50 protein-coding genes and 2 pseudogenes (2 of these 52 only partly in view) are annotated in these 57279 nt (G+C 71.3%); 25 read left to right on the plus strand and 27 right to left on the minus strand.

All coding sequences use genetic code 11. The features are described 5' to 3' along the window. Positions 1–1125: the 3' portion of a DEAD/DEAH box helicase gene (locus tag ACWGKT_RS18115; protein ID WP_453274427.1), read on the plus strand. The gene continues 576 nt to the left of window position 1, outside the view; 1125 of the gene's 1701 nt are visible here — the last part of the coding sequence; its start codon lies off the left edge, out of view; its stop codon occupies positions 1123–1125. Between the two features lie 105 nt (positions 1126–1230). Beyond that, a pseudogene (locus ACWGKT_RS18120) lies at positions 1231–1504 on the plus strand (phosphotransferase); the annotation flags it as partial. A 75-nt stretch (positions 1505–1579) separates the two neighbouring features. On the opposite strand, the gene ACWGKT_RS18125 reads toward ACWGKT_RS18120, so the two are convergent. Continuing rightward, the gene (locus ACWGKT_RS18125; RefSeq protein WP_453274428.1) at positions 1580–2317 is read right to left on the minus strand and encodes an SDR family oxidoreductase; all 738 of its coding nucleotides are present in this window, start codon (positions 2315–2317) and stop codon (positions 1580–1582) included. 149 nt (positions 2318–2466) lie between these two features. On the opposite strand from ACWGKT_RS18125, the gene ACWGKT_RS18130 reads away from it, so the two are divergent. Beyond that, positions 2467–3264 (plus strand): helix-turn-helix transcriptional regulator, encoded by a 798-nt coding sequence (locus ACWGKT_RS18130; protein WP_453274429.1) that lies wholly within the window; start codon positions 2467–2469, stop codon positions 3262–3264. Between the two features lie 108 nt (positions 3265–3372). On the opposite strand, the gene ACWGKT_RS18135 is transcribed toward ACWGKT_RS18130, so the two are convergent. From ACWGKT_RS18135 to ACWGKT_RS18175, 9 genes are all read right to left on the minus strand, one after another. Then, positions 3373–6333 carry a condensation domain-containing protein gene (locus ACWGKT_RS18135; protein WP_453274430.1) on the minus strand — a complete coding sequence of 987 codons (2961 nt, stop codon included), beginning with the start codon at positions 6331–6333 and terminating at the stop codon, positions 3373–3375. Continuing rightward, a complete protein-coding gene (locus ACWGKT_RS18140; protein WP_453274431.1) occupies positions 6323–8203 on the minus strand; it encodes an amino acid adenylation domain-containing protein in 1881 nt (626 codons plus the stop codon). The genes ACWGKT_RS18135 and ACWGKT_RS18140 overlap by 11 nt, the downstream gene beginning before the upstream one ends. Next, positions 8204–10180, minus strand: a complete 1977-nt coding sequence (locus tag ACWGKT_RS18145; RefSeq protein ID WP_453274432.1) for a non-ribosomal peptide synthetase — start codon at positions 10178–10180, stop codon at positions 8204–8206. Beyond that, positions 10180–13377 (minus strand): non-ribosomal peptide synthetase, encoded by a 3198-nt coding sequence (locus tag ACWGKT_RS18150; RefSeq protein ID WP_453274433.1) that lies wholly within the window; start codon positions 13375–13377, stop codon positions 10180–10182. The genes ACWGKT_RS18145 and ACWGKT_RS18150 overlap by 1 nt, the downstream gene beginning before the upstream one ends. Before the next feature lie 169 nt (positions 13378–13546). Next, positions 13547–14842 (minus strand): non-ribosomal peptide synthetase, encoded by a 1296-nt coding sequence (locus tag ACWGKT_RS18155; protein WP_453274434.1) that lies wholly within the window; start codon positions 14840–14842, stop codon positions 13547–13549. A gap of 71 nt (positions 14843–14913) precedes the next feature. Next, complete coding sequence (locus ACWGKT_RS18160; protein ID WP_453274435.1) at positions 14914–16251, minus strand: MFS transporter; 1338 nt, start codon at positions 16249–16251, stop codon at positions 14914–14916. Between the two features lie 337 nt (positions 16252–16588). Next, complete coding sequence (locus ACWGKT_RS18165) at positions 16589–16822, minus strand: hypothetical protein (RefSeq protein WP_453274436.1); 234 nt, start codon at positions 16820–16822, stop codon at positions 16589–16591. Positions 16823–17263: 441 nt separating this feature from the next. Next, positions 17264–17752, minus strand: coding sequence for a DUF3515 family protein (locus tag ACWGKT_RS18170; protein ID WP_453274437.1), 489 nt, complete (start codon positions 17750–17752; stop codon positions 17264–17266). A 102-nt stretch (positions 17753–17854) separates the two neighbouring features. Beyond that, positions 17855–18208, minus strand: a complete 354-nt coding sequence (locus ACWGKT_RS18175; protein WP_453274438.1) for a VOC family protein — start codon at positions 18206–18208, stop codon at positions 17855–17857. Positions 18209–18420: 212 nt separating this feature from the next. On the opposite strand from ACWGKT_RS18175, the pseudogene ACWGKT_RS18180 reads away from it, so the two are divergent. The 7 genes and pseudogenes from ACWGKT_RS18180 to ACWGKT_RS18210 form a co-directional block, all read left to right on the plus strand. Continuing rightward, positions 18421–18996 (plus strand): annotated as a pseudogene (locus tag ACWGKT_RS18180) (VOC family protein); the annotation flags it as partial. Between the two features lie 329 nt (positions 18997–19325). Further along, the gene (locus tag ACWGKT_RS18185; RefSeq protein WP_453274439.1) at positions 19326–20093 is read left to right on the plus strand and encodes a GNAT family N-acetyltransferase; all 768 of its coding nucleotides are present in this window, start codon (positions 19326–19328) and stop codon (positions 20091–20093) included. Between the two features lie 99 nt (positions 20094–20192). Beyond that, positions 20193–20657 carry a hypothetical protein gene (locus ACWGKT_RS18190; RefSeq protein ID WP_453274440.1) on the plus strand — a complete coding sequence of 155 codons (465 nt, stop codon included), beginning with the start codon at positions 20193–20195 and terminating at the stop codon, positions 20655–20657. Then, complete coding sequence (locus ACWGKT_RS18195; protein WP_453274441.1) at positions 20654–21265, plus strand: redoxin domain-containing protein; 612 nt, start codon at positions 20654–20656, stop codon at positions 21263–21265. Before ACWGKT_RS18190 ends, ACWGKT_RS18195 begins: the two co-directional genes overlap by 4 nt. 268 nt (positions 21266–21533) lie before the next feature. Then, on the plus strand, positions 21534–23849 hold the full coding sequence (locus ACWGKT_RS18200; protein WP_453274442.1) for an NACHT domain-containing protein: 2316 nt from the start codon (positions 21534–21536) through the stop codon (positions 23847–23849). Between the two features lie 79 nt (positions 23850–23928). Beyond that, positions 23929–24348 carry a MarR family winged helix-turn-helix transcriptional regulator gene (locus ACWGKT_RS18205; protein ID WP_453274443.1) on the plus strand — a complete coding sequence of 140 codons (420 nt, stop codon included), beginning with the start codon at positions 23929–23931 and terminating at the stop codon, positions 24346–24348. Then, positions 24348–24779: a hypothetical protein gene (locus tag ACWGKT_RS18210; RefSeq protein ID WP_453274444.1), complete on the plus strand. Its 432-nt coding sequence runs from the start codon at positions 24348–24350 to the stop codon at positions 24777–24779. The genes ACWGKT_RS18205 and ACWGKT_RS18210 overlap by 1 nt, the downstream gene beginning before the upstream one ends. 20 nt (positions 24780–24799) lie before the next feature. Here ACWGKT_RS18210 and ACWGKT_RS18215 read toward each other — a convergent pair whose 3' ends face one another. After that, positions 24800–25330 (minus strand): IclR family transcriptional regulator, encoded by a 531-nt coding sequence (locus ACWGKT_RS18215; protein WP_453274491.1) that lies wholly within the window; start codon positions 25328–25330, stop codon positions 24800–24802. Between ACWGKT_RS18215 and ACWGKT_RS18220 the strand changes: the two genes are divergently transcribed. Continuing rightward, positions 25289–25438, plus strand: coding sequence for a hypothetical protein (locus ACWGKT_RS18220; RefSeq protein ID WP_453274494.1), 150 nt, complete (start codon positions 25289–25291; stop codon positions 25436–25438). The genes ACWGKT_RS18215 and ACWGKT_RS18220 overlap by 42 nt on opposite strands. A gap of 195 nt (positions 25439–25633) precedes the next feature. Then, positions 25634–27343 (plus strand): GDSL-type esterase/lipase family protein, encoded by a 1710-nt coding sequence (locus ACWGKT_RS18225; RefSeq protein WP_453274445.1) that lies wholly within the window; start codon positions 25634–25636, stop codon positions 27341–27343. A gap of 124 nt (positions 27344–27467) precedes the next feature. Here ACWGKT_RS18225 and ACWGKT_RS18230 read toward each other — a convergent pair whose 3' ends face one another. Together ACWGKT_RS18230 and ACWGKT_RS18235 are read right to left on the minus strand one after the other, a co-directional pair. Then, positions 27468–28475: an alpha/beta fold hydrolase gene (locus tag ACWGKT_RS18230; RefSeq protein ID WP_453274446.1), complete on the minus strand. Its 1008-nt coding sequence runs from the start codon at positions 28473–28475 to the stop codon at positions 27468–27470. A 339-nt stretch (positions 28476–28814) separates the two neighbouring features. Further along, positions 28815–29741, minus strand: a complete 927-nt coding sequence (locus ACWGKT_RS18235) for a hypothetical protein (RefSeq protein WP_453274447.1) — start codon at positions 29739–29741, stop codon at positions 28815–28817. Between the two features lie 119 nt (positions 29742–29860). On the opposite strand from ACWGKT_RS18235, the gene ACWGKT_RS18240 reads away from it, so the two are divergent. After that, on the plus strand, positions 29861–30376 hold the full coding sequence (locus tag ACWGKT_RS18240) for a GNAT family N-acetyltransferase (RefSeq protein ID WP_453274448.1): 516 nt from the start codon (positions 29861–29863) through the stop codon (positions 30374–30376). Between the two features lie 254 nt (positions 30377–30630). Here ACWGKT_RS18240 and ACWGKT_RS18245 read toward each other — a convergent pair whose 3' ends face one another. The 4 genes from ACWGKT_RS18245 to ACWGKT_RS18260 all read right to left on the minus strand — a co-directional run bounded on the left by ACWGKT_RS18245 (position 30631) and on the right by ACWGKT_RS18260 (position 34238). Then, positions 30631–31089, minus strand: a complete 459-nt coding sequence (locus ACWGKT_RS18245) for a DUF2199 domain-containing protein (protein WP_453274492.1) — start codon at positions 31087–31089, stop codon at positions 30631–30633. Between the two features lie 309 nt (positions 31090–31398). Further along, positions 31399–31578, minus strand: coding sequence for a hypothetical protein (locus ACWGKT_RS18250; RefSeq protein WP_453274449.1), 180 nt, complete (start codon positions 31576–31578; stop codon positions 31399–31401). Positions 31579–31697: 119 nt separating this feature from the next. Next, the gene (locus ACWGKT_RS18255; protein WP_453274450.1) at positions 31698–32762 is read right to left on the minus strand and encodes an MBL fold metallo-hydrolase; all 1065 of its coding nucleotides are present in this window, start codon (positions 32760–32762) and stop codon (positions 31698–31700) included. Between the two features lie 264 nt (positions 32763–33026). Next, a complete protein-coding gene (locus tag ACWGKT_RS18260) occupies positions 33027–34238 on the minus strand; it encodes an erythromycin esterase family protein (RefSeq protein ID WP_453274451.1) in 1212 nt (403 codons plus the stop codon). 69 nt (positions 34239–34307) lie between these two features. Between ACWGKT_RS18260 and ACWGKT_RS18265 the strand changes: the two genes are divergently transcribed. Together ACWGKT_RS18265 and ACWGKT_RS18270 are read left to right on the plus strand one after the other, a co-directional pair. Continuing rightward, on the plus strand, positions 34308–35075 hold the full coding sequence (locus tag ACWGKT_RS18265; RefSeq protein WP_453274452.1) for a TioE family transcriptional regulator: 768 nt from the start codon (positions 34308–34310) through the stop codon (positions 35073–35075). A gap of 413 nt (positions 35076–35488) precedes the next feature. Continuing rightward, a complete protein-coding gene (locus tag ACWGKT_RS18270; protein WP_453274453.1) occupies positions 35489–35755 on the plus strand; it encodes a hypothetical protein in 267 nt (88 codons plus the stop codon). A 67-nt stretch (positions 35756–35822) separates the two neighbouring features. Here ACWGKT_RS18270 and ACWGKT_RS18275 read toward each other — a convergent pair whose 3' ends face one another. Then, positions 35823–36263 (minus strand): nuclear transport factor 2 family protein, encoded by a 441-nt coding sequence (locus ACWGKT_RS18275; protein WP_453274454.1) that lies wholly within the window; start codon positions 36261–36263, stop codon positions 35823–35825. 119 nt (positions 36264–36382) lie between these two features. Between ACWGKT_RS18275 and ACWGKT_RS18280 the strand changes: the two genes are divergently transcribed. After that, positions 36383–36955: a TetR/AcrR family transcriptional regulator gene (locus tag ACWGKT_RS18280; RefSeq protein WP_453274455.1), complete on the plus strand. Its 573-nt coding sequence runs from the start codon at positions 36383–36385 to the stop codon at positions 36953–36955. A 57-nt stretch (positions 36956–37012) separates the two neighbouring features. On the opposite strand, the gene ACWGKT_RS18285 is transcribed toward ACWGKT_RS18280, so the two are convergent. The 5 genes from ACWGKT_RS18285 to ACWGKT_RS18305 form a co-directional block, all read right to left on the minus strand. Next, on the minus strand, positions 37013–37681 hold the full coding sequence (locus tag ACWGKT_RS18285; RefSeq protein ID WP_453274456.1) for an adenylate kinase: 669 nt from the start codon (positions 37679–37681) through the stop codon (positions 37013–37015). 199 nt (positions 37682–37880) lie between these two features. Then, the gene (locus ACWGKT_RS18290; RefSeq protein ID WP_453274457.1) at positions 37881–39563 is read right to left on the minus strand and encodes a sodium/solute symporter; all 1683 of its coding nucleotides are present in this window, start codon (positions 39561–39563) and stop codon (positions 37881–37883) included. Next, positions 39560–39907: a hypothetical protein gene (locus ACWGKT_RS18295; RefSeq protein ID WP_453274458.1), complete on the minus strand. Its 348-nt coding sequence runs from the start codon at positions 39905–39907 to the stop codon at positions 39560–39562. Before ACWGKT_RS18295 ends, ACWGKT_RS18290 begins: the two co-directional genes overlap by 4 nt. Continuing rightward, complete coding sequence (locus ACWGKT_RS18300) at positions 39904–40680, minus strand: LytR/AlgR family response regulator transcription factor (protein ID WP_453274459.1); 777 nt, start codon at positions 40678–40680, stop codon at positions 39904–39906. Before ACWGKT_RS18300 ends, ACWGKT_RS18295 begins: the two co-directional genes overlap by 4 nt. 13 nt (positions 40681–40693) lie before the next feature. After that, a complete protein-coding gene (locus tag ACWGKT_RS18305) occupies positions 40694–41767 on the minus strand; it encodes a sensor histidine kinase (RefSeq protein WP_453274460.1) in 1074 nt (357 codons plus the stop codon). A gap of 213 nt (positions 41768–41980) precedes the next feature. Here ACWGKT_RS18305 and acs point away from each other — a divergent pair, with 213 nt between their 5' ends. The 6 genes from acs (at position 41981) to ACWGKT_RS18335 (ending at position 47770) form a co-directional block, all read left to right on the plus strand. Continuing rightward, positions 41981–43942: an acetate--CoA ligase gene (gene acs, locus ACWGKT_RS18310; protein ID WP_453274461.1), complete on the plus strand. Its 1962-nt coding sequence runs from the start codon at positions 41981–41983 to the stop codon at positions 43940–43942. A gap of 27 nt (positions 43943–43969) precedes the next feature. Beyond that, the gene (bktB, locus tag ACWGKT_RS18315) at positions 43970–45172 is read left to right on the plus strand and encodes a beta-ketothiolase BktB (protein WP_453274462.1); all 1203 of its coding nucleotides are present in this window, start codon (positions 43970–43972) and stop codon (positions 45170–45172) included. Beyond that, complete coding sequence (locus ACWGKT_RS18320) at positions 45172–45519, plus strand: hypothetical protein (protein ID WP_453274463.1); 348 nt, start codon at positions 45172–45174, stop codon at positions 45517–45519. Before bktB ends, ACWGKT_RS18320 begins: the two co-directional genes overlap by 1 nt. Continuing rightward, the gene (locus ACWGKT_RS18325; protein WP_453274464.1) at positions 45516–46580 is read left to right on the plus strand and encodes an alpha/beta fold hydrolase; all 1065 of its coding nucleotides are present in this window, start codon (positions 45516–45518) and stop codon (positions 46578–46580) included. The genes ACWGKT_RS18320 and ACWGKT_RS18325 overlap by 4 nt, the downstream gene beginning before the upstream one ends. Then, the gene (gene fabG, locus ACWGKT_RS18330) at positions 46577–47407 is read left to right on the plus strand and encodes a 3-oxoacyl-ACP reductase FabG (protein ID WP_356152376.1); all 831 of its coding nucleotides are present in this window, start codon (positions 46577–46579) and stop codon (positions 47405–47407) included. The genes ACWGKT_RS18325 and fabG overlap by 4 nt, the downstream gene beginning before the upstream one ends. Positions 47408–47503: 96 nt before the next feature. Next, the gene (locus ACWGKT_RS18335) at positions 47504–47770 is read left to right on the plus strand and encodes a hypothetical protein (protein WP_453274465.1); all 267 of its coding nucleotides are present in this window, start codon (positions 47504–47506) and stop codon (positions 47768–47770) included. 136 nt (positions 47771–47906) lie between these two features. On the opposite strand, the gene ACWGKT_RS18340 is transcribed toward ACWGKT_RS18335, so the two are convergent. Both ACWGKT_RS18340 and ACWGKT_RS18345 read right to left on the minus strand, forming a co-directional pair. Further along, a complete protein-coding gene (locus ACWGKT_RS18340; protein WP_453274466.1) occupies positions 47907–48398 on the minus strand; it encodes a hypothetical protein in 492 nt (163 codons plus the stop codon). Further along, positions 48395–49300, minus strand: coding sequence for an aminoglycoside phosphotransferase family protein (locus ACWGKT_RS18345; RefSeq protein ID WP_453274467.1), 906 nt, complete (start codon positions 49298–49300; stop codon positions 48395–48397). Before ACWGKT_RS18345 ends, ACWGKT_RS18340 begins: the two co-directional genes overlap by 4 nt. An 819-nt stretch (positions 49301–50119) precedes the next feature. On the opposite strand from ACWGKT_RS18345, the gene ACWGKT_RS18350 reads away from it, so the two are divergent. From ACWGKT_RS18350 to ACWGKT_RS18360, 3 genes are all read left to right on the plus strand, one after another. Further along, complete coding sequence (locus ACWGKT_RS18350) at positions 50120–50932, plus strand: maleylpyruvate isomerase family mycothiol-dependent enzyme (protein WP_453274468.1); 813 nt, start codon at positions 50120–50122, stop codon at positions 50930–50932. A gap of 254 nt (positions 50933–51186) precedes the next feature. Then, positions 51187–52167 (plus strand): LysR family transcriptional regulator, encoded by a 981-nt coding sequence (locus ACWGKT_RS18355; RefSeq protein ID WP_356152386.1) that lies wholly within the window; start codon positions 51187–51189, stop codon positions 52165–52167. Positions 52168–52343: 176 nt separating this feature from the next. Then, the gene (locus tag ACWGKT_RS18360; RefSeq protein WP_453274469.1) at positions 52344–53912 is read left to right on the plus strand and encodes a M4 family metallopeptidase; all 1569 of its coding nucleotides are present in this window, start codon (positions 52344–52346) and stop codon (positions 53910–53912) included. 97 nt (positions 53913–54009) lie between these two features. On the opposite strand, the gene ACWGKT_RS18365 is transcribed toward ACWGKT_RS18360, so the two are convergent. Further along, positions 54010–54984: an antibiotic biosynthesis monooxygenase gene (locus ACWGKT_RS18365; protein ID WP_453274470.1), complete on the minus strand. Its 975-nt coding sequence runs from the start codon at positions 54982–54984 to the stop codon at positions 54010–54012. A gap of 6 nt (positions 54985–54990) precedes the next feature. Further along, on the minus strand, positions 54991–57279 hold the 3' portion of the coding sequence (locus ACWGKT_RS18370) for a molybdopterin-dependent oxidoreductase (RefSeq protein WP_453274471.1). It continues 429 nt past the right edge of the window; 2289 of the gene's 2718 nt are visible here — the last part of the coding sequence; its start codon lies off the right edge, out of view; the stop codon is at positions 54991–54993.

The raw sequence follows: 57279 nt of genomic DNA on the forward strand, positions 1-57279 counted from the left end.
GCCGACCAGATGACCGACATGGGCTTCCTGCCGCAGATCACCAAGCTGATCCAGCAGGTGCGGCCGGACGGACAGCGCATGCTGTTCTCCGCCACCCTGGACCGCAACATCGACCGCCTGGTGCAGCGGTTCCTGACCGACCCCGTGGTGCACTCCGTGGACCCGTCCGCGGGAGCGGTGACCACCATGGAGCACCACGTGCTCCACGTCCAGGACGAGACCGACAAGAAGGCCGTCACCACGCGTATCGCGGCCCGTGACGGTCGGGTCATCCTCTTCCTCGACACCAAGCGGTCCGCCGACCGGCTCGCCAAGCGACTGCTGGCCGTCGGTGTCCGCGCGGCGGCCCTGCACGGAGGCCGTTCCCAGCCCCAGCGCAACCGCACCCTGGAACAGTTCAAGAACGGCCAGGTCACCGCCCTGGTGGCGACGAACGTCGCGGCCCGGGGCATACACGTCGACGACCTCGACCTCGTCGTGAACGTCGATCCCCCCACCGACCACAAGGACTACCTCCACCGGGGCGGCCGCACGGCCCGGGCCGGCGGTTCCGGAAGCGTGGTCACGCTGGTCCTGCCCGACCAGAAGCGGGACGTCACCCGGCTCATGTCCGACGCGGGCATCCGCCCCCGGACGGCCCGCATCACGTCGAGCGACGCGGAACTGGCCACCATCACCGGCGCCCGCGAGCCGTCCGGCGTGGCCGTCACCATCGAGATCCCCCAGCCGGCGACACCGACGGCGTCCCGCCCGGAGCGCAGGACCGGCACCGAGCCCGGCGGCCGATCCGGCCGCCGCGGCCGAAACGGCGGAGGGGCCAAAACGGCGACGGGTGCTGCCACCGGAACGAGGGACCGGGGGGCGGACCGCCGTGCCGCGGCCGGGACTGCATCCTCCGGCGGGACCTCCGCGGTCCGCGGGGCCGCGGGGGGTGCCGCCGGCACAGGCGGCCGCGGTTCCGACCGCCGGGTCGGGGGCGGCGCGGCGAAGGGCGCTGCCTCAGCCAAGGATCTCCGCGGCTCCGGCCGACGGGCAGCGGCGGGCGGAACGAGCGGTGGCGCCACCGACACCGGCGGCCGCGGCTCCGGCCGCAGAGGGGGCCACCGCAAGTCCGACGCGCGGTGATCATTCCGCTGGAGTAGCTCAACCATCCACGCGCAGGGTCCGGCCGAATCGGCCGGACCCTGTGTCGGCTGTGCTGCCGTTTCGGGAGAACTATCGTGGCTCCGCATGTCCCCCACCGAGACCGAGATCACCGCGGAACTGGTCCGGGATCTGCTGCACGACCAGCACCCCGACCTGGCCGATCGTCCCTTGAGGCTCGGCGCGCGCGGCTGGGACAACCAGCTGTGGCGGCTCGGCGACGATCTCGCCGTCCGGTTGCCCTGGGCGACGCAGTCCGCGGACGCGCTGCTGCGCAAGGAGCACGCTTGGCTTCCCGTCCTCGCTCCGCGTCTTCCCCTGCCGGTCCCCGTCCCGCAGCGCCTCGGCGAGCCCTCCGAACAGCTCGAACTCCCTGCCGATGTCCTGCCGTTGATTCAAGGCCCAGGACCGAATCGCGCCTCGAACCCGGGCGGGGTCAGCTCTGGGCCGTGGGGCGGACCACGAGCTCGTTCACGTCGATGGTCGCAGGCTGTTCGATGGCGAACGCGATGGCCTGGGCGATCGCCTCAGGCGGGATCGCGATCCGGTCCCGCATCTCGGTGATCTGTGCTCGGACCTGCGGATTCGTCGATGCCTCAGCGAAGTCGGTACCTACCACGCCGGGCGAGACAGTGGTCACCCGCAGAGAATCACCGGCCTCCTGACGCAAGCCTTCGCAGATGGCGCGGACCGCGAACTTCGTACCGGCGTAGACCGCCATGGTCGGCACGATGCGAAACGCGGCCGTGGAGGCGACGGTGATGAAGTGGCCCGCGCCCTGGGCCCGGAAGACCGGCAACGCTGCGCCGATTCCGTGCAGCACGCCCTTCACGTTGACGTCGACCATCCGGTCCCACTCGTCGACCCGTAGATCGTCCAGAGGCGAGATCGTGCCGACCCCCGCGTTGCTGACCAGCACGTCGAGCCGGCCGAATCGCTCGCCGGCCAGTGCGACCAGGGCGTGCAGGTCGTCCCTTCGCGTCACGTCCGTGCGGATCTGTACGGCCGTGCCACCCGACTTCTCGATCCGCGCCACCAGTTCCGCGAGCCGCTCGGACCGGCGCGCACCCAGGACGAGCCGCGCGCCTCGCTCGGCGAGCAGCAGCGCGGTCGCCTCGCCGATGCCGCCGCTGGCCCCCGTGATCGCCACGACCTTGCCGTCGATTCCCGACACGTTGTCCGCCTCTTCCTTCTGAAATACCGGTGGCCGGTGACCCAAAGGTCGTCGGTGGGAGCCGTACCTCCCGCTCGGGATCCAGTCTGTAAGGGCTTTAGCCTGGTATCCAGAAGCTGTTTATTCTGGAACCAGGGGTGCCATCCACCATGCCGACGCAGCCGAACCAGCGCCGTGAGCTGGCCGCTTTCCTGCGCAGTCGCAGGGAGCGGATCACCCCGGATCAGGTCGGGCTGCCGCCATCCGGCCGACGGCGGACACCGGGCCTGCGCCGGGAAGAACTCGCGCTGCTCGCCGGCATCAGCGCCACCTGGTACACGTACCTTGAGCAGGGCCGGGACATCCGCGCCTCGGACCAGGTGCTCGGCGCCCTCGCCTCGGCGCTGCGGCTGGACCGACACGAGCGCGGTCATCTCTTCCGGCTCGCCGGTCACGTGCCTGCGGTCGACATCGAAGTACCCGAGTCCCTCGCCGCCGAGGTGGCAGCCGTCCCGCTCCTGCTCCAGCCGCATCCGGCGTACATCATCGGCGGCAACTACGACGTACTCAGCCACAACCAGGCGGCCGTCGACCTGTTCCCGCACCTCACCGCGGCGGACGGGCGGGCGAACTTCGCCCGTTGGACGTTCCTCGAACCCGCCGCCCGGGACGTTCTGGTCGACTGGGAGAGCGAGGCACGCGGACTGCTCGCCCGGCTGAGGACGCTTGCCGGGCGCCACCCGGACGACCCCCGATACACCCGGCTGATCGACGAGTTGAACGCGGGCAGTCCGGAAGTACGGGCCTGGTGGCCGCAGTACGACGTGCAGGGCCGGCACGGCGGACGGAAACGGCTACGGTGCCGGGAGCGCGGGATCGTCGACTTCGACTACACCGCATTTCATCTGGCCGAGCAGCCCGAACAGACACTGGTGATCTACTCCGAGCACCAAGAATCGGCTGAATGACTGCGCGGCGCACAGCGGCCTTCGTGGCCGCCGTCGCGCCGCGCAGCATCGCCCCGGGTCTTCCGTCAGGCGCGCTTCCGTCAGAGCTACTGCGAGGTGGCCCCGACGTCAGGACGCGTCGTCCTCCGTCCCGCCCTTGATCATCGCGGCCAGGACTGATGGGCGGTCCTCGCCCCGCTGCGCGCGCAGCGGGACGGACAGGCGGTGGCTGTCGTAGTGCCAGCGGTGGTCGAGGTCCTGGTGGACCCGGTCGGTCTCCTGGACGGTGCTTGCGCTGCCGAGCAAGGTGGTGAGGTCGGACGCGAGTTCCTGCCAGGACACATGGCCGCTGACGGCATTGGCGACACCGTGAACGGGTGTGTCCAGACAGGACGTCACCGCTCGGGCGAGGGCCGCCGCGTGCACCCAAGCCGCCCCGTACCAGGGGTGTCCAGCCGTTCCCGGTCGCGGCAGTTCGATCGGCCGGCCCTCGTGAGCCGCCTGGTAGAGCAGGCCCGTGGATCCCCAGCGCAGTTGGTCGCGCAGCCGGTCGTGGGCGCCCCACACGATCGGCGACCGCACGGCACTCGCGCCGCCGCGGCCCTCGGTTCCGGCTGCCCGCAGCAGCAGTGCCTCGCAGTCGAGCTTGCCCCGCCCGTAGGCACTGAGCGGTTCCTGCGAGGCCGACGCCTCCGTGACTCGATCGTCGGCCGGGTGCCCGTAGGCGTCGACGCTGCTGACGAAGACGAACGGGCCGCGCCGCCAGCCCTCGGCCATGGCCTCCATCGCCGCCAGGTCCACCTCGGGCCGGGTGAACGTGCACGCCGCATGGATGACGGCGTCCGCGCCGGCGACCGCCTCCCGCAGCGCCGCCGGATCGGCGAGATCGCCCTCGATGACCTCCACGCCGTCCCCGGCGACGAGATGGGCGGACTCGGGACGGGCCAGGGCCCGCACCGGACGCCCCTGAGCGGCCAGTTCACGAAGGACGAACGCCCCGACCCCACCGGTGCCTCCGGTGACGAGGACCGTGCCCGGCCGGGTGGTCCGCCGTGTGCCCGACACCCGGGCCGACTTGGCGGCCTGCTCGTGCGCGCGGGCGTCCAGCAGCGTGGTGAGCGCCCGTGGTGTGCGTGCCTGGAGGACGTCCAGCCCGGTGAGCGGCAGTTTCAGCGCCGATCGCAGCCGTTCGGCGAGTTGGACGGCGACCAGGGAGTGCCCGCCCAGGTCGAAGAAGTCGTCGTCCGGTGCCGGGACGCGCCCCAGCAGCGCGGTGAAGCCCTCGGTGACGGCCTTCGCGCGCGGTCCGTTCGGTGCGGAGGGCGCCGGAAGTCCGGGCAGACGGTCCCTGTCGATCGCACCGTCGGCCCTGCGCGGCATGGTGTCCAGCAGGGTTACGGCCGCGGGTACCGCCCCGGGTGCCAGGACCGTCCGCAGGTGCGCGCGCAGCTCGTACGGCGTCGGGCCCACGCTGTCGCGCAGCACGGCGTACGCGAGCAGGGGACCGCCCGGCGGCTCGGCCACGGTGGCGTCGACGACGCGGGGATGGGCCGACAGCGCGGCCTCAGCGCGCTGTCCGGCGGGGGTGTTGTCGTGGTCCGGGTCTGTGCTCCGGACCTCCCGGCTGTCTTGCCTGTCCTGTCCGTTCCGGACGCTCAAGCCGTCGTTCCCCACGGGTGCGATGCCCGGCAACTGCGAAAGCCTCAGCCCCGGTTCTGCCGCCACGGCCTCAAGCAGGGCCGCGTACCCCGCGCCGAGCACGGCCGCGGTGGCGTCGTCGAGCGCGGTCCTGGCGTACCGCACCACAGCGGCCGGATCCCCCGCGTCGACCAGGCCGAAGGAGAGGTCGAACTTGGCGTCCACGGCGCCCACTTCGACGTACGCACTCACCGTGCCCGGCAGTCGGAGCGTCGCGGGTTCGCCGAGGACGTCGGCGGTCACCCGGACCAGCGCGGTTCCGTCGGTGCCGCGTGCGGCGGCGCCGAGCCGCTCCAGGATCAGGTCGAACGGCACGTGACGGTACCGCTGGGCTTCCAGGAGCGCGTCCCTGACCCGTTCGACGAGCCTGGTGAACGCCGGGTCCCCGGACACATCCACCCGTACCGGCAGGGTGTTGACGCACAGACCGACCAGGTCGCGCATGGCCGCGCCCTGGCGGTGGGTGCTCGCGACCCCGATGACCAGATCCTCGTCCCCGGTGAGGCGGTGCAGCGCGGCGAACGACGCCGCGAGGGCCACCGTGAAGACGGTGGCGCGGTGTTCGCCGCCCAGCGCCCGCAGCGCCTCGGGCACGCGCTCGGTGAGCGCCACGGTGCGGGTGCCGGCGGGCTTGGAGCCCGTGACGGCCCTGGTCCCCTCGGGGCGCGGAAGGCGCGGGGCCGTGGCTCCCGCGAGGCGTCCGGCCCAGTGGCGCAGCCCCTCTTCGGTACGGCCGGCACCCTCGTGCTCGCGCCGCGCGAAGTCGGCGTACTGCGGTGGCGTGGCCGGCACTGCCGGTTCGGTGCCCTGGACGGCGGCGGTGTAGAGCGCCGTCAGTTCCCGGGTGACGGTGTCCAGTGATCCGCCGTCGATGGCGATGTGATGGAACGTCAGCAGAACGGTGTGGTCCTGCTCGCCGTGGCGCAGGACCAGGGCGCGCAGCGCCTCGCCGGAGGAGAGGTCGAACGCGCGGCGCGCCTCGTCGGTGAGCAGGGCGGCGGCGCTCGGCTCGTCGGCCTCCACGACGGGCACGGTGACCGTCGCGGGCGCGTCCATCGTCTCCTGGTAGGGCTCGTCGTCCCGCTGTCCGTAGCGCGTGCGCAGGATCTCGTGCCGGCCGACGAGCCTGGTCAGCGCGGTGGTGAGCGCGGTCAGGTCGAGGGGGCCGCGCAGCCGGGTGGCGAAGGGCACGCTGTAGGAGGCTCCGGCGTGGCCGAGCCGGTCCATGAGCCACATACGGCGCTGCGCGTGGGAGAGCGGTGCCGGACCGCTCCCGGGTGCCGTGGTACTGGCCGGCGCGGGGGCCGGCTTGGTGCGTGCGGAGACGCGGGCGCGTGCCCGGCGCAGCAGTTCTTCCTGGCGGGCGCGGTCCGCGGAGGTGTCAGTGGCCATCGGCGTGCTCCGGGGTGTCGGGGCGCGGATCGCCGTGCGCGGCGAGGAGCGCGCGTTCGACCAGGGTGGCCTGCCCGGCGACCGTGGGGGCGCCGAAGAAGTCGGCGAGCGCAAGCTCCACTCCCAACTCCTCGCGGATATCGTCGGTGACGACGAGGGCGAGCAGCGAGTGACCGCCGAGGGCGATGAAGTCGGCGTCGGGCCGGGTGACTTCGGTGCCGAGCGCCCGGCTCCAGACCTCGGCGACGGCCCGCTCCAGCGGGTTCATCGGCGCCGCCGGCACAGCGCTCGCGTCGGTGCCGACGAGGGCGGTGAGGGCGCGCCGGTCGACCTTGCCGGTGCCGGTGAGCGGCAGCCGTTCGACGACGGTCACGGAGTCCGGGACCAGATGGGCGGGCAGTACGGCGGTGAGCCGCGCGCGCAGGGAGTCGGCCCGGGGGAGGGGACCGGGAGCGGCGACGACGAAAGCGACCAGCCGGGCGTCGTCGTCGGTCGGCCGGTACACGGTGACCGCCGCGTCGTCCACGTCCGGCTGCTCGCGCAGGGCGTGCTCGACCTCGCCCGGTTCGATGCGGAAGCCGCGCACCTTGACCTGGTCGTCGGTGCGGCCGTGGAAGTCGAGGTCTCCGCCGGGCCGCGGGGACACCACGTCACCGGTGCGGTAGAGCCGTCCGTGTTCGGGGTGCTCGACGAACCGTTCGGCCGTGAGCTCGGGCTGCCCGACGTAGCCGTGGGCCAACCGGCTGCCGCCGATCCACAGTTCACCGCGCCGGCCTTCGGCGACGGGTCGGCCGTCGTCGTCCAGGACGTGCACGGTCGCGGCGGCGATCGGCCGGCCGATGGGTATCGGCCCGTCGCAGTCGGCGTCGGTGACGCGGTGGGCCGTAGCGAAGGTGGTCGTCTCGGTCGGACCGTAGATGTTGACGAGTTCCAGCCAGGGGAAGGCGCGCAGGACGGTCCGGGCGTGCTGGGGCGCGAGGGCCTCACCGCCGACGAGGACGCTGCGCAGGAGCGAGAACACCCGGGACCGGCGGGTGGCGAGCTGGTGGAAGAGCGCGGTGGTGAGGAACGCGACGGTGGCGCCGTGCCGTTCCACGTGCTGGGCGAGGTCCTCGAACGAGGGCCGCTCGACAGTGCACACGACCACGGCGGCACCCGCCGCGAGCGCTCCCCACACCTCGAACGTGGAGGCGTCGAAGGTCATCGGCGAGTGGAACAGCACACGGTCGCGCGGGGTGACGGTCACATAGGTGGTACGGGTGACCAGCTCGGCCACGGCGCGGTGCGGTACGGCCACGCCCTTGGGCCGGCCCGTGGAGCCCGAGGTGAACATGATGAACGCCGTGGGGTCCGGGTCCGCCTCGGTCTCGGTCAGTACGGCACCGGTGAGCAGCGGCTCGTCGGGCAGCGGCAGCGCGGGGCCGGCCGGGGCCGCGGACTCCAGCAGCTTGCGGTCGCCGACGGTCAGGGTCACCCGGGCGTCGGCACACACGGCCTCGGTGCGCGGGCGCGGGTGCGCCGGGTCGAGCGGTACGCAGACGGCACCGGCCCACCACAGCGCCAACTGGGCCACGATGACGCGTGCCGAGCGGGGCATCAGCAGGCCCACCCGGTCGCCGCGGGACACACCGTTGTCGCGCAGATGGGCGGCGAGGGCGCGGGCGGAATGGTCGAGCTGGGCGTAGGTGAGAGTGGTGTCGCCGTCGGCGACGGCCAGCGCGTCCGGCGTCGCCTCGGCGAGCCGGGCCACGAGGGCGGGCAGTCCTCCGTCGGTTACCGAGCGGGTCCCGGCCGCTGTGGTCCGGGAGTCGGAGGTGGGCACGGAGCCGTCCTTCCGGGTGGTGTGGGTGTGCGGGTCGATGGGGGTCATTCAGGCTCCCGGCTGCGGTGCGTCGGCACAGCGCTCGTCGATGAGGGCGGCCACGGCCCGCAGGTCGGGCTGGCGGAGCAGCTGCGGGGCGCGAAGCCGTACGCCGCTCTCCCGCTCGATGACCGTGAGCAGCCGGGCGGCCTGCACCGAGGTGCCGCCGGAGTCGCTGAAGTTGTCGGTGAGCGCGATGCCGGGGCGGCCCAGGAGGTCGCGTACGGCACGCAGGACGAGCAGTTCGCCGGGCGCGCCACCGGTCGGCAGGCCGCCGTCGCCCGGGGCGGCGGGTTCGGCGGCCGTGCGGCTCAGCTCGGCCCGGTCCACCTTTCCGTTGGCGTCGAGGGGGTAGCTGTCGACGATCCGGACGTCGGAGGGCACGGCCTGCTCGGGGAGCCAGGCCCGTACCGCCGCGAGCAGCGCGTCGGTGTCGCAGGCGGCCCCGGCCGCCGGACGCACGTGGGCCACGAGGCGGGTACGACCGTCGGGGGTGCGGGGCGCGGTGACCACGGCGCTGCGTACCGAGGGGTCCTGCTCGAACGCGGCTTCCACCTCGGCCGGTTCGATACGTACGCCACTGATCTTGACCTGGTCGTCGAGGCGGCCGATGAACTCCACAAGACCGTCGGGCCTCATCCGCACCCGGTCGCCGGTGCGGTAGAGGCGGTCGGGCAAGTTCAGGTCCGCGGGTGGGGCGGTGAAGCGGCGAGCCGTGAGTTCGGGGTCCAGATAGCCGAGCGCCAGGCAGGTGCCGCCGATGCGGAGTTCGCCGTCCGCGCCGCGCGGGACGACACGGCCTTCGGCATCGGTGACGACGACGGTCACGCCCGGAAGGGGAGATCCGATGGGCGGCGGGGTCTGCTCGCCGGCGAGCCGGTCCGTGCCCGTCATCGCGAAGGCGGTGGTGGCGACCGTGGCCTCGGCCGGACCGTAGGCGTTGTGGACCGTGGCGGTGACGTCGTGGCCGGGCCGGCGCCTCATCCGGTCGCCGCCCGCGATCAGATGACGCAGGGCCAGATCGCGCGGCCAGGGGCGGTCCAGCAGCGGTTCGATCATCGGGGTGGCCCCGACGCACACGGTCACCCCGGCGTCGCGCCACCAGTCCGTGAGCACGGCCGGGTCCCAGCGGACCTCGTCCGGGGCGGGTACGAGCGCGGCACCGGAGGTGAGCCCCGCCCACAGCTCCAGCAGATGGGGGTCGAAGGCGACGCCGATGAGCAGGGACTGCCGGTCACCGGGGGCGAGGCCGGTGTCGTGGCGGTACCAGTCGAGCAGGGTGCCGAGGGCCTCCTCGGCGACGGCGACGGCCTTGGGACGTCCGGTGGATCCCGAGGTCAGTACGGCGTAGAACGCCTCGTCGGGTGCCCGGCGCGCGCCGGAGCCGGGAGGAGCGAAGGCGGCGACCACCGTGCCGTCGGCGTTGGCGCCCTGAGCGGGCAGCGCGAGCGGGACGTGCTCGGCGGTGCGGTGCCGCTCCGGCAGGACCTGCGGGTCGCCGACGAGGCAGACGACGTTGAGGTCCTCGGTGACGGCGTCGATACGGCGCTGACCGGGGCGGGGGCCCAGCGGTAGATAGACGGCGCCGATTCGGGCCAGGGCGACCGCGGTCACCACGAGGGCGGCCGAGCGGTCGAGGCAGACGCCCACCAGGTCGCCGGGGTGCACGCGGTCGCCCAGCGCGACGACGACCTCCGCGGCGGCGGCATCGAGGTCCTGGTAGGTCCAGCTGTGGCTGCCGTCGATGACCGCGGGGGCGTCGGGGGTGCGGCCGACCCACTCTTCGAAGAGGGAGAGCACCTTGGCGGAACCGACGGAGGCGGCGCCGTGGGCGATGCTCAGCGCGGCGCTTTCGATCGCCTCGATGGGCTCGGAGCCTTCGACGGTTCCGGCGCCCTCGACGGTTCTGGCACCTTCAACGGCGCGGTCGGCGACGGCGGTCCGCTCCGTCAGGGGGTTCAGAGGCTGGTGGGACATCTCGGTCATCACGACTCCGTCGAGGTGGTGGCGGTGGCCGAGAGTGCACCGGCCTGGTCGGCGAGTACCGGGTTCTGGAACAGCACTCGCAGCGGCGGGCGCTGCCCGAGCCGCGGTTCCAGCCAGGCGGCGAGCTGAGCCGCGAGCAGCGAGTGGCCGCCGGTCTTGAAGAAGTGCGAGGTCTCGTCGAAGCGGCCGTGGCCGAGGACTTCGCGCCAGCCTTCGGCGAGCAGGGCGGTCATCGGATCGGCCGGAACGGCCCGCTGGTCGTCGGCCGTGCCCTCGGACACGGCGGAACCGGCGGCACTGGCTGAACTGGCGGAACCGGAGGGCTCGGCGGGTTCGAGCGCGGCGGCCCTGCGGGCGAGTGCCACCCGGTCGGGCTTGCCCCCGGCCAGCGTCGGCATGCTCTCCAGCCGCGCCCAGCGTGCCGGTACCAGGGCGCCGGGCAGTCGCCGGCTCAACTCGGTGTGCAGCGCGTGCTCGTCCCATGCCCCGTGGGCGTCCGCACCGGCCGGGGCCTCCAGGAAGCCGACGAGCCGGGGGCCGCCGGGCGCCTCCCGGTCCAGGACGACCGCGCAGGAACGGCCGCCGAGCGCGGCGGAGGCGGCGGCCTCCACCTCTTCGAGCTCGATGCGGTGGCCGCGCAGCTTGATCTGGTTGTCGCGGCGGCCGAGGAAGTACAGCAGACCGTCGAGGCCCCGGTAGCCGAGGTCGCCGGTGAGGTAGACCCGCTCGCCGCCGAGCGCGTCGACGGTCACGAAGCGGGCGGCCGTGGCCTCGGGGTTGCCGGTGTAGCCCTCGGCGAGTCCCGGTCCGGCGATGGCGAGTTCACCGACCGCGCCGGAGGGCAGCGGGCGGTGCCCGGCGTCCAGGACGTGCACCCGCTCGCCGGGCAGCTCGGTGCCGAGCGGGACCTCGGCGCCGTCGGCGAGCGCCTCGCGGCTGATCTCGTGGACGGTCGAGCTGATGGCGGCCTCGGTGACGCCGTACACGTTGAGCACGGTGGCGTCGGTGTCGGCCATGAAGTCCCGCAGCACGTCGGCGGGTAGCCGCTCCCCGCCGAGCACGAGCAGTCGCGGTGCCCACGCCCCGTCCCGCAGCGCGGGCCGCATGTCCTCGCGGGTGGCGAGGAAGTAGCTGGTGGGAAGGTTGGCGACGGTGACACGGGCCGCGCCGAGCAGTCCGGTCAGTTCGGGGCCGGTGGGCACCTCGTACTCGGGGACGACGAGGCAGGCTCCGGCGTGGAGCGACGGCAGGACCTCTTCGAGTGCCACGTCGAAGGACGGCTGGGCGAACAGCAGGACCCGGTCGCCGGGCGCCAGGCCGAAACGGTCGGCGGTGGCGGTCAGATGGTGCTCCAGCGCCGCGCGGCCGACGGCGACCGGCTTGGGGACACCCGTGGAGCCCGAGGTGTGGATGATGTACGAGGCACCCGGCACCGCCTCCGCCCGGTGTGCCCGGGGCAGCACGGGGGAGTCGGCCGGGGCCGCGGGCAGTCCGTCCGGAATCGTCACCGCGCTGTCGGCCGAGGTCAGGACGAGCGCCGGAGCGAGCCGTGTCAGCAGCAGGTCGATGCGGGCCTGGGGGTCGGACGGCGAGAGCGGGCAGTACACCGCTCCGGTGCGCAGACAGGCCAGCAGGGTGGTCACCGAGTCGAGTCCGCGGGGAAGTACGGCGGCCACGGGCCGGCCCGCCGTCACCCCGGCGGCGCGCAGCCGCTCGGCGAGCGCCTCGACCCGCGCGTCCAGCTCGCCGTAGGTGATGCGGCGGGCACCGATGAGCAGCGCGGGCAGCTCCGGGTCCTGGTCGGCCACCGGGTCGAGCGGGTCGCGTCCCGGCCGCTCCGGCAGCGCGGCCGGCCGGATCTCCTGCGGGCGCGTGGGCGCGAGGTCGGCGAGGGCGGTCGCGGGGTCGTCGAGATAGGCCCGCACCAGGTCCAGGAACCGTCCGGCGAGCAGCCTGGCCACGTCCTCGCCGAACAGGTCGGCGTCGTAGTCCCAGACGAGGGTCATTCCGGCGGCCCCGTGGCGGGTGGTGACGCCCCGCCTGTCGTCCGGCAGCAGCACGACGTCCAGGTCGAAGCGGGTGGTGCCGGTGTTGAACCCCTCGAAGAGGGTGATCTCCAGGCCGGGGATGTCGATTTCGGGCAGCGGCGCGTCATGGGCGCTGAACATGACGCTGAAGAGCGGGTTGTCGGCACCCGAGGTGTGCATGCCGAGGGCGCGGGTGAGTTCCTGGACCGGCACCTCCTGATGCGGCAGGGCCCTGATGAGGATGTCGGTCACCTCGTCCATGGCCTCTTCGGCCGGTGCGGCGGGATCGAGCCTCAGCGGCAGCGGGATCGTGTTGACGAACATCCCGACCGCGTCCTCGAAGCCGCGCGGGCGGTTGCCCACCGCGGTGCCGACGACCATCTGCGAACGGCCGCTGTGCCGGCGCAGCATTTCGGCGAAGAGACCGAGGAGGGTGGCGAACGGGGTCAGTCCCCGCTCGCGGGCGTGTTCCCGCAGTCGTACGGCGAGGTCGGCGCCGATCGACTGACGCAGCTGTCCGCCGTGGTGCCTGCGCCGTGCGCCGGGCCGGGTCAGTCCGGGCAGCGGCATGTCGTGGGCCAGGTCGCCGAGTTCGCGGGTCCAGAAGTCGAGGCTCTCCGGCGCGAACGGGGCCCGGGCCTGGGCGCGGACGTGGTCGGCGTACGAGGACGCGGCCGGCAGGGTCACCGGCTCACCCAGGACATGACCCCGGTAGACGCGGAAGACGTCGTCGAGCAGGATCGCGAACGAGTGCCCGTCGTGGATGAGGTGGTGCTCGACGTGGATGAGACGGTGGTGGTCCTCGGCGAGCCGGACCAGCGTCCAGCGCAGCAGCGGCGCCTCGAAGGTGTCGAGCGGAGTCTCGGCCTCGGTGCGCAGCAGCCGCGCGAACGCCGCCTCCGGATCGTCCTCGCCGCTCAGGTCGACCGTGTGCAGGCGGGGCGCACAGCTCCCGGCCACGCGCTGTCCGGGCATCGCCCCTTCGACGGCGACGAGTTCGAGCCGCAGACCGGCGTGCCGGTCGAGCGTGGCGGCGAGTCCACGGCGTAGCGCCTCCACGTCGAGGGTGCCGTAGAGGTCGAGGGCGCCGGTGAAGTTGTAGGCGCGGCTGCCCGGTTGCACTTGCTCGTGCAGCCAGACGATCTCCTGCGAGGAGGAGAGGGGGAGCATGGGCGATCCCTGGGGTTGTCGGGTCGGTTCTGTTCGTGCCGGAAACGGTCGTGTCCGGCGGGGGTGCGCGGGCCGTCCGCGGATCGCGCGGCGGGGCCCGGCTGTCGGTGATGGTCGGGTCGTCGGTGTCGGCCGGCCGTCGGAGCCGGTCAGTACCGGCGCGGACGAATCAGCCAGGTGTGCCGGCCGGTTCTCTCACCGCGTCGGCCAAGGCGGTGAAGGCACGTTCGGCGGCGTCGTCGTCGAGGACGGCGCGGTCCCACACCATGCGCAGGTGCAGTTCGGTCCCCTGGGTGACGGAGACGGCGAAGGGTCCGCGTACGGATCTGCCGTCGATGTGGATCTCACGGCCCGTCACACCACCGAGGCGCAGCAGCGGGCGCCGGGTCGCGTCGTCCACGGTGAGCAGGCCGTCGAGCCGGCCGGTCCAGCCGGAGCCGGCGGCCCGGGCGGCGTGCACCACGGCGTCGAAGGGAGTGTCGGCCCGGTCCAGGTCGTCCCACCAGGCGGAGGCCGTCGGGTCCGCGTCGGAGGTCTGCCCGGTCGCGGCCGGGAAGACCACGGTGTTGAGGAAGCAGCCGAGCACCGGCGCGGCGCCGGGCGGCCGCCCGCCCCACGGATACCCGATCGGTACGACGTGCCCCGCCCCGTACAGCGTCCGCGCCGCGGCCCGGCAGGCGTCGAGCAGATCGGGGAAGGGCACGCCGGGGGCGGCGGAGAACAGCCTCAACTCGACGGTACCGCTGGGCAGTTCCCCGGCGACGGGTCGGTCCGCCCGCGGCCGCGGCGCCTGTTCGCGTGCGGCGCGCAGCCGTTCGCCCCAATAGGACATCGCGGCGGGCGAGGAGGCGCGGTCCTCGGCCTCCAGTTGGAGCAGGACGGCTTCCCGGTAGGAGGCCAGTTCGGCGGCGGCTTCGCCGGGGCCCGGCCCGGCGGCGGCGGGCCCCTCGGCGTAGGCGGCTTCGAGCTCCTCCACCAGGCGGGCCAGTGACTGGCCGTCGCAGGCGGCGTGGTCCAGGACGACGGCGAGGACCTCCTCACCGTCGTCCGCTTCGTCCTGTGCCAGGAACATGCGTATCGGCGGGCCCTGCGGGGTCCAGTCGGCGAGCGCCCGGCGCAGTGCGGACGTGGTGTCCTCACCGGGGGCCGGATGTACCCGGGTGAGCGGTACGGCGGGCTGCTGCGGGAGGAGTACGGGCGTGCCGCGCACCACGGCCGGCCGGGCGCGCAGCACGGGGTGCAGGACGGCGAGGCGGTCGGCCGCCGCCGTGAGACGCGCCGGGTCCACGGTGCCGCGTGGGAAGGCGAAGAACATCGGCACCAGGTCCGGCCGCCCGACGGGGTCCAGGGAGCGCACCAGGACGAAGCGGCGCTGGGCTCCCGTGACGGGAAGCGGATCGTCGGCCCCTTCGCCGGCGCCGAGTCGCCGATAGCGGGCCAGATACTGGCTCGTGATGCTGGGCACGTGGGCCTTTCTGTGGTGGAACGCTCTTGCGGGGCTTGCGGGGTCTTCGCGGCATGGAGAGGCGCGGGAACTCAGCTCACCGGGGCGGACTGGTTGTCGGCGGGCTCGGACCGGTTGTGCGCGACGGCGGCGTCGTCGGTCATGTGCTCGGCGGTACTCGTGGTCGTCGGAAGGTCCCGCATCTCGCGCAGCGACGACAGCAGCAGCGGCAGGGGTACGGCGAGGAAGCCCGCGGCGCTGCATGCCAGTGCCGTGCGCGGGCCGAAGGTGTCGGCCAGGGCGCCGCCGAGCAGTCCGCCGAGCGGGAGGGTTCCCCACATGAGGAAACGCAGGGTGGCGTTCATCCGGCCGAGCAGCCGGGGCGGGCAGAGCGCCTGACGGAAGCTCACCTGGGCCACGTTGTAGACGACGGCGCCGAAGAAGACGACGCCGGACCCGGCCGCGAACATGGCGGCGCCGGCCGCTCCGTGTCCGGACAACGGCCACAACAGTGCGAACGGGCCGGTGACGAGCAGGGACAGCCAGATCGTGCGGGCCTGGCCGAGCCGGGCGGCGAGCTCTCCGGCACACAGCGCACCGGCGAGTCCGCCGACGGCCGACGCGGACAGCACCAGGCCGATCGCGCCGGGCTCCAGCCCCAGCGCCCGTACCAGGAACACGGTCTGGGTGGCCATGACCACGGCGCTGAAGAGGTTGGCGAGTCCGGTGGTGAGGGCGATGACGCGCAGCAGCGGGTGCCCGAAGACGAAGCGCACGCCTTCGGCCATGTCCTTGCGCAGGGAGGAACTGGGCTCCGGCTGGGGACTGTTCTCGGGTGTCTTGATGCCGAGGAGGAGCAGCGCGGACAGGGCGTAGCCGATCGCGTCGGCCACGATGGCGAGGTGGGCTCCCACCAACTGGACGAGTACGCCGCCGAGTCCGGGGCCTGTGACCTGAGCCGAGGAGCGGACCGTCTCCAGCGCCCCGTTGCCGGCCACCAGTTGTTCCCTGGGCAGCAGTTGGGGCAGGAAGCTCTGGTGTGCCACGTCGAAGAAGACGGTGGCCACGCCGGTGATGAGGGCCACGGCGTAGAGCTGAGCCATGGTCAGGGCACCGGCGGCGGCTGCGAGCGGGATGCTCGCCATGGCCGCCGCGCGCACGATGTCGGCCCGGATCATCAGGGGCCGCTTGCGCATCCGGTCGGTCCACGCTCCGGCGGGCAATCCGATGAGCAGGAACGCGGCGGTCTCGGCCGCCGTCAGCAGTCCCACCTGGAAGGCCGATGCGTCGAGTTCGAGCACGGCTACGAGGGGCAGCGCCACCAGGGTGACTTGGGCGCCGAGTTGCCCCGCGGCTGCTCCGGCGAGCAGGAAGCGGAAATCGGGCATGCGCAACGGGCCGCTTGTGGCGGCTCGGGGTGTTACGGGCATATGAACGACATTCAGGGACCGACAGATCAGCCGTCAAAGGCCAATGCTCAGTTTCGGTCGATTCTTTTGCATCTTTGGCGTCAAGGCGGGAAATTTTGCGTCAGATGGCGGCCACTTTCGGATGAATGACGCCAGTCGGGCCCAACTTCGAGCAGTGGAGCCGCAACCGATCACCCGACCGCGCCGACCGATCGCGCTTGCGGCCCACTTGATCGCAGGTGTGGCTGAAAATGGTCGCGTTCTGGTCATCGACGCCGGAATCGTACATTCCGGCCGGTATGGCTCAGCTCTTGGGCGGGCCATCGGTACACCCACGCACATCGGTACCGCCGCACGGCTAGGTAGGGATGAAGCTCGGCCACCAGGAGGGAACGTTGCCCGGACACAGAGGGGCCGGGTAGGAGTCCGCCATGCCGAGCCATGTCACCAGGAACCATGTGAACCACACGCTGAAGACGAGCCCCGCGGCCAGCACTGCCCTGGGGTGACGTCTTCCCAGGGTGCCGTGCAGGACGACCCACGGAACGGCTGCGGCGATCCATATGACAGGAGCGAGACCAAGCAGAGTCATGCCGTCGGCTGCTCCATTGGCGCCGATGTCACACGCGGCCCACACTCTCCCGACAACGGCGATCGAGACCACCGACGTCAGTCCCCCGACGAGGACGCCGAACAGCATTCCTCTGGACCAGTTCCTCGAAGGACTCGGTGGCCCCGCTTGCACCATTGGCTGTCTCCCGTTCGTTGTAGACGCGAAAGACCCCGAACGTCGGTCACTCGGTTCCCTCCGCCGTACCGCGGGAAGCGCCGCACGCCGAGCGCCCTCGCCCGTCTACTCCGCCAAGCTCGCGATGAACGTGCGGACCTCGACGGCGAGACTGGTCCGGCTGGCAAGCCGGTGGGGGGAGACGCCGAAGCCGGAATGCTGGCGATGGCGGCGGCCGGCGACTGCGCGAGGTGGTCGGCCGGTGTTCTGTGCCCGCCTGGCGACCAGGTTCGGGCACAGACGCGGTCAGTGCGACGCGATGCAGTGGGTGGTCTGCTGGATCGGGGCGATGAGCCGGGACAGGTCTACCAGCGCGGCATCGGTCTTGCCTCCGCCGTCGAAGACGACCTGTGTGGCCGGGGTGCGGCCGTAGCTGACGATGACCTTGCGGGTGTGGGTGGACTGCGCCTGGTCGATGACCCAGTCCACGCCGTTGACCGCGAAGCACGGATCCCTGGTCGGCCCAGGGGGTGTGACCCCGCAGCGCAGCAGGATGTCACGGTCTCCCCACACGGCCACGCCCGCAAGGCTGCTGTCGCGGCGGGACAGACCTCCGAGAGCTGCCGGGGCCGTGTCGGTGATGCGGCGGCATTGCGGGGCGCCGGAGGCCTTGGCCGGGTGTACCCCGGCGTCCGCGTCGACGTGCGTGAGCGCGTGGGTGGTCAGGCCGGCGCCGACGGCAAGGGCGCACGTCACGCCGGTGAGGGCGAGTCGGGCGCGGCGGGATAAGGGCATGTGTGAGGTCGTCTTCCCGGTCGGGACTGCTGGTCGCGCCCACGTTAGGCCACCGCGGAAGACGGGCCGCACACACCCCGGGACGCTCTCCCTACGTCACGGTCAGGCAGGCTGCCACAGCTCGATCCGATTGCCCTCGGGATCGGTGACCCAGCCGAACCGACCGACCCCGTCCATGTCCTGCGTCTCCTCAGCCACGTCCGCACCCTTGGCGCGCAACTGCGTGAGCATCGCATCCAGGTCGCGGACCCGGAAGTTGAGCATGGTTCGCTGGGCGCGGGACCCGAAGTAGTCGGTCTCGGACTCGAACGTCGCGAACACCGTCGGTCCGGATTCCTGATTCCACACGCCGTGCTCATCGGTGTCCAGGCCCAGGCAATCGCGATACCACGCGTTCAGGGCCGCCGGGTCTGCGGCCCGCATGAAGTAGCCACCGATTCCAAGTACATGTTCCATGCCGCTACCCTGCCAGGGCGGCGATCGGGCGGCCCAGCACCACACCAACGCTCATTGCGCGAGGGGAACTGTCCGGGTCCGCCTGGTCATGCCGACCACCACGGCGGCCTGGCCAAGGCGCACACCGCGGCGGTCCGGGCCCAACTCGACACCGCCGCTTCATGGGACGACACCTTCTCCGGCACAGTGCTCCTGGTGCACCGTGATCGCCCGACGTCGTTCCCGTCCCGGAGCCCAAGACGGCAACGAAGAACCGTGTGCACCTCGATCTCGCGACCACCTCCGAGGCCCACCACGCGGAGTCGGTCGCACGCCTCAAGGCTCTCGGTGCGACGCCCGCCCACGTGGGCCAGGGCGAAGTGCCGTGGACGGTAATCGCCGACCCCGAGGGCAACGAGTTCTGCGTGCTGGAGCCTCGGGAGACCTACCGCGACACCGGGCCGATCGCCGCGGTGGTGGTCGACTGCGCTGATCCGCGTGCCATGGCCCGGTTCTGGGGCGAGGCGACGGACTGGACCCTGCACGAGGTGGCCGACGATCACGCGGTGCTGCGCTCCGCCAAGGGTGTCGGCCCGTATCTTGAGTTCCTCCGCACGCCCGACGTGAAGACCGTGCCGGGCCGCGTCCATCTTGACCTGTTGCCGTTCCCCGGTGACGACAAAGCGGCGGAGGTGGCCCGGTTGCGGGCCCTCGGCGCCACCGACCTCGACGTCGGCCAGGGCGACGTCCCGTGGACGTGCCTGGAGGATCCGGAGGGCCACGAGTTCTGCGTCCTCGCCCTGCCCTGACGCGGAGCCCTGACGATGCCCCGACATGTGCGCTGCCTGGCCGACTCGGAATATCCGCTTGCCCGCACCGATCGGTCATGGAACAGTGTGCCGCGCTCTGCGACCTCGCAGACACACTCACGGTGAGGAACGAAGTCCATGTTCTCGGCGTCCCCCAGCGGCCGCCGTCGGCACTGAGCGCCTGCTCCCCGCAGCAGCCTCAGCCTGCCATGGTGTTTCCCACGGCGGCCCACGACGCGGTGCCTGACGCATCGCCACTCTCCCGTGCCCCCGAACTCCCCGAGTTCGTCAGGGGCTCTCCCTGAGGCTTCGTGAGGTCAACACCCATCATGGACATCCAGGTCCAGAACTTTGCCATCACCAACCTCCGCCGCCGTCCCCTGGTCGTCGAGACCGGCGGCTTCGTCGCGGGCTTCACCCCCGACACCGACAACCCTTACCTCAACTACGCCACCCCGCTACCCGGTGTCGAGCCGACCGAGTGGGACATCGCCGCGCTGATCGGGGCCTTCCGGGAGCGCGGTCTACTGCCGCGGTTGGAGTTCGCACCGGAAGCCGCCCCCGGCGTGGCACCGGTCCTGCGGGCGGCCGGCTTCGGCACGGAGGCGGTGCACGAGTACCTCGTCTGCACACCGCACACGCTGATGCTGCCCCCGTCGGCCGAATCCCCGTACGTGGAGAATCCGACCACCGACGAGGAGTTCGCCGACCTCGACGCCGCACTCGCCGAGGCATTCGACGGGGCCTTCGCCCCTTCCGCACAGGGTGCGGCGAGACTGCGTCGCACTCAGCGGAGCGGCGGAGCAGTGCGCTTCGTCCGCGCCCCGCAGGGCGGCGTCGCCGGTGGGGCGTCCTGCTCCCCGCCGGCCGAGGACACCGCAGAGCTGTCCGGCGTCGGTACCCGCCCCGCACACCGTGGCCGAGGCATCGCCGCCGCAGTCACCGCTGCGCTGACCGAAGCCATGTTCGCCCGGGGCGCCGGATCCGTCTGGCTGGAGTACTCCGGGGAAGGATCTCGCCGCGTCTACGAGCGCGTCGGCTACCGACCGCAAGGCACCCGCCTCTATCTCTCCCTGCCTCGGACGCGGCAACCCTGACGGTGGACCCGGCCGCCACGACGCCAGGACACCAGTAGGAGAATGATCGAGCGGGAAAGCGGGTCGCCGCAGGGCGGCCCGCACCACATGGGGGTTGATGTGACTGTCACTTGGCGCAGCGCCGTCTTATACGCGCTGACCGTCGTCGTCCTGTCCTGGCTGACCGGTGCGGCCGTCGACCTGGCATGGCAGGCGACATCCGGCGGCCTCAGCGTCTGGCTGTCCTTCTGGCTGAAAGACCCGTGGAACGCGGTCTTCCTGGCGGCCACCACCGTAGTACTGACGTTGGCCCGCCGTCTGGACACGCCCCTGCCGCGCTGGCGCGTCATCCTGGTCGACGGCGGCCTCTACCTCGCGGCGTTCCTCGCCTCCTGGGGCGCCTCCGCATGGGCGGCCGACGACGGCGCGCCGGCAGACGGCGCGTTCTTCATGGCGTACTTCGCCCTCTTCACGCTCCAACTCCCCGCCGCGTGGCTGCTGTCCGCATGGCGCTCCGGCCACCTGCGGGTCGTGCTGAAAGACGACGATGCGGACTCCGCGAACAGGGACCGGACTTGCCAGTGACCAAGACCCGACGCCCCTACGCGGCCGCGGTCGCCATCTGCGCGATCCTCGCCGGCTGCTCAACACCGGCCCCCGTCGGCGACACCAGCCCCTCCGACCCTCTCACCCGAACCCTGAAGGAAAGCGAACGCCCTGCCGCCCCGGACTTCTCCGGGACAACCCTGGAGGGCCGTACGGTCCACCTGTCCGACTACCGGGGCAAGGTCGTCGTGGTCAACGCCTGGGCGTCCTGGTGCGGCCCTTGCCGCGCTGAAGCGCCGGAGCTGGCAAAGATCCAACGGGCGTGGGCAGGCCGCGGACTCCAGGTCCTCGGACTCGACAACGACCACAGCCGCGCCGACGGGCTCGCCTTCCAGAAAGACCACCACCTCGGCTACCCGTCCCTGCACGACCCGTCGGGCCGACAGGCCCTGAGGCTGCCGCGCGGCCTGGTGAACACACAGGCACTCCCCTTCACGATCGTCATCGACCCGGCAGGGAAGATCGCGGCCACCCGGATGGGAGCGGTGACACAACCCACGATGGCGAGGATCGTCCCCCCGTTGCTGCCCGGCACCAGCAAGAAGCCCGGCCAATCACCCGCCGGTGATCCCGGCATCGGTCCATGACACACCCGGTCTCGTACAGCTCCACTTCGAACGGGTCGGCATCCACGGTTGGCGTAGCTCAACAGATCCCGGTGCACCCACAGCCTCATTGAACACAGTGGTGGTCGGCCCTGGATTCCTGGCTGTTCGCACCGAAGCATTCAAGCCCAATTGGCGTGCCGATGCGGGAAGATGATGGGCTATGAGCGACGGGGGCGGGCGCCGTGCGCCGGGGCGCGTGGGGACCAAGTACTTGCTGTTGGTGTTAGTGGGCGGTGTTGGAGCTCTGGTGATCGCCCGGCACTTCGACTTGAGCGTGCCGGAGACGGCGGTCACAGTGCTGCTGGGGCTGGCACCGGCGTACATCACCTGGGCGACCTACCGTGCCGATAGGTCCGAGGCCGGCGTGATCGATCTGGACACCACGGCCGGTGAGCTGGCGGTGGCGGTCAAGACGCAATGGGACAACGAGCCTGATGTGTGCCGGGTCCTCGACCCCTACCCCTTGCCGGTGACATGGCGGGCGGCTGAGGAAGAGCTGGCCGAGCCTTGGCCGCTCCTGACAGATCTGGCCCACGCCTGGCCGGGCGGACCGCCGGGCGACCCTGCGCGGTGGCCCACGAACGCTGCCGGGCTGGCAGGCGCGGGCGGCGAGATCGGGGAGGTGTTCGGTGACCGCGTGCCCACACGGCGCCTGGTGGTTCTGGGCGACCGTGGCGCGGGCAAGAGCGTGCTGCTCATCCGGCTGTTGCAGGACCTGATCGAACGCCGAACGACCGATGGTCCCGTCCCGGTCTTGTTCTCCCTGGCTTCCTGGGATCCCAGTCGGCAAGCATTGAGGGCATGGTTGGCCGACCAGCTTCACCGTACCTACCCCCGCCAGTTCAGCCCAGCGCCCAGGTGGAACTTCGGCAAGGGGACTGCCCGCGGCGACCTGGCACGGATGCTCTTGGACGCGGGCCGCATTCTCCCCCTGCTCGACGGTTTCGATGAACTGCCGCCCGACCGGCACGCCACCGTGCTCTACGCCCTCAACCGGTCTCTGCCGGCCCGGCAACCCCTCGTACTGGCGAGCCGCGCCGATGCCTACCGCACAGTGCTGAACCGTTCGGACATCAGCGTTCGGCTCAACGGCGCCGCAGCCATCCACCTGCAGCCTCTCAGTCCTCAGGCAGCTGTGTCCTACCTCTACCGCGACGCCGGGGGACCGGACACGCCGGCAGCCCGGCGCTGGGGCTCGGTCGTCGCCCAACTGGGGACCAGCAGTCCGGTCAGCGAGGCCCTGAGCACCCCGCTGGGGCTGTTCCTGGCCTGCACCATCTACAACCCCCACTCCGGTGCCGACTCCCCACCTACCGGCGAAGGCAGCGCACTTCGCCCCGACGAGCTGTGCGACGCGGACAGATTCCCCGACCGGGCCGCCATTGACACCCACCTCTTTCGTGCCTTCATTCCTGCCGCCTACGCCAAACACCCGGAGAATCCGCGCCCGCCACGGTGGAGCTCCGACCAGGCGCTCCGTACCTTCGTGTTTCTCGCCCGGTTCCTGGAGAGCCAGCGCCAAGGCATCCCGGACCTGGCCTGGTGGGAACTGCCGAGGGCGCTGCCGTTGAGCATGCGCTACCTGACGGCCACGCTGGCAGGGGGGCTTGCCTCGGGCATCGCGTTCGGGATGGCGGGAAGACTGGCGGGTGGGGTCCCGGTCGGCGTCGCGGCAGGGGTCCTGCTGGGGATCTTCTTCGGCCACGGATTGGGTGCCCCGTCGAGAGTCCGGCTCCGCTGGTCGCGTATCGGGATCGCCCTCGGAGTGGCGATCGGCATGGCGTTCGGGCTGGCGGGCGGGGTCGCGGGCGGGATCGCCGGAGGCATCTTGGGGGGCCACAGAGAGAACTCCGCCACCGTGAGCAGCTGGCTGCGCTTGTCGCCCAGCGGCATCGTGGGTGGGCTCACCGGTGGATTGGCCGGAGGCTTGGCGGGGAGCCTGACCGGTGGCCTCGCGGTCGGGGCGGCAATCGGAATCGCCGTCGGTGTCGCGATCGGAATCTCCTTCGGGCACAGGGTGGGCTCCGCCACTCCGAGCACGCGGCTGCGTTGGTCACTCAGCGGCATCGCCGGCGGGACAGTGGCGGGAGTCGCCGGTGGCGCGGCATTCGGGTTCGCCGGCGGAATCGCGAGCAGTCTTGTGGAAAAGATCGCTTTCGGGATCGTCGGGGGCGTGGCCGGCGGCATCGCCTTCGGGATTCAGACCGAAGAGCCCGAGCCGATATCCGTTATCGGGCCGGCCGCCCAGTTCGCCCTGGACCGGCGGGCCTTCGTCGTCTTTGGTCTCGCGTTCGGTCTCGCGGTCGGCGTCGCCGGAGGTGTCGCGGTCGGCGTCACGGGAGGTATCGCATTGGGTCTCGCCGGAGGCATGGCGGGGGGACTGTCCCAAACGGCCTGGGCCTACTTCGTCGTGGCACGGGTGTACTTGGCGCTGTGCCACGGGGCCCCGCGCGACCTCATGGCGTTCATGCAAGACGCGCATGAACATCGCGGCGTACTGAGGCAAGTCGGTGCGGTGTACCAGTTCCGGCACATCGAGCTGCAACGTCATCTCGCCCGCTGATCCACAGTGGCCGTACCGGATGAGGCTTGCGCATCGGTAGTACGATTTCGTAGTATCCGAAAACGTGAAGTCCGAATCCGTGTCATCTGAACGATCGGTGCTGCTGACCTTGCAGCGTGCGACCCATGCCACCCTGCAGCTGATCGCCGCCGAACTCGTCGACCTCGACGTGACCGCCTCCGAGATCAACGCCCTGGCCAACCTCGCCGACGGCCAGGGCCGCACGGTGTCCCAGCTGGGCGCCGCTGTCGGCACCCGCCCCACCACCCTGACTAGCGTGCTGGACCGGTTGGAGCGACGGGGCCACATCACCCGCGGCACACGAGCCGGCGACCGCCGCTCGGTGCTGATCGAACTGACCGAGTCCGGGCGCGCGACGGCAGCCCTGATCAGGCAGACGCTGGCCGATCTTGAGAGCCGTGCGCTGGACGGACTGCCTGCCGAGGCGGTCGCCGGCTTCTACGCCGTTGCGGACGCGTTGATCAAGGAGGGAACGTGATGACGAACGACCACGGCACCAAGGGGGAGCCTTCGCCGTTCACCGAGCTCATGGGGGAGGTGATGGCCACAGCCGAGCGATTCGGTCACCGCCAGCACGTTCACCTGACCTGGCTGGCCGTCCGGCACTACGGAACCGGCGCGGCGGTGAACCTGATCAGTGACGGCATTCAGCGCACCGCCCGCTACGCAGGTGTCCCGCAGAAGTACAACACCACCGTCAGCCGGGCCTGGGTCGAGCTGGTGGGCCACCACGCGGGCGAGTCGGACACGGCCGACTTCGACGCTTTCGTCCACCAACACCCTTCCCTGCTCGACAAGAAGCTGCTCACTCGCTTCTACCGGCCCGCCACACTGGCCGGCACCCTGGCCCGAACCGACTGGGTCGAGCCCGACCTCGCGCCCTTCCCCTGGCGGCACGCCGACGGGTGAGCCCGGTGGGCGGCGAGTGTTCAAACGCCGAGGACCGAGCCGCGCACGGCGTCAGTGGCCAGCGCATGGGTGATGACGCGGGCCACGGTCACCACGGCGGGTATGTGTGCCGGCCGGATCCGCTCGGTCGGGCCGACGATGGAGACGGCGGCGACGATGTTGTCGTGGCGGTCGAGGACGGGAGCGGCCACCCCGGTGATCGTGTTTTCGCGTGGGGGACGGGAGAACATCGCGTAGCGGTTACGGCGGATGGCCGCCGGCTCGGCCCGTAGCGCCTCACCAGTGGGGCGCTCCTCGTTCCCCTTCGCCGACGGGCAGGCGGCGAGGAAGTCTTCCTGTACGTGCGTGGGGGCGAAGGCGAGCAGGACCAGTCCCGGTGCGGTGGCATTGAGCGGAAGGCGGCCGCCGACGCGATACCTGATGTGTTTCGCGTCGCGGGCGGACAGCCGCTCGACCAGTACGCCCTCCGAGCCCTCGCGCACTACCAACTGCACGTACTGGCGGGTGGCGTGGCAGAGGTCGTGCAGGTGGGGCAGCGCGGCGGCGCGCAGGCCGTGGCCGCGCGGAGCGAGGGTGCCTGGTGGTGGGGCAGCACCTGCAACGGCCCCGTGCACCTGCGCAACAAGGCCGCGCAGGCCTGCGTCGCCTTCGACGAGTAGAACCTCGAAGAGGGCTTCAAGTGGCGACACTTCGACGAGAAGGGCGTCAACTCATGGAGCTACTTCTACGGTTGGGCGTACATCGGCGGCCAGCCGTACCCCGGCACCAGAGACGACGACATCAGCCCCGATGCCAAGGGATACAGCTACTCGATCGACCCGGACGACAGCGGGCCGAACAATCCCAGCTGCATCGTGGACCACACCGACAACCTGATCGGCTGGTTCCGCGACAGCCGTGACACACGGCCCTACCGGCTTCAGCTCGTCGACCGCAGCAAGTGGTTCGCCCGGCAGCCGTCGGAGCCGTACGAGGACATCCGCACCTTCGAGAACGCGGTCGCGTTCTCCGCTGCCGAGGTCCAGCCCAGGGATCAGTGCGGTGATGCCGGCACCGCCCCGGGCGGCTCGGGCGGCGCCATCAGCCAACCCGAAGCGGACAAACCCGACCCGGGCGACGACACAGGCGCCGCGGGCGGTGACGCCGCCTCGGACGAGGCGTGCAATGTGATGATCGTCGGCGACTCGATCAGCAATGGTTACGAGGGTGACCACACCTGGCGCTACCGCCTGTGGGAGTGGGCTCGCGACCAGCAGTGGAATGCGAACTTCGTCGGACCGCTGACCGGAACCAGGAAATCGTCGGAGGCCCACCCTCCGCAGCCGCCGCCGCTGGTGGAAAACGGCGGGGAACCCGCAGCGGAGGATCCGGGCCCGGCCCAATTCACCGGACCACATGCCGCGAGCGCCGATCCCGCCTTCACCCAGGGCGGCTCCGCTCACTACGCCATGTGGGGGCGCCGCCTGGGACAGGACGTGGACACCATCGAGCCGGTCATGGACCAGCTCAAAGCTCAAGGCCGGCTCCCCGATGTGCTCCTGGTCGAGCTGGGCTTCAACGACATCGGCTGGCAGGGTGCCGGCGCGGGCCTGGTCGACACCATGAAGGAGTTCGTCGACAACGCGCGCAAGGCCAACCCGGCCGTAAGGATCGCGCCGGCCGACGTACCGCAACGGACCAGCCTCGGCAACGCCAACCCGCAGCTCCCACAACGCACCCGGGACTACGACGCGGCCCTCGACCAAGCGGTGCCGCAGTGGAACACGGCCACCTCGCCCGTCGTGCTCGCCGACCTCGACAGCGCGATGAACTGCGACCCCACCGCCACCACATGCGCCACCGCCTACGACGGACTGCACCCCGACCCGCTCGGCGAATACCGCATCGCGCGCGCCTTCGGCACCGCACTGCACAAGGCGTTCGACATCGGCACGCAAGACCCCCAGGTACCGGACGACGTCCCCGACCGGCAGGTGCCCACCCCCACAGGCCTGGCGTTCGACGGCACCCAGCAGGGTGTCACCGTGACCTGGAAGAAGGTTATCGGCGCCCACAGTTACGACGTGCAATGGCGCGAAGCGGTCTCCGGCACCGACAAACCCTGGGAGACCGCCGTCCCCGCCGCCCAGTTCAACCGGTGGGATCTGCCGTGGCAGTACAGCTTCCAGCCGGTCGACGGTCACCGGTACGAGGTCCGGGTGCGCGCCGTCGCCGGCGACGCCGACCACCTCAAGTCGGCCTGGTCGGCTCCGGTCTCCGGCATCGCCCACCCGACCACGCCCGACCCGCCCGACGAGGTGACCGCCACCGCCGCCGGCCCCGGCGAGATCGACGTCAGCTGGACCCCCGTCTGCGACGACTCGCTCACCCGTTACGCGGTCTACGTCTACGACCAGGACACCCCGCTGACCTTCGCCCGCGTCTACGGCTACGCCCCCACCGTGCGTCCCCTGCGCCGCATCACGGGCCTGACCCCCGGCCACCACTACCAGGTCTTCATCTGCAGTTGGAACGCCGCGGGCGAGGGCAAGCCCCGCATCGCCGGGAAGACAGTGGTGCCTTGACCCTTGACGGGGCACGTCAGGCTTGACGGGTCCGAGGGGTGATGGGCGCGGCCCACGCCGCGCCCATCCTCCCCGGCAGCGACTACGGCGAGCCGCACATCTGCGATCGCAGCAAGCGCAGGCCTCAGCGAGCGCTCTTCGCTCCCGTTCGCCAGCGGCGGCCAAGGAGGACGACGGCAGCACCGGCGGCCACCGACCCAGCGGCTACGCCGCCGAGGGCGATGGCCCGCGTGGTCGACCGCCCGGAGCCGGTGTCCGCGAGGATCGCGCCGGAAGGATCGGCGGCGGTCGTCGTGGTGGCGGTGCCCCGGGCTGCCTGTTCGATCAGGCGGGTGACCGCCCCCGGCTGGGACACCGAGACGGCGTGGGACGCCTTGACCTCGACGGTGTGCGCGTGGGCGCGCCGAGCCATGAAGCGCTGCGAGGCCGGCGGGATGTTGCGGTCCTCGGTGGTGATCAGGGTCCAGGAGGGGATCGTCTTCCAGGCGGCCTTGGTGGCCTTCTCCGCCAGGGCCGAGGCGGCCACGGGACGCTGGGCGGCGGCCATCAGGTCGGTGACCGACCTGGGCACGTCGGCGGCGAACTGGTCGTGGAACTTGTCCACCTTGATGTACTGGTCGGTGCCCGTGCCACCGCCGGGAAGGGGGAAGTGCACGTTGTTGAGTGCACTCCCGAGCGTGCTCCCGGGAAACTTGTTGGACAGTTCCAGAGCACCCTCCCCCTCCGCGGGGGCGAAAGCGGCTATGTAGACCAACGCCTTGACCTGGGCATCCCCGACGGCAGCCTCGCTGATCACGGCGCCGCCGTAGGAGTGACCGACGAGCACGACCGGTCCGTGCACGCTCATCAGCACGCTGTGGATGTACGCGGCGTCACTGGCCAGCCCGCGCAACGGGTTGGCCGGAGCGATGACCGGATACCCCGCCTGCCGTAGGCGCTTGATCACCCCGTTCCAGCTGGAGCCGTCGGCGAAGGCACCGTGCACCAGCACGACGGTGGGCTTCACACCGCCCGCGCCACCATCCGCTGAAGCCGGTGCCGCCGGGACCGCGCACAGGACAGCGACGGCGAGTCCCGCCGCCGCGCCGTGGAGACGCCGCGTGTGGCGTCGTATGCCGTGGACCGCACTCATGCTGTTCTCGCCTTCCGTCAGGCCCTACGGCAATCAGCTTCACGCGCCCGCGGCGCCGAGCCAGCTCACCCAGTGCAATCGGGTGAAACCGGTACGGCAGTCGGTGTAACCGCTCGCGCGAGAGGCATGGCGAAGTCGCGGTGCGGGGAAGCGGCGCGGCAGGTCACCCGGTCGGGCGGCGTCGAACAGGATCCTGTCGGGATGCACGGAGACAGCAGCGGCTCTGTGTGGTGTGTGACCGTGCCGCGCATGTGGAGGTCAGCCGTACGCCACGGGAACCGTTCGTGTGCGGCGCCCTGCCGCAACCGGACCGCTAGGGCGAATTACGGCGAGTTGCTGTCAGACGGAGCGATCGGCACCGTAGTAGCCGTGACGCATCCGGAACCTCATGGGGTCGGTACCGTTCTCTTGGATGTGCTCGATCAGCATCGTCCTCAGCGGGTCGGGCAGCCGCATGCCGTGTGCTTGGGTCCGTTCGAGCGAGCTGAACAGTGCGGCGGCACCGTCGAGTTGGACCGGGCTCGGCGGCCGCACCGTGCACGCGGTGACAAGGAGGTCGGGTTCTTCGGCCAGGAGCAGGCGTTGCACCGCCATGTCGTACCACCTGAGGCCGCCGGTGGACTCCCTGGTGGGGAGCCCGGCCCAGGCCAGCAGGACGCGAATCCGCTCGATCGCGTCGGGATAGTGGTGGCGGGTGAGAGCGGCGAGCCGCTCTCCGGCGTCCCGCACTCGACGTGACCAGGCTCCGAGGTCACCACCCTGCGGATAAGCCACGTCTGCGGCCGCGTCGGACAGCCCGGCAGGCGCGCCCTGGACCCAATGCATCCGGCGCGCCTCGGCGTTGGCCTCTTGTACAGCCCGCGCTGCCTGAGCATCCCGCGAGCGGGTCAGGCCTCGCTCCGCCAGCCATGCGGTGAGCGCCGGACCGTCCCGCAGGTCGGCGTCGCAGTCACCGATCCCTCGGAGACCGGACTGGTGATGCAGTGTCCAGCAGGCCATCAGTTCGCCGCTTGAGTCGTGCACCATGATGGTCGGCCAGCCGTTGCACCGGCAGCTGTCGCCGGTCCCTCCGTCCACAACGGTCAGTAGCTCGGCCACGTCGGCGATTTCGGCACCGGTCACCACGATCCGCGGCACGTCGGCGGAGTCGGCCTTGTCGGGCGCTCCCTCGACGATCACGACGCGCGCGGCGCGGTTCAGCACATCACGCAAGCGAGCTGTTGTCGGCGGGCCTGCGGCCATCCCCACTATTCCCTCGAAGATCACGGTTGCGAGGATATCGACAGCTCACCAACTGCGAGCCCGACAGCACCGCTGGTGCACCCGCACTTCGCCAAACGATCCGAACACCGCATCCTCACCGAACGCCCCGAGCGGGAGACAGCGTGACCCCCATCGTTCCCCGGATCATCCACACCGACCGGCTCACTCTCCTGCCCCTGTCGGTCGAGCACGCCGAAGAGATGGCCGCGGTGCTGTCCGACCCGGACCTGCACACCTTCATCGGCGGCGACCCAGCCACCTCGCAGGCTCTGCTCACCCGCTATGAACGCCTGGTCGCCGGCTCACCCGACCCCACTGTCTCCTGGTGCAACTGGGTGATTCAGCTCCGCGACGCGACCTGCCTGACCGGCACGGTCCAGGCGACGGTCACCGCCAGTGACAAAGGACGCGTGGCAGAGATCGCCTGGGTCGTGGGGACTCCCTGGCAGGGGCGAGGCATCGCCACCGAAGCAGCCCAAGGACTGGTCGCTTGGCTCCGGGAACAAGGCGTGCGGACGGTCATCGCCCACATCCACCCCGACCACAAAGCATCCGCCGCCGTCGCGACCGCCTCCGGCCTCACCCCCACGGATCACCGGCACGACGGAGAAGTCATGTGGCACCTGACGGTCAACTGACCCGCCCAGAGGGAGAAGTAGCGTTCGGCCATGCGCTTCAGCAACACACACGGCCCCGGTTGTCGCGCCCGCGGCCCGGTTGATCTGCACGGCGGCTGGCCCCCCGTCCGGAGCCACCCGTCCCGCTAGGGCCGGACGTCCGCCGCTGAGCCGCGCAGCCCGTGCACCGCGACGAATCCCGGGCCCGGCGGCTCAGGCCCTCTGGCGCCGGAGGGTGAACGCCGTTGCCGTGTCGGCCATGTCGGCCCTCACGGTTACCCGTCGGCGCCGGGATGGAGCACGGCCGCGGCGATCTCCCGGACGCGGTCCAGGGTGATCCCGGTGCGCTGCTCGACGGCGAGGGGGTGGTCGGTGGGTTCGAGCTCGACGAAGGGGCGTTCGCCCAGCGGACGGGTGTGGACGTTCGTCTTCAGGTTGAGGGTGGTGGGCGAGTACACCGGCAGGTCGGTGGTGAGCCAGCCGAAGTGCGGTTTCTCGGACTCCCGGCCCGGCCTGTCCCACCAGTCGGCAGCGCGGGAGAAGTTCTCGCGACTGAGCGAGACCCAGACACCCCAGGAGAAGACCTCGTCGCCTCCGATGACTGGTATCTCGATGAGGCCCTTGACGAAGTAGTGCTGCCCCTGCACCACGCACTGGTCCGACGAGAGCAGACAGTCCTCGGCGTCGGCAAAGGCCGGATCCCACACGGCCGGGGCCGCGGCCGTGAAGTTCATCGGCAGCTCGGGGTGGTGTGCGCCGCAGCACGAGCAGGAAAATCCGGGATCACTGGTCATGGCGTGGAGCCTAGTGATCTGCGTCGCCGCCCCGGTCGGCACCCCCGTGGGCCACCGGTGTGCCGAGAGCATCCCGCATCCTGTGCCCCCTGAGGGAGCAGGGCGGGACAGCTCATGGCTGGGTCGACGGGAGAGTCGCGGCGGCGGTCTGCCGGGACGGCTCTTCGGGCAGAGGCCCGCGCGCCGCCCGGGCCGACGCGCCGGCTCGCGTGAGTGCCTGGCCGACGCGCCGCCTCGCGTGAGTGCTGTTCACATGCCGCCGGGCCCGTTTATGGGCAACTGCGACGTCGGGCGGTAGTGGTGGGCGAGGTTGGCGTCGCGGTTGTGGCTGTGGCGATGGGCCTCCGGGTAGCCGTACTCCTTGAGTCGCCGGCGGCCGGAAACGATGTCGCGCAGACGAGTCATAGCGCGGCTGAGCATGGTCTTCATGCGTGTCCCCCTTGTGCAAGTGGTCCTGACAGGCAGGATGCACCAGCCGGCGGGGTGGGTTCCGGTGCTTGAGCAGATCTTGAGCCTCGGCAACCAGCCGAGTTTCGCGGCCAGTTGCGTCAACCAGGGCCAGGTCCCGTGGGGTCGGGGTTGTGCAGGGTGGGCCGGGACCAGGGCGCGTCGACGGCTCCGGACTCCGGCCGTAGCCCGAGTTCGCTGAGCTGGTTGACCGCCATCATGGCGGTGAACATCGCGTTCGGGTTGGCGCCCCCGACCCCTGGATCGGTGATGGTTTCCGCGTAGCGGGCGGTGAACTCGCTCGGCCGAACCTGCCTGCTCTCACCGGTCAGCTTGAGAGCCGCCGCCTGCAGGGCGGTGGCCTGCTCCAGCAGCCCGTCCAGGTAGGACACCACGTCAGCGCCACGGCGCAGGGCGAAGGTGTGCCCGTCGGTGAGGAGCGTGGCTTCTTCCTCCTCGAAGAGAAGGGAGACGGCGCCGAGCACGGTCTGGATCTTGAGCTGGTCGGCGTCACACATCGCACCGCAGGGTCCGTTGCCCTCGTCGGACAGGTGAAGGACGCCGCAGTCTCTCAAGTGAACGATGACATGCCCGGCACAGTGGCCCTGGCTGCGCAGCACGCGGACCGCGCCGTCGGCGAAGGTCCAGCCGGTGAATCGGAGCGAGCCGATCCGAATCCGCTCCAACGCTCGCTCCTCGTAGGTGCGGGTCGTCGCGCCGAACGGGCGCATGGGCTGGAAGAGCGACACCACCTTGTTGCCGGCCAGTGCGGGCGGCACCGGGAGCGGTGCCAACCCGGCGATGCACTCGAAGGACCGGATCCAGTACGGCCCCGGGTCCCGCATCTGGTCGAGGTCACGGGCGGGGACGTAGTGCTCGACCGGCACGCCCAGTTCGTCGGCCAGGTCGTTGTTGCCGACGTGGTCAGGATGGCCGTGCGTGGTCAGCACCAGCGCCCGGGACCAGGGCCCGACCCGGTCGGCCGCCTCCCTCAGGGCCGCGCGGTAGACCGACGTGACGCCGGTGTCGACCATCACCAGAGTGTCGCCGACCCGGTGTACGAGGGAGTTGGCGACATCCGGCTGATCGCGCTCGACACGCAGTTCCTGCCCGAGGACCAGCACGGTCCGCTCGTCGATCTCGATCAGGTCACCGAGGGTGGTCATGGATCCTCCCGCGCTCTCGTCCGGGTCCGGCTTCCTACGGAGCCGCGGGAGGGAGGCCACGAGCGTGTGGTGCTCGTGAGTGATGGGTGACGGTGGACGCCGCACGCCGGGCACGCCGACCCGTCCTCTGTGGGCCCTGCCGCCCATCTCGGCGATGTCGGCGACGGGTCCCCTGCCGACGAGGGTACGCCGCACCACGCGTGGTGTCCCTCCGGCCGTATGCGGGCCAGGGCCTGCGTCACCCCTGGCCCGTACGGTGCCAACTCAGACGCAGTCGCCGGTCGGGACGTCCTTGACGAACACGAGCCCGTCGCTGTGTGCCAGGTGCCCCGGGTCGAACGGGGCGTAGCCGAACCAGGGGGATACACGCAGCGGGGGCCGAGTCTCGCCGAGGGTGGTGGCCAGCCGCGGGGCGTCGATGACGCAGCGGTCCTCCGGGAGCGCGTACAGGAGACCTTCGACGGTGTCCGGCGGCGGGGTGTCCACGCCCTGGTGCCGGATCGTGCCGAGAGCGGTGGCCACGAAGGCGTACGCCTCACCGAGCTGGGCACTCACCAGCGCACCGGCGCTCCACCACTCCACCGGCCCCTCCCACATCTGCATCGTGCTCTTCACCCGCTGCAGGTGGGAGTTGTGGGCGTGGACGAGTGCCGGGCGCCGTTCGGCGAGGGCGAGGAGGTTGTGGGCCATCATCTGGTCCCGCAGGCTCACCAGCCGTGTCATGCGGGCCTGCGAGGTGTCGGCCATCCAGTGGTGGTAGCGCAGCAGGCCGGTGGCGGTACGCCCGTACAGGCGCGAGCGGTCCCAGTCGTCCCGCGAGGTCGCCGTGATCAGGTGCGGCATCTGCGTGTCGAGCAGCGCCACCAGATCGTCGGCGAGCAGCCGCAGTTCTCCGGCCTCGGCCGACTGCCCCACGGACTGGGCCGGATCCATCATCGCGGCGGGATCGGTCCATCGGTCGTCGGGGCCGAGCAGGCGGTCGAGCGCTTCCGCGGTGCAGGGGAGCAGGTGGGCGTCCACCTGGGCCGCGAGGTAGGCGTGGAGTGCGGTGAGGGCCTGCCGGGGGCTCGCGGCGCCGGTGATCTCCAGCGGCCCGTCGAAACCGGCGAAGCGGAGCCGCTCGGACGCGGGCCGGCCGTCGTTGTAGGCGCGCATCCAGCGCACGAGCTCGCGGTTGGCCGCGGAGGTGCCCCAGCCGTGGCTGAATCCGCTCTCCATGACCTCGTCGAGCGTGCCCGTGCCCGAGGCGACGTACTCGTCCACGGCCAGGGCCATCATGCAGTCGCTCTCGATCGCGATCGTCCGGTAGCCCTCCTGCTCGACGAGCTGCTCGAAGAGCTCGTTGCGCAGGTCGAGCAGAGTGTCCTCGCCGTGGGTGGGCTCGCCCAGGGCCAGCAGCCGGGGGCGGGCCGGGAGCAGCCTCATGACGGCGGCAGCCTCGACGGCATGAGCGGTGTCCTTGATGTCGGTAGCCACGCCTTCAACGCTATCGTTGAACCGTTGGTTGAAACTTTGCCGCGACACTGCCGCGATATCGTGGGTCGCATGGGGCAAAACCTTCAAACCGGCGGGCGGCTCAGGCCGGTTGATCTGGCGCGCGGGCACGGTCTGTCCACGCAGGCGGTCAGGAACTACGAGGAGGCCGGCATCCTTCCGGCCGCCGGTCGCACACCTCACGGCTACCGGACCTACACCCCGCTGCACGCGCAGGCCCTGCGCGCGTTCCTCGCCCTGGTGCCCGGCCACGGCCACCCGACGGCGACGTCGATCATGCGGGCCGTGAACCAGGGCGCGGTCGACGAGGCGTTCCGCCTCATCGACGAGAGCCACGCCCAGCTCCTCGACGACCGCCGGACCCTCCAGGCCGTGGAGAGTGCCCTGCGCGACCTGGAGCCCACCGTGGCGCCCGAGCCCGGTGTGGGCTCCGAGCCGGGCGCGGTGTCGGGGTCCGGGTCCGGGTCCGGGTCCGGTGGCACGTTCATCGGGCCGCTGTCGGGCAAGCTCGGAATCCGGCCCGCGACGCTCCGCAAATGGGAGCGCGCCGGGCTGGTGCGGCCGCACCGCGACCCGCGGACCGGGTACCGCGTCTACGACGAGGCCGACGTAAGGGATGCCCGGCTGGCACACCAACTCAGGCGCGGCGGCTACCTGTTGGAGCAGATCGCTCCGCTGATCGCCCAGGTGCGTGCGGCTGGCGGGCTGGAGCCGCTGCAGGCCGCACTGTGCGACTGGCACGACCGGTTGTCCGCCCGCGGGAGGGCGCTGCTGACCGGTGCCGCCGAGCTGGAGGCGTACCTGCGAAAACGCGAATGACGACGACTTCGGATCGGGGGAGGGCGGTGCGTGCCTGCGCGGCCGGGCGGGCGCCGGGCGAACCGGGCCGGCTCACTGCGCCGATGGCGTGGCGTGGCGTGGCATGGCATTGCGTGGCGTGGCGACGTCCGGTTGAGGGCAGCATGTCCGGTGCCGCGGCGTTGCTTTCGCAGGGGGAGACGGGTGATCCAGGACCGGGTGCCGATACGGGTCGCACGTGAGGCGGACACAGGGCTGTGGTCGCTCACCGCGCCCCCGTGGAGTCTGTCGCCGCCCGTCGTCGCCGGACCCCGGGTCTACCTTCCTGTGGGCGGCCGTCTTGCCGTACTGGACCGTGACAGGACGGATGGCTGTACGCCGTCGATCGCGCCGGACGGCTGTGGACCGGCAAGGCGGTCCACGAGCATGGGGGCATGCTGCGCCCCCTGCCGCGTTGGCCCCGGGGATACGGCAGCGGTGGGTACCACGGCCGCCTGATCGTGGCGGGCGACCGCGTCTACGCGCTCTTGCCGCGCCGGGGCCTCGGGGGCGAGCTCGTCGCCCTGCGGCAGGGCCGGCGCCCCGCGTCCTGGAACCGGCCCGTGCCGTGCGGCGGACACGTACTGCTGATGGACAGGAACGGCGAGTCCGACACCCTCATCCTGGTGGACGGCGAGAGTGGCCGCGGTGCCTCCGCCTGAACGAAGTACACAACTCGACGCCGTAGCAGCCTGGTTGATGGTGTCGGTCTGCGGCCCGGCACGAGCGCTACTGGTTTTCCAGCGCCGCCACCAGCTGCGGCAGGCCGTTGCTGCCCATGATGAGGGCCAAGTGGTCGTGGTAATCACGGCTGTTGACGATGAGGCCGTCACGGACCCGCAGTACTTGGATGTTGGCAGCCTCGAAGGTCCGTCCGGTCACCCGGTGGTGCGCCTGGTAGTCCCACTCGGCGACGATCACCTCCGGGTCATCGGTCTCCCGGATCACCACGTTCGACGAGGTCAGTTCGATGGGTGAGTGCGCCGCGACCTGTGCGAACCGCTCTCTGAGCGTGTCCCGGCCCTCGAACCGGCGTGGTCCGAGCGGCTCGAAGACGGTTTCCACGACGGTGTCTTCGGCATAGAGCTCGGCCAGCTCCGAGAACCGTCCGGCGGTGATGCCGTTGAGCAGCTTCTGGAACACGTCGCGCGGTGACCGCGTTTCGGGCATGGTCAACCTCCGGCAGTCGTCGTCGTTAGAATCGGACTAGTGACTCCGGTTACGACGATACGGACTGGCGACTCCGGTTGTCCAGATGGTTTGGACATGGGCGGGAAGAGGTGAGAGGGATGGGCGGCGCTCAGGAGCGCCCGTTGCGGGCGGACGCGGCCCGCAACCGAGCCAGGCTGCTGGACGTGGCCACGGAGGTGTTCACCAGCCGCGGCGTCGGTGTGCCGACCGAGGAGATCGCCCGGGCCGCCGGGGTCGGGATCGGCACGCTCTTCCGGCACTTCCCGACCAAGGAGGTACTCCTGGAGGCGGTGATGGTGCGCCGGCTGGAGACAATGGCGGCCCAGACCGCGCGGCTGGCCGCCGAGTCCGAGCCCGCCGAAGCCTTCTTCGGCTGCTTCCGCCTGCTGATCGACCAGTCCGCGGGCAAGAACGACTTCGTCCAGGCACTGGCCGCGGCCGGCGTGGACGTGCACTCGGCCCTGCGGGAGTCGAGTACGACCATCCGGGCCCAGCTGGAGAAACTGCTGGCCGGGGCGCAAAGGGCCGGGGCGGTCCGCCCGGAGCTGAGCCTGCCGGAGCTGCTCGCCCTGCTGGCCGGAACAGGCGCGGCGATGGAGCAGCTCGCGGCCGACCCGGCTGCCCGGGAGCGAGTCCTCGAGGTTGTCTTCGACGGGCTGCGGCCACACTGATCACCGGAGGACTCGCGCAAGAAAGCGGGACTGCTCAGAAGCGATCCGCAGCGGGGCTCAAGCGGCCGAGGTGCCCACAGCGTGCGGAGCGAGAATCGCCAGGAGATTTCCGGTGACGTCGTCGACGCCCCCGCAGCCGTCGATCTCGTGGAGGACGCCGGTCAACCGGTAGCGCGTGAGCAGCGGTTGGGTCTGCCGCGTGTGGACCGCCAGGCGCGTGCGCGCGGTCTCCGCCGTGTCGTCGGCGCGCTGGACGAGTCCGTGCCCGCAGCTGTCGCACAGCCCCGGGGCGCGTGGCGGCCTGGTGACCGGATGGTAGATCGCCCCGCAGCCGCCGCAGGTCCGACGTCCGGTCAGGCGGCGCAGCAATACTTGGTCGGGCGCGGTCAGGTGCAGGACCGCCGCGAGCCGTCGCCCCTGGCCTGCCAGTGCCGTGTCGAGAGCCTCGGCCTGCGTGAGGGTCCGCGGGAAGCCGTCCAGTACGACGCCGCCCGCGCAGGACGGGCCGTGGATCTGGTCCAGGGCCATCGCGGTCACGAGCTCGTCCGGGACGAGCTCCCCGCGCCGCATGTGTGCGGCAGCGGCGACGCCGAGCCGGGTCCGTTCCGCGACATGGCGGCGCAGCAGGTCCCCGGTGGACAGATGGGGGATGTTCAGGGCCTGCCGCAGCCGGGCGGCCTGGGTGCCCTTTCCCACGCCGGGCGGGCCGATGAGGAGGAGGTCCATGCGGTGCCTTCCGTCGTACGTACCAGTACGGCCACCGTGCTCGGCGGTGTGGCGCCGGGGCAAGAACAGTCCGGTCGGCGGTGGGCGGGGCACGACGAACGGTCGCCCGACCACGACGAACGGTCGGCGACGGACAGGCGCCGATGTCTGCCCGTTCCCTGGTGAACTGCCGGCCGGTGCGACCCTCGGCAGCCGGGCGTCAACGCCGTCCCGGGACCGGCTCAGCGGGCTCCGCCACATGCATGGCCAGCATGAGGTCCTCCGCGCCGGCGGGAGGGCGCCCCAGCCGGGAGACGACGACCATGACCGCGAAGGCAAGCGGCACCGACCAGGCGGCGGGCTGCATGAGGAGGCTCCCCGGCCAGCCCGCGGAGGCCGCGCCCAGCGCGGAGGCGACGGCGGCGCCGGCGGCCGCGACAGCGCCGACCACGAGTCCGGCACCGGCACCGGCCGCTGTCAGCCCGCGCCACCAGATGCCGAGGAGCAGCAACGGGCAGAGCGTGGACGCGGAGATCGCGAAGGCCCAGCCGACCATCACGTTGATCTCCAGTGAGCGTGCCGGCAGCGCCAGTGCCACGCCCACCGCGGCCCCGACCACGACCGTCACCCGCAGGTCGCGCAGCGAGCCGGTGCGCAGGTCGTGGCCGATAGCGCCGGCCACCACCAGCAGCAGCCCCGACGAGGTGGCCAGGAAAGCGGCGTAGGCCCCGGCCGCGACGACCGCGGACAGCGCGGGCCCCCACGGCGGACCCAGTGCCGCCGCGGGCAGGACCAGAGCCACCGTGTCGGTGGTCTCGGTGAGGTACAGCTGCGGGGCCGCCGTCCGGCCCAGCAGCCCGTACACGGCAGGAGCCAGGTAGAAGAGGCCGAGCAGGGCCAGAGTGACCACCACCGCTCGGCGTGCCGCCCTGCCGTCCGGACTGGTGTGCAGTCGTACGAGGATGTGCGGCAGGCCGGCGGTGCCCAGGACCGTGGCCAGCAGGAGCGACCACGTCTGGAAGAGGGGATGGCCTCCGCCGGGCAGTTGGAGCAGGGGCGTGCGCCACACCGGCCCGCCCAGTTCCGCCGCGCCGCGCACGTCGGGAACCGCAGCTCCTTTGGGGAAGCGCACCCGTGCGCCGTCCGCGACGGTGTGCTGTCCCGGCGCCCAGGCAGTCGTCCGGTCGCCGTCGGTGACGGTGACCGGGGTCCGCACCTCAAGGAGTGCCGGGGCATGGAATTCGACGGTGGTCGCCTGCCGGAAGTGGGTGCCCCGCTCCGGGTGGACGGCCGCGGACCGCTCCCCAGGCCCGACCGCGATGATCAGAGCCAGCGCGGGCACGGCAAGGAAGAACAGCTTCACGGCGTACTGGAAGGCCTGGACGTAGGTGGCCGAGCGCATGCCGCCCAGCGCGACGGTCACGGCCACGACGGTGCCGGCGAGCAGCACGCCCAGCGGGTACGGGAGTCCGCCGAAACGGGCCAGGATGCGCGCCGCGCCCTGGAACTGCGGCACCAGATAGGTCCAGCCGATGAGCAGCACGGCCAGGCCGGCCAGGCGCCGCACGGGAGGCGAACCGAGCCGGTTCTCCACGAAGTCGGGCACGGTGTAGGCGCCGGAGCGTCGCAGCGGCGCCGCCACCGCGACCAGCAGCACCAGATACCCGGCGGTGAAGCCCACCGGATACCAGAGCCCACCGACGCCGCTCGCCAGCACCACGCCGGCGACGCCCAGGAACGAGGCCAGCGAGAGGTACTCGCCCGCGATGGAGGCACCGTTCAGCGTCGGTGACACGCTGCGGGCGGCGACCAGGAAGTCGGCTGTGCTGCGCACCACCCGGACGCTGAACATCCCGATCCCCAGGGCGGCCAGCGCCACCAGGGCGATCAGAGCGATGGTCATCGCGTGCCCTCCGCCCGCTCGGCACGGCGCAGCAGGGCCAGGGCGGCGAGCAGCAGCAGCGGGTAGGCGAGCACGCCGACCATGAGCCAGGACAGCGGGATGCCCGCCCACCGGATCGTGCCCAGCCGCGGCACGGTGGCGATCAAGAGGGGCAGGGCCAGCAGCAGCGCGGCCAGCACCAGCATGGTGACTCCGGCGAGTCGGCGCTGTCGTAGATAGGCGCGCCGGGCGGCGGCCGCGTCGAAGTCGGTCGGCAGGACCAGATGCCGGCCGGACGCCGAGCGTCTGGCCAGGGCCAGCCGAGTCTGCGGGCTGACCACCGCCACGCGGCGCGGTCGGCTCATCGCCGGACCCCGCCGATCCGGCCGTCCCGCGCCGCCGCGAACAGTTGTTCTTTCAGCTGCCGGGCGTGGCGGCGGCTGACCGGGACGTCGCCGCCCGCGGTGTGGGCGACGAGCTGGCCCACGGCGTCGGTGCGCAGGTCCTCCACGGCCCGGAGGGCCAGCAGGTAGCCGCGGTGCACCCGCAGGAACCCGGCCTGGGACCAGCCGCGTTCGAGTGCGGACAGGGGCATGCGGACCAGGAACCGCCCCTCCCGGGTGTCCAGCCGCACATGGTCTCCGTGCGCCTCCACGAACCGCACCTGCTCCCGCCGCACGTACCGGGTGCGGCCCTCGGACTCCACCTTGAGCACGGCCAGGTCACCGGCCGGTTCGGGCGGTGCGGCGGCGCGGGGGACAGGGGCGGCGCGGGCCCGGTGAACCCGTTCGAGGGCCTGTCGTACCCGTCTGGCGGAGGCGGGCTTGAGGAGGTAGTCGACTGCTCCGATCCCGAAGGCGTCCACCGCGTGCTGCTGCGAGGCGGTGACGAAGACGACGGCGGGCGGCCGCGCCAGCCGGGAGAGCACCGCGGCCAGCTCCATGCCGTCCAACCCGGGCATCCCGATGTCGAGGAAGGCGGCGTCGAACTCGCGGTGCCGCAGCAGCTTGAGCGCGGACACCGCATCGGGGGCCGCTTCCACCTGCCCCACGCCGGGGACGCCGCGCAGAAGGTGGACCAGTTCGTCGCGGCTGAGCGGCTCGTCCTCGACGACCAGCACCGACAGTTCATCGGTCATGCCGACACCCCGGTCATCTCGTCACCATCCCGGGGGAGGACAGCGGCACCCGGAAGGTGATGCGCGTGCCCGCGCCGGGCGCCGTCTCCACCACCAGCCCGTACTCCGGGCCGTACAGGGTGCGCAGCCGCTGGTCCACATTGGCCAGGCCGATCCCGGAGCGCTCGCCCCGCCCGGCCAGCACCGCCTCTGCCAGCTCCGGCTCCATGCCCGCACCGTCGTCCTCGACGGTGATGGTGCAGTCGGGGCCCACTGCGGCGCCGGTGACGGTCACGGTCCCACCGCCCGGCCGCGGCTCGATGCCGTGCCGGATCGCGTTCTCCACCAAGGGCTGAAGGGTGAGAAACGGCAACGCCACCGGGAGGACCTCGGGGGCCACCCGCACCGAGGTCGACAGCCGGGAGCCGAAGCGGGCCCGTTCGAGTTGCAGATACACCTCGATGGCCCGGAACTCCTCGGCGACAGTGGTGAACTGTCCCCGCCCGGAGAAGGCGTAGCGGGCCAGGTCGGAGAACTCCACCAGCAGGTCCCGGGCCCGCTCCGGGTCGGACCGCACCAGGGACGCGATGGCGGACAGCGCGTTGTAGAGGAAGTGCGGCGAGATCTGGGCGCGCAGGCGACTCAGCTCGGCGAGTGCGAGTTCCTCCCTGGCCAGGCCCAGCACCGCACGCTCCAGGGCCTCGCCGAGCCAGTCCGCGAGCGCCTCGACCTGCTCGGTGGTGACCTGGTCACCGGCCACCACCAGCGCCCCCATGGGTTCCGCACCGGTGAGCAGCGGGGCGGCGACGGCGCCGCCGCTGCGCACGAGGCGGCCGTCGGTGAGGGCACGGTCCGCCAGCTCGCGCACGTCCTCGCGCACTCTCCCGGCCGTACCGAGCGGGCCCGCCAGGTCGCACAGGACGACCCCGTCGGCGTCCAGCAGCGTCCGGGCCCGGCGCGCCACCCTCTCGGCGGCCTGCGCGGTGAGCCCGTCGGCCAGCTCGTCGGCCATGCCGCGCGCGGTCCGCAGCACGGCGGCCACGTCGGCGCCGCCGACTCCGAGCGGGTTGCGCCGATGCCTGATCCCTCCCGGGTGGACGCCGATCACGTACTCACCGTACGACCACGCGGCCCGGCGCGCCGGTCACCGTCCGGCCCGCCGTTCGTCGCGCCGAGCGGACCGTTCGTCGCGCCCGGCGTGCGGGCCGTCGCAATGCCCTTTCCGGCCGGGCGACGGCGGCCGCACCGTCGTAACCAGGCATTCCGCCGAGAACCGAACCGGCGGGGCCGCCACACCCAGGACGGCAAGAGGAGGACCACCGTGACGGACCGCACCCCGCGACCGCAGCTCGACCGGCTGACGACAGCCGACCCCTACCCCGCACCCCCCGCCTTCGCCCGACGGTCCGAGGTGGATCCCGAGACGCTCTATGCGCAGGCCGCCGCCGACCGGCTCGGCTTCTGGGCGGACCAGGCCCGCCATCTGTCCTGGGACAAGCCGTTCACCACCGTGCTGGACGACACCGAGGCACCGTTCCACCGCTGGTTCCCCGACGGCACGCTCAACGCCTCGGTCAACTGCCTCGACCGCCATGTGGCCGCCGGCCTCGGCCACCGCGTCGCCTACCACTGGCACGGCGAGGAGGGTGAGACCCGCACGTTGACGTACAGCGAGCTGTTCGACGAGGTGCAGAGGTTCGCGAACGCGCTCAAGAGCCTCGGTGTCACCGTGGGCGACGTGGTGGGCATCCACCTGCCGATGATCCCCGAGGCCATCGTGGCGATGCTCGCCTGCGCCCGGATCGGCGCCGTCCACAACGTCGCCTTCGGAGGCTTCGCACCGCACGCGGTGGGCGAGCGGATGGCGGCCTGCGGCGCCCGGGTGCTGGTCACCGTCGACGGCGCCCGCCGCAAGGGCCGCGTCACCGCCGTCAAGAAGGCCCTGGAAGAGACCCTGGAGACCCTGCCCGACCTGGAGCACGTCGTGGTCGTCGGCGCCGCCGAGGCGCCGTGCCCCATGCGACCCGGCCGCGACAGCTGGTACGCCGACCTGTGCGCCGCGGCCGACTCGTTCTGCCCCGCCGTACCACTGCCGGCCGAGCATCCGCTGTTCATCCTCTACTCGTCCGGGTCCACCGCCGCGCCCAAGGGCATCGTCCACACCACCGGCGGTTACCTGACCGGCGTCTCCTACACCCACCGCCTCGTCTTCGACCTGGACCCGGAGCAGGACGTCTGGTTCTGCACCGCCGACATCGGCTGGATCACGGGGCACAGCTACCTGGTGTACGGCCCGCTGCTCAACGGCGTCACCTCGGTGCTCTTCGAGGGCGCGCCGGACCATCCGCACCAGGGCATCTGGTGGGAGCTCGTGGAGCGCTACGGCGTCACCCAGCTGTACACCGCGCCCACCGCCATCCGTGCCGCCATGAGCTGGGGCGAGGAACTGCCGGGCCGCTACGACCTGTCCTCACTGCGACTGCTGGGCAGCTGCGGCGAGCCCATCAACCCCACGGCCTGGCACTGGTACCACCGGGTGATCGGCGGCGGCCGCTGTCCGATCGCGGACACCTGGTGGCAGACCGAGACCGGCAGCATCATGATCGCCCCGCTGCCCGGGACCGGCCCTGCCGAGCCGGGGTCGGCCGCCCGTCCGCTGCCGGGCGTGTCCGCCGAACTCCGCGACGCCGACGGCACACCGGTCACCACCGGGACCGGGCTGCTGGCCCTCACCGAGCCGTGGCCCAGCATGCTCCGCACCCTGTACGGGGACGACGAGCGCTATGTGAAGACCTACTTCTCCCGCTTCGGCAAGGACACCTATCTGGTGGGCGACGCCGCCCGACGGGACGAGGACGGCTGCTTCTGGATCCTGGGACGCACCGACGACGTCATCAACGTCTCCGGTCACCGTCTCTCCACCGCCGAGGTGGAGTCGGTCATCGCCGCCTACCCCGCCGTCGCCGAGGCGGCCGTGGTCGCGATCCCCGACGAGCTCACCGGCCAGGCCGTGGTGGCCTTCGTGACCCCGACCGGCGGCCGCCCGGGCGACGCGGCGCTGGAGGCCGAGCTGCGGGAGCACATCGCCGTCCGCATCGGCAAGCTGGCCCGGCCCAAGAAGGTCGTCTGGGCCGCGGACCTGCCCAAGACGCGCTCCGGGAAGATCATGCGCCGCCTGCTGCGCGATCTGCTCTCCGGCCAGGAGACCGGCGACGTCACCACGCTCGGCGAACCGGACGTGATGGCCGCCCTCACCACCGCTGTGGCCCAACCCACCCACTGACCCCACGAGACGAGAACTGGCATCCCCATGCAGCAGCACAACAACCGCGGCATCGTCGTCCTGAGCGCTGTCCGCACCCCCATCGGCAAGTTCGGCGGCGCGCTCGCCGACGTCCCCCCGGCCGACCTGGCCACCCTGGTCACCCGCGAAGCGCTGGAGCGCAGCGGACTCGCCCCCGAAGACACCGGGCAGGTGGTCTTCGGGCACGTCATCCCCACCGAGCAGCGCGACCTCTACCTGGCCCGGGTGGCCACCGTACAGGCCGGACTGCCGGTGTCCGTCCCGGCGATGAACGTCAACCGGCTGTGCGGGAGCGGCCTGCAGGCCGTCGTCTCGGCCGCCCAGAGCATCGCGCTGGGCGACTGCGAGGTGGCGGTGGGCGGCGGTGCCGAGGCGATGAGCCGCGGCCCCTACTGGCTCCCGCAGGCCCGCTGGGGCGCCCGGATGGGCGATGGCCAGATCCTCGACGCCATGGTCGCGGCGCTCACCGATCCCTTCGACGGCGTCCACATGGGCATCACCGCCGAGAACGTCGCCGAGCGCTGGGACGTCTCCCGCGAGGATCAGGACCAGCTGGCGCTGACCAGCCATCACCGGGCCGCCGCCGCGACGGCCGAAGGCCGCTTCGCGGGCCAGATCGTCCCGGTGGAGGTCCCCACCCGCAAGGGCACGGTCCGGGTCACCACCGACGAGCACACGCGACCGGGCATCACCGAGGCCGATCTTGCCAAGCTGCGCCCGGCCTTCAAGCCCGGCGGCACCGTCACCGCGGGCAACGCCTCCGGCATCAACGACGCCGCGGCGGCCCTCGTCCTGGCCGACGAGGCGGTCGCCGAGGAACGCGGCCTGGAGCCGCTGGCCCGCCTGGTGGCCTACCGCCACGTCGGAGTGGAGCCGGCCTACATGGGCATCGGACCGTCCCCGGCGATCAGCCGCCTGCTGGAGGACACCGGCCTGAAGGTGGACGACATCGACCTCTACGAGGTCAACGAGGCCTTCGCCGCCCAGGCCCTGGCCGTGATCAGGGAGCTCGGGCTGCCCCCGGAGCGCACCAACCCCAACGGAAGCGGCATCGGGCTCGGCCATCCGGTCGGCGCCACCGGCGCCCTGCTCACCGTGAAGGCCCTGCACGAACTGCGCCGCATCGACGGCCGGTACGCCGTGGTCTCGATGTGCATCGGTGGCGGCCAGGGCATCGCCGCACTGTTCGAACGTGAGGGAGGCCGGTGATGGGCACCGAGAACCGCTTCCACGACTGGGCCCAGAAGCCCTTCCGTGACTGGTACGAGGCCATGGAGCAGCAGGCTGCCGAGGCCACCGAGCACATGGTCACGGGCAGTGGCTTCGCCGAGCTGCTGGGCCTGACGGCCGGCAACTTCGCCGCCCTGACCCGTATCGGCTCAGAGACCTGCGATCTGATGCTGCGCAACATGCGGCTGGCCGGCCGAGCCGACGTGACCCGCCTGGGCCGCCAACTCGCCCGCACCGAGGACAAGTTGGAGCGTGTGCTCCAAGAGGTCGAGGACCTGCGCGACCAACTGGCCGGCCGGGCGGCAGGCGAGGAGGCCGGGCCGTGACCGTCCCTCACCCACTGCGCCCGGCCCGGGTGATGGCCGAGGCCGCCAACCTGATCCTCACCGCGGACGAGGCGAACATCGCGGCCACCCCCCGCGACACCGTCTGGACCCACCGCACGACCACGCTCTACCGCTACCGCAGCGACCGGCGCCGCCACCCCGTCCCGGTGCTGCTGGTGTTCGCGCTGATCAACCGGCCGGACGTGTTCGACCTGCGGCCCGGCAACTCGTTCGTTGAGTTCCTACTCGCCGAGGGCTTCGACGTCTACCTGCTCGACTGGGGCGTACCCGACGAGGAGGACGCCGACCGAGGCCTGGAGCACTACGTCTGCGACCAGCTGCACTGGGCCGTACGCCGGGTGCTGCGCGGCTCGGGCAGCACCCGGGTGTCCATGATCGGCTGGTGCATGGGAGCGGCGTTCACCGCCATGTACGCGGCACTGCACCCGAGAGGCCCCGTGGCCAACACGGTCCTGCTCACCATGCCCTTCGACACCGAGGGCACGGTGTACCGCCAGTGGGTCACGGCCGACACCTACGACGTGACCACCCTCGCCGACCTGCGGGTCATCCCCGGTCACGCCATCGACTGGGCGAACAAGATGCTCAAGCCGGTGGGCAACTACGTGACCACGTACCGCAGGCTGTGGGACCAGGTGGACCAGGGCACCGTCGACCGGGAGGCCTTCCAGTCGATGGCCCGCTGGGTCGCCGACAACCCGCCGTTCCCGGCACGCGCCTACGGTGAATGGATCACCTGGCTGTACCAGGACAACCGCTTCGCGGCCGGCACCCTGCGGCTGCGCGGGCAGCGCGTGGATCCCGCCAGGATCGACGCCGCCGTCCTCGTCGTGACCGCCGCGGACGACCATATCGCCCCGCGCGCGGGCACCCTGCCCTTCCTCGACCGCGTCGGCAGTACCGACGTCACTCATTTCGACCGCCCGGGCGGGCACATCGGCCTCATGGCCGGCTCCAAGGCCCGGGACCGGATCTGGCCCGACATCGCCGGCTGGCTCACCGCCCGCTCGGACCCTTCCCCCACAAGGAGTACCTCATGACGGTCACCGCCCCCTTCATCACCACCGCCGCCGACCAGAGCCTGCACGGCCGGGTCGCACTCGTCACCGGCGGCACCCGCGGCATCGGCGCCGCCATCAGCCGCAGCCTGGCCGGTGCGGGAGCCACGGTCGCCGCCGCGTACGCGGGCAATACCGGGCGTGCCCGCGAGTTCATCGACCGGTGCCGTACCGAGTTCGGACCGGACGACGAGCGGGTCAGCGCCCACCAGGGGGACGTCAGCTCCCCGGCGGACTGCCGCCGTCTGGTCGCCGACGTGGTCGAACGGCACGGCAGGATCGACGTGCTGGTCAACAACGCCGGGATCACGATCGACCGCACGGTCGCCAGGATGACCGACGAGGACTGGCAGCAGGTGCTGGACGTCAATCTCTCGGGCCCGTTCTACCTCGCGCAGGCGGCTCTCGACCGCATGGTCGAACAGGGTTCGGGCCGCATCGTCATGATCTCCTCGGTGATCGGCGAGACGGGCAACATCGGCCAGGCCAACTACGCCGCCACCAAGTCCGGCCTGTTCGGCCTGGCCAAGACCCTCGCCCGGGAAGCCGCCTTCCAACTCGCCAAGACCGGCCGCCAGGACCCCTACGGAGCCGGCATCACGGTCAACGCCATCACCCCCGGTTTCATCGCCACCGAGATGCTGGAGCACATCCCGGCCAAGGTGCTCGACCGCATCGTCGGCCAGGTCCCGCTGGGCCGGCTCGGCCGTCCCGAGGAGGTGGCCCGGCTGGTGCGCTTCCTGGCCGACGACGCCTCCGCCTACATCACCGGACAGGTGTGGGGGGTCAACGGAGGCCTCGACATGTGAACCGCCGACATGTGAACCGCCGACTCCCTTCCCCCGCGGCCCGCGAGGGAAGGGCCACCCGAAAAACCCCACCCACAGGAGGAATTCATGCAGGGCATGAGAGCAGAAGAGTACGGCGCCGCCTTCGACGCGGCGATACGCGACCTGGCGGACATCCAGGACAAGTACCGTGACGCCGTCAGGCAGAGCGGCCTCGCGGTCGTCGATGCCTGCGAGAAGTCGGTGGTCGCCGCGGTGCGCGTCCAGGAGCAGACCTCACAGGCCGGTGCCGACTGGGCCGCGGACGCCGTGCGCACGCAGGCCGGGCTGACGAACGAGCTCAACGCGATCTCCATCGGCGTGCTCCGTAAGCTGCTGGGCTGACCCGAGACGCTCCTCAGCCGGTGGCCGCCGCCGTGCCGGCCACCGGCCCTCGGAGCCGTACATGAAGTCCCTGGTCAGGCCCAGGCGAGGGATGCGGGGCCGTGCCGTGACCGGCACGGCCCCGTGCTGTGGTGGGTCAGCGGTCCTGGGAGAGGGCGTGCAGTTCGGCGAGCATGAGACGCCGGGTCGCCCAGTCCGCGAGGATCCACATGGTCGCCCCCGCGGCCATCGCCAGGACCGCGACGGTCAGCGCCGGCCATGCCTGTTCCAGTCCCTGGCGCGGCTCGGAGGCGGTCAGCTTCGGCAGGGCTTCGGCGACGGCGCTGAGCATCACGGCCGTCCCCAGGCCGGACAGCAACTGGCAGACGACGATCGTGACGGTCATGCGCCGGTCGACGGACCAGGCGAGCCGGGCCGTTTGTGCCAGTGCCCTGGGGATCCGGCGGGCCATGTCCCACAGCGTCGCGTCATCCAGGGCACGCCGGTGCTTGCGGCCGTTGTAGTCGAGTTCGGGCGGCGCGGCCGGTTGCGAGGTCCCGGCCCGTGCCGCCGGGACGGCCGGCGGCGCGCCGTTGCCGGACGTCGACTCCACCGAAGGGTCCATCTGTTTGTCGTGGGACGACCTCATGCGAACACCCCCGCCATGAGCCGGTCCAGGGTGCGCCGTCCTCGCACGGTGAGCGCGGGATCGTCGTGCGCGGGGCCCCGTACGAGACAGCTCACCGCGTCAAGGGCCGCCAGCCCTTTCAGCGCCTGCTGTTCCTCGGGCAGCAGATCGCGGCCGTAGCCCCGGAACCACGCAGCTCGCAGGTCGGGCCGCTCCGCCCAGATCCCGCAGCTCATCGGTACGAAGTCCTGTACTGCCGTGGCGAACCGTGACCGCTCGAAGTCGACCCACGCGGCGCGACCCGGACGCCGGGACCACAGCAGGTTGCGGGACCGGGCGTCACCGTGGATGAACGCCAGTGGGAGGGCCGGCAGATCGCGCAGCCGCTCGGCGAGGTCGCGCACCAGCCGGTGCTCGGCCGGCGTCAGCCTGTCCCCGGCCTGTCGCAGGTGTCGGTCGGCGCTGTCGGCCGCGGCCTGCAACGCCCGCTCGGCCCGCGCACGATGAGGGCCTGACAGGTCACCGGCCGCGTGCAGCAGAGCCAGTAGAGCTCCGCCGCGACGGTGCGCGCGGAGTTCCTCGGCGGGAGCCAGGGTCAGACTGTCGAGCGGGGTGCCGGGGACAGCGGTCAACAGGAGGGCCAGGTGCTCGGCGCTCGAGGCGCGCAGTTGCGGGGCGTGGTCGGCGCCGAGTGCTGGAACCGCGTGCCGGAGGGCGAAGGTCTCCCGCTCGTACATCACAGGCTCGGGCTCGACCTTGACGTAGAACCGGATGCCGTCAGGCCGGCGAAGGGCCCAGACGCGGGAATTCTCGCGGAGGTGGGACGCGACGCCGTGGCGGGCCTGTGCGACGCAGACCTCTGTGCCGAGTTCCTTGGCGGCCCAGGCGAGCAGGGCCGGCGAGGGCATGGTCGAGTGGGTCATGCGCCCCACCTCGTAGACGGGCGTGATGCGGATGCGAACAGAACGCGGCGGGCGTCAACCGGGCGCCGGAGACCGGTCGGGGAGGTGGCCTGAGCCCCAGGGTTTTCGAACGCAGGCTGATGGGCGGTGAGTACGAGCACGGGATTCACGGGTTCTCCTCGGTTGGTGGAACGGGCAGAGCACTCCGGACAACGGCCCTGATCACAGGACCGATACGGGTTGCATCGGGCGAATGGTCGAGTGAAAGTTCGATGCGTCAGGTCGCGGCCAAGTCCTGTCGGCTCGAGTGCCGGGCACCTGTCCGTTCGATTCACTCGTCAAGGGGACGGCGGGGAGGCCGTAGCCCGAGCGGGGGATTGTGTGAAGGCGTCGCCTGCACCGGTCTCCTTCAGGATGGGGTGGACGTGGACTGCGGACGGCACCCTCGTGCACGCCACTGACAGTCAGCGGGGTAGGGGACCGTGATCCGGACAATCCGAGGGGGCGCCACACCGCCGACCCGATGAAGGCCGTCCGGCCGCCGGCCTGGGCCGGAGGCGGAAGAAAGGATTCGCGAACCCTCGGGTGGTGCCCCGTAGTTGAGCGCCGGCCGAGATGGCTTGAATCGGTGCCCAGGTAGTGACTCCTCGCTGAAGGCCCGGCGCGGGCCTCGGCCGGGGGCGGGCGCGTATGCGTGAAGGCGAGCGTCGCCAGTGAGCGACACGGCACGCAGCCGCCCGGAGCTGCGAGTCAGGGTCGTGCCGATTTGCGTTCGAGTGCACTCCAGCAGCCACACTTGGCGCGACGAGATCCGGACCCACAACAGGACGGCGAAAGCACATGGCGACGACCAGCCGGGCGGGACACCCGCTCCCGTACGACGTCTACCGGCAGGCGATCGAGCGCGAGACGCTGCGGTTCGCCGAGGCGGCCGGAAGCGCGGACCCCGGGACGGCGGTGCCCTCCTGCCCCGACTGGTCGCTGGCCGACCTCACCCGGCATGTGGGGATGCTCCAGCGCTGGTTCGGCGGGCTGCTGACCGCGCTGGTGCAGGAGCGTCCGACCAGCCGGGACGTGGAACCCGGGCCCGACGACGCGCGGGAGCGTGCCGCCTGGGTGGCCGCGGGCGTGCCCGCGGTAGCGGCGGTACTGCGGGACACGGACCCCGGGGCGCCCATGTGGGCCTGGGGCGAGGACCAGCACGCGCGGTTCTGGGCCCGGCGCATGCTGTTCGAGACATTGGTGCACCGGGTGGACGCGGAACGCGCCGTCGGACAGGAGACGGGGATCGATCCCGTGCTGGCCGCGGACGGGGTGGACGAGTTCCTCGTCAACCTGCCCTACGCGGGCGGCTTCGCCCCGGCCGTGACCCAACTTCGCGGCACCGGTGAGATTGTCGCCTTCCGCTGCGCCGACCTCGGCGACGCCGGCGATGCCGAGTGGCGGGTGCGACTGGACGCCGACGGCCTGCACCCGTTGCCGCCGACGGCCGCGGACGACGCCGGGACGTCCGAGCCGCACGCGGCGGTACGCGGGTCCGCAGCCGACCTTCTGCTCCTCCTCTACGGGCGACGGTCGTACGAGGAGCCCGGCTACGAGGTGACGGGAGACGCCGCGCTGCTGGACCGCTGGTTCGCTCACACGGCGTTCTGAACATCAGCTGCCGCGACCGCGCTTCTTTCTCAAAGATCTCAAGGACAAGGGCAGTCCGGTGAATCGTGCCGATATGTGCAGACTGAGACCGTGCTGCCGGTGAAACGCCGTCGCGTTCGCGCACAGGTTTTACCGTCCCGTGCTTGTCGCCCTCACAGGTCCGTCGGATTCTTGGTCACCATGCCGTCGGGCAGCTGGTTCTGCTGGTCACGGGGGGTGCATGGGCCCCTCCGCGCTGAGCGGGGGGATGCTTCATGCACCTTGAGTTCCGTCACCTCCGCATCCTGCTGACCGTCGCCGAGGCCGGCAGCATCCGCAGGGCTGCCGCACGGCTGCAGCTCTCGCAACCGGCCATGAGTGCTCAGCTGAAGCGGATCGAACATGAGCTGGGCGGCCCGCTGTTCATCCGTGGCGCCGACGGGGTGAAGCCGAACGAGAACGGGCAGTACGTCCTGCGCTGTGCCCGTGACCTCGTCGTCGGTTTCGACCGGCTGCGCGAGCACGCGCGCTCGGCGGCCGAGGCGGACCGGCAGGCCACCGCCCCGCTGAAGGCGGGCGGAACCGCCGGCCCTTTGGTGTCCCTTCTGGTCTCCACCCTCTTCGAACTCGCCCCGGAGCGGCGGCTCACCATAGATGCCCGCCGCTCCGTGCACACCCTGGTGAAGTCGCTGAGCCTGTCGAAATGCGACATCGCCGTGTTCGGCGAGTTCCCGGGCTTCCCCCTTTCGGTCGGCGAGTCGGTGGCGACGCGCACACTGCTCCGTGAGCCGGTCTTCGTCCTGCTCGCCGAGGACCACCCGCTGGCGTGCCGGGAGTCGGTCGCTCTCCATGAGCTGGCGGGGGAGGACTGGGTGATGCCGGAGGCCGACGAGAGCGGTGTGCACGCGTACCTCCATCTCACCTGTCAGTCCGCGGGTTTCACTCCGCGCATCGCCCATGTGACGTCGGACCTGTCCGTGGCGCAGATCCTGGTCGCCGGTCGGCGTGCCGTCTGCGGGGTGTGGCCGACCGCCGATGTCTCCGCCCGGGGTACTGTGCAGCGGCCGCTCGTGGACGTCCCGTTCCACCGGCGGCTGGTAGTGGCCTGGAATACGGATTCGGTTCCGCCCGAGCTCGCCGACGCGGCGTGCGAGCGTCTGCTGGCCGCCTATCTTTCCATGGTGGGGGAGCGGCCGCAGTATCTGGCCTGGTGGGAGGACGGGGGCCGGAACTTCGCCCTGGGCGAGGGCAGTTGACCGGCCGCGCCACGGGTCCCCGTGCCCTATAGCTCCGCGGTTATATCCCAGATGAAGTCACGTCAGGGACATGCCACCTACTGAACACTTCGCGTCAACGTCCCAGGACGTCGTCACCCCACGACGAGCGAAGGAATCCCCACGTCATGTCCCGTCCTCTTCTTGCCCTTTCCGCGATGGTAGCCGCCGGCGTCATCACCACGGCGATGGCCGTACCCGCGCACTCGCAGACCGACGCGGTGCCGCGCGGATCCTCGGTCCGCGACACGGCGATATCCCAGGCCAAGGCGAACGTGACCCGGCACGCCGACGCCTTCGGGTTCGGTGCCGGCCAGGCCCTCCGGGTGAAGGACGTCGTGATCGACGCCGACGGCACCCAGCACGTCCGCTTCGAGCGGACCTACCACGGCCTCCCCGTGGTCGGCGGCGACTTCGTCGTCCACCAGAAGCGAGACGGCTCGCTCAAGGGGTCCACCCGTGCCAAGGCCCACAAGGTGTCGCTCAAGTCCGTCAAGCCGAGAGTCGATGCCAGGGGAACCGCGGCCGGCGCCCTGAAGCGCTCGCACGGGTTGGTGCGCAACGCCAAGTCCAGCCCCGAACTGATCGTGTGGGCCGCCGACGGCACCCCGCGCCTGGCCTGGCGCACCACCGTGCAGGGCCTGGGCGACAAGGGCCAACCGCACGGCGAGGTCTTCGTCACCGACGCCACCACCGGCGCGGCGATCGAGAACTACGACGCCGAGCGCGAGGCGACCGGCACCGGCCACTCCGAGTACACCGGTGACATCGGCATCGACACCACCCAGCAGGCCGACGGCAGCTTCGCCCTGATCGACCCGGTGCGCGGCCACATCACCAAGGACGCGCACAACCTCTCGTCCTCGTCCGTGAAGAGCTCCTCCGGCACCCTGTTCACCGACGCCGACAACGTCTGGGGCGACGGCAGGAAGTTCTCCTCCGATCGCGCCACCGCCGCCGTCGACGCGCACGCCAACACCGCGAAGACGTTCGACTACTACAAGACGACCTTCGGCCGCAACGGCATCAAGAACGACGGCCGCGGCGCCACCGTCTTCGTCCACGTCGGCACCAACTGGGACAACGCCCAGTGGTCGGACTCCTGCTTCTGCATGCTGACCGGCGACGGCGACGGCACCACCGACCCCGAGCAGGTCGACCTCGACACCATGGGCCACGAGATGACCCACGGCGTCACCTCGGCCACCGCCAACCTGCGCTACAGCGGCGAGTCCGGCGGCCTGAACGAGGCCACCAGCGACATCCTCGGCACCATGGTCGAGTGGTACGCCAACAACCCGGTCGACACCCCCGACTACCTCTTCAGCGACCAGTCCACCCCGCCGTGGCTGCGCCGCTTCGACAAGCCGTCCCTGGACGGCCGCTCCGCCGACTGTTGGTCGAAGTCGGTCGGCCGGCTCGACGTCCACTATTCCTCGGGCGTCGGCAACCACTGGTTCTACCTCGCGAGCGAGGGCAGCGGCGCCAAGACCATCAACGGCGTCTCCTACAACAGCCCCACCTGCAACGGCTCCACCGTCACCGGCATCGGCAACCAGAAGGCCTCCGCCATCTGGTACCGGGCGCTGACCGTCTACATGACCTCCACCACGGACTACAAGGGTGCCCGCACCGCGACTCTGAACGCGGCGAAGGACCTCTACGGCGCCACCAGTCCCGAGTACGCCACCGTGGCCGCGGCCTGGAGTGCGCTCAAGGTCGTCTGACGCACCACCTGATCCGTACGCCCGAAGTGGGGGTCGGTCCGTGCGGGACCGACCCCCGCTGTTCATGAAGGGCTGCCGGTCTCCGGGGTGTCGCCAGTCAGGGCAGCGTCCAGAAGTGCACCGTGACGAGGTAGAAGACGACAGCCCAGAAGGCCATCGCCACCGCGACGATGCCGAGGCCGCGGAGGTTGCTCCTCGCCGCCGGTTCGTCTGGCGGTGGTCGCAGCCATCGCCCGAGGAGTGGGTTCACGTAGTACGGCATGGTCAGGAAGCTCATGATGAAGCTCGACAGCAGGTTGCCCACGAGCAGGCCGATCCAGAGCCGCAGGTGCAGCGGGGACAGAGCGAGCGTCAGCAGTACGACGGTCGGGTACAGGCCGACCCAGATGGCGAGGGAGGTCCTGGTCTCGGAGGGCGGTGGCGGTGCCTCCTTGCCGTTGCCCTCGAAGGCGAACCAACTGCCGAACGAGTTGTCGATCGTACGCAGGTTGAAGTCGCTGAACCGCTCGCCCTCGGCGAGGATCTGCTGTCGTTGGGGCGACGTGAGCCAGGCGTCGAGGTGCTCGGCACTGTCGTAGCGGTACAGCGTGGTCCATTCTTCCTGGAGCCCCTCGATGGGGCGGAAGAGCTCGGTCCCGCGATACCCCTCGAACTTGCTCTCCTCCTGGACCAAGTGGTGCTGCCAGTCGAGGAAGTCGTCGACCTGGTTCGGATGGACTCGGTGGGTGACCACGACGGTGACCAGCGGATCCAGTGACTGGGTGCCGCTGCTGACCACCTGCTGGGTCGCCGGACCGTCGAAGTACTTGGCACCGACGTCGAGATACGTCTGCCGGGTCCCGCTGTTGATCCACGCCTGCAGATGCGCCACCGAGTCGAACCGGTACACGACCACCCAGTCGGGTTGCAGCGGTGTCGGCGGGGAGACCTCGGCGCCGAGGAACCCCGGGTAGTAGGCGGCCGCGGCGTTGAGGCCCTCCTGCCACGACTCGAACTCCCGGTCCATCCCGGGCAGGACCTTCTGGCCGATGATCGCCGTCGCCGCGGCGGCTACGTTCTTTCCGGCGTCCATGGTGCCTCAACCCGCCGACACCGACTGCTCCGAGGGGAGTCGGCCGTAAATGCGTTCCGGAGTCAGCGGCAGCGCACGGTAACGGACGCCCGTGGCGTCATGCACCGCGTTCGCGAGCGCGGGGGCGACCGGGTTGACGCAGCACTCCGCCATCCCCTTCGCCCGCATGGGCCCCACCGAATCCGCCGAGCCCACCAGGAGGACCTCGGTGCGGGGGATGTCGGCGTAGGTGGGGATGCGGTAGTTCCGGAGGTTCGGGTTGACCATGACGCCGTTGTCGTCGACGTGATGGTTCTCGGTCAGCGCGAAGCCGATTCCCTGGGCGACACCGCCCTCCACCTGCCCGCGGACCTGCACCGGATTGATGATCACCCCGGCGTCCGCCGCCTGCACGCTGTACAGGATCCGTATCTCACCCGTCACACGGTGCACGGCGACCCGGAACCCCTGCGTGTTGGAGGTGACGCTGCGGGGCGAGCCGTACGCCTTGCGCGCGGCGGTGAAACGGATTCCACGCCTCCGGGCCAGCGCGACAAGTTCGGCCAGCGACACCCGCCGGTCCCCGCAGACGACACCGTCGTCGTCCATCGTGCACATCACGACATGGACGCCTGTGTGCGCCGCGGCGAACTCCAGGATACGGTCGCGTACGGCATTGGCCGCCCGCAGGACCGCGTTGCCCGCCACGAAGAGGCCCGCGCTCGCGAAGGCGCCGGTGTCGAATCCCGTGCGGTCGGTGTCGGACTGCACCAGGCGGATCCGCGACGGCGTCGTACCCAGCTGGTTGGCCGCGATCTGGACATGCGCCGTGGAGGTTCCCTCCCCGAACTCGACCGTCCCGACGGCCAGTTCGTAGATGAGATCGTCGCCCAGCGTGACCCAGGCCTCGGAGAGGTGCTCCGTCGGCGGCGCGGTCTCGTGCAGGGAACTCGCCACGCCGGCGCCGACGAGCCACTCGGGCCCGGGAGGCGGCCGGTCGGCCGTACGGGCCAGGGCCTCGCCCACCAGATCGATGCACTTGGCGAGTCCGTCCTCGGTGAAGATCACGTCGTCGGGGCCGTCGTGGAGCGCGACCAAGGGCTCACCCGGCCGCACGATGTTGCGCCGACGCAGTTCCAGCGGGTCCAGGTGAAGAGCGCGGGCCAGCTCGTCCATCGCCGACTCCACGGCGAACGCCGGCTGCGTCATTCCGTAACCTCGCAACGCCCCGCTCGGCACGGTGTTCGTGTAGACGGCGTACGCGTCGTACTTCTTGTTGGGGCAGCGGTAGATCATGACGGCGGCCCCGCCCGCGTACAGCGTCTCGCCGCCGTGGTTGCCGTAGGCGCCGGTGTTCGACACGTTGCGTACCTGGAAGGCGGTCAGCGTTCCGTCCGCCTTGGCGCCGAGCTTGACCGTCAGGCTCATCGGATGCCGCGGCGAGGCCGTGGTGAACGCCTCCTCACGGGTGAACTCAAGACAGGTGGGCCGCCCGGTGTCCAGGGTGGCGAGCGCGACCAGGTCCTCCGTGATCACTTCCTGCTTGCCCCCGAAGCCGCCGCCGACGCGCTTGCAGAACACCCTCAACTGGTCCGGGCGCAGCGCGAACAGGTACTCCAGTTTGACCTTCGCGATCGACGGTGACTGCGAACTGGTGCGGACGTTCAGCCGGCCGTCCTCCAGCCAGGCGATCGAACCGTGCGTCTCCAGGTGCGCGTGCTGCACCCGCGGTGAGAAGTACGTGCCTTCGTGGATCACGTCGGCCGCGGCGAATCCCGCGTCGACGTTGCCGATGTGCGAGTGGAGTTCGATGAGGATGTTGTGCACGGGATCGCGGACGAACGGATCGTCGGAACCGTGCAGTTGGGGTGCGCCGTCGGCCATCGCCGCCTCGGGCTCGAACACCGCCGGCAGCACCTCGTACTCGACCGCGAGGCGCCGACAGCCCTCCTCGGCCGCGCCGACCGTGTCGGCCAGGACGGCGGCGACGCGCTGACCGACGAAGCGGACCTTGTCGTCGAGGATGTAGGTGTCGTCAGGGTCGACCAGGTGGTCGGTGTGGATCGCCGTGGTGAAGCGTTTGCGGGGTACGTCTTCCCAGGTGTAGACCCGGTGCACCCCGGGCACCGCGAGGGCGGCGCGCTTGTCGATCGAGAGGATCCGGGCGTGCGCGTGGGGCGAGTGCAGCACCTTGAGGTGCAGCATGCCGTCGATGTGCGTGTCCATGGTGAACTCGGCGTGACCCGTCACCACGTCGTGGCCCGCGGGCGCGCCGACACTCGTCCCGACGGCCTTGCCCGGTGCCGCAGTCTCCAC

The organism is Streptomyces sp. NPDC054794 (assembly GCF_053611585.1).

Bases quoted from the DNA above. Each gene is read 5' to 3' on its own strand.
- ACWGKT_RS18145 (WP_453274432.1), bottom strand. From the start codon at position 10,180: ATGACCGAGATGTCCCACCAGCCTCTGAACCCCCTGACGGAGCGGACC.
- ACWGKT_RS18210 (WP_453274444.1), top strand. From the start codon at position 24,348: ATGACGAACGACCACGGCACCAAGGGGGAGCCTTCGCCGTTCACCGAG.
- ACWGKT_RS18150 (WP_453274433.1), bottom strand. From the start codon at position 13,377: ATGCTCCCCCTCTCCTCCTCGCAGGAGATCGTCTGGCTGCACGAGCAA.
- ACWGKT_RS18140 (WP_453274431.1), bottom strand. From the start codon at position 8,203: ATGACCCCCATCGACCCGCACACCCACACCACCCGGAAGGACGGCTCC.
- ACWGKT_RS18130 (WP_453274429.1), top strand. From the start codon at position 2,467: ATGCCGACGCAGCCGAACCAGCGCCGTGAGCTGGCCGCTTTCCTGCGC.
- ACWGKT_RS18170 (WP_453274437.1), bottom strand. From the start codon at position 17,752: ATGCCCTTATCCCGCCGCGCCCGACTCGCCCTCACCGGCGTGACGTGC.
- ACWGKT_RS18335 (WP_453274465.1), top strand. From the start codon at position 47,504: ATGAGAGCAGAAGAGTACGGCGCCGCCTTCGACGCGGCGATACGCGAC.
- fabG (WP_356152376.1), top strand. From the start codon at position 46,577: ATGACGGTCACCGCCCCCTTCATCACCACCGCCGCCGACCAGAGCCTG.
- ACWGKT_RS18275 (WP_453274454.1), bottom strand. From the start codon at position 36,263: ATGCCCGAAACGCGGTCACCGCGCGACGTGTTCCAGAAGCTGCTCAAC.
- ACWGKT_RS18250 (WP_453274449.1), bottom strand. From the start codon at position 31,578: ATGAAGACCATGCTCAGCCGCGCTATGACTCGTCTGCGCGACATCGTT.
- ACWGKT_RS18355 (WP_356152386.1), top strand. From the start codon at position 51,187: ATGCACCTTGAGTTCCGTCACCTCCGCATCCTGCTGACCGTCGCCGAG.
- ACWGKT_RS18345 (WP_453274467.1), bottom strand. From the start codon at position 49,300: ATGACCCACTCGACCATGCCCTCGCCGGCCCTGCTCGCCTGGGCCGCC.
- ACWGKT_RS18175 (WP_453274438.1), bottom strand. From the start codon at position 18,208: ATGGAACATGTACTTGGAATCGGTGGCTACTTCATGCGGGCCGCAGAC.
- ACWGKT_RS18185 (WP_453274439.1), top strand. From the start codon at position 19,326: ATGGACATCCAGGTCCAGAACTTTGCCATCACCAACCTCCGCCGCCGT.
- ACWGKT_RS18255 (WP_453274450.1), bottom strand. From the start codon at position 32,762: ATGACCACCCTCGGTGACCTGATCGAGATCGACGAGCGGACCGTGCTG.
- ACWGKT_RS18160 (WP_453274435.1), bottom strand. From the start codon at position 16,251: ATGCCCGTAACACCCCGAGCCGCCACAAGCGGCCCGTTGCGCATGCCC.
- ACWGKT_RS18350 (WP_453274468.1), top strand. From the start codon at position 50,120: ATGGCGACGACCAGCCGGGCGGGACACCCGCTCCCGTACGACGTCTAC.
- ACWGKT_RS18295 (WP_453274458.1), bottom strand. From the start codon at position 39,907: ATGAGCCGACCGCGCCGCGTGGCGGTGGTCAGCCCGCAGACTCGGCTG.
- ACWGKT_RS18365 (WP_453274470.1), bottom strand. From the start codon at position 54,984: ATGGACGCCGGAAAGAACGTAGCCGCCGCGGCGACGGCGATCATCGGC.
- ACWGKT_RS18270 (WP_453274453.1), top strand. From the start codon at position 35,489: ATGCTGCGCCCCCTGCCGCGTTGGCCCCGGGGATACGGCAGCGGTGGG.
- ACWGKT_RS18280 (WP_453274455.1), top strand. From the start codon at position 36,383: ATGGGCGGCGCTCAGGAGCGCCCGTTGCGGGCGGACGCGGCCCGCAAC.
- ACWGKT_RS18320 (WP_453274463.1), top strand. From the start codon at position 45,172: ATGGGCACCGAGAACCGCTTCCACGACTGGGCCCAGAAGCCCTTCCGT.
- ACWGKT_RS18245 (WP_453274492.1), bottom strand. From the start codon at position 31,089: ATGAACTTCACGGCCGCGGCCCCGGCCGTGTGGGATCCGGCCTTTGCC.
- ACWGKT_RS18165 (WP_453274436.1), bottom strand. From the start codon at position 16,822: ATGACTCTGCTTGGTCTCGCTCCTGTCATATGGATCGCCGCAGCCGTT.
- bktB (WP_453274462.1), top strand. From the start codon at position 43,970: ATGCAGCAGCACAACAACCGCGGCATCGTCGTCCTGAGCGCTGTCCGC.
- ACWGKT_RS18300 (WP_453274459.1), bottom strand. From the start codon at position 40,680: ATGACCGATGAACTGTCGGTGCTGGTCGTCGAGGACGAGCCGCTCAGC.
- ACWGKT_RS18135 (WP_453274430.1), bottom strand. From the start codon at position 6,333: ATGGCCACTGACACCTCCGCGGACCGCGCCCGCCAGGAAGAACTGCTG.
- ACWGKT_RS18230 (WP_453274446.1), bottom strand. From the start codon at position 28,475: ATGAGTGCGGTCCACGGCATACGACGCCACACGCGGCGTCTCCACGGC.
- ACWGKT_RS18340 (WP_453274466.1), bottom strand. From the start codon at position 48,398: ATGAGGTCGTCCCACGACAAACAGATGGACCCTTCGGTGGAGTCGACG.
- ACWGKT_RS18265 (WP_453274452.1), top strand. From the start codon at position 34,308: ATGGGGCAAAACCTTCAAACCGGCGGGCGGCTCAGGCCGGTTGATCTG.
- ACWGKT_RS18360 (WP_453274469.1), top strand. From the start codon at position 52,344: ATGGTAGCCGCCGGCGTCATCACCACGGCGATGGCCGTACCCGCGCAC.
- ACWGKT_RS18285 (WP_453274456.1), bottom strand. From the start codon at position 37,681: ATGGACCTCCTCCTCATCGGCCCGCCCGGCGTGGGAAAGGGCACCCAG.
- ACWGKT_RS18290 (WP_453274457.1), bottom strand. From the start codon at position 39,563: ATGACCATCGCTCTGATCGCCCTGGTGGCGCTGGCCGCCCTGGGGATC.